Origin of the sequence: Arthrobacter sp. ZBG10 (genome assembly GCF_001238605.1) — a bacterium.
In the GTDB taxonomy this organism is placed as follows: domain Bacteria; phylum Actinomycetota; class Actinomycetes; order Actinomycetales; family Micrococcaceae; genus Arthrobacter.
On sequence record NZ_LFQH01000047.1, the window covers coordinates 115,344 to 158,267 of the forward strand.

The following is a 42,924-nucleotide window of genomic DNA, read 5'->3' on the forward strand; positions in this document are numbered from 1 at the left end:
GTGTCTCCGGCAACGAAAAGGAGCTCGCCGACGCCGTGGAGCAGGCGTTGCTGGCCATTCCGCAGCTCAGCGTTGTCCGCGACGGGGACGCCCTGATCGCCCGGACGGAGCTGGCCCGATCCGAACGGGTCATCCTGGCCGGCCACCTGGACACTGTGCCCCTGCCGCTGGTGGCTGGTTCCAAAGGCACCGTGCCCTCCACCTGGGAATCCGGCGTGCCCGGCGAAGGGGTGCTGTACGGCCGGGGTGCCACGGACATGAAGGGCGGGGTTGCGGTCCAGCTGGCACTCGCCGCAGGCATGTTCGACGGCGGTGCGGAGCCTGCGCGCGACGTCACCTTTGTGTTTTACGACCATGAGGAAGTGGAAGCGGTCAAAAGCGGCCTGGGCCGGCTGGTCCGGAACCACGGCGACCTTCTGGATGGCGATTTCGCCATCCTTCTCGAGCCCACCAACGGCACAGTCGAGGGTGGGTGCAACGGCACCAGCCGGTTCGAGGCCACCACAGTGGGAGAGTCCGCCCACTCGGCGCGGGCCTGGATGGGCAGCAATGCCATCCACGCCGCGGCTCCCATTTTGGCGCGGCTCGCGGACTATGCGCCCCGGACGGTCAACGTGGACGGCCTGGACTACCGCGAGAGCTTGAACGCCGTGAAGATCCACGGCGGAACCGCCGGCAACGTGATCCCGGACAAATGCGTGGTGGAAATCAACTACCGCTTCGCCCCGGACAAGGACCCGGACCAGGCGGAAGCCCACGTGCGTGAGCTGCTCGAGGGTTTTGACGTGGTGCGGACCGATGCCGCAGCAGGAGCCAGGCCCGGACTGAACCACCCGGCCGCCGCCTCCTTCGTGGCCGCTGTGGGAGCCGAGCCCAAGCCCAAATACGGGTGGACCGACGTCGCCCGTTTCAGCGAACTGGGGATCCCGGCAGTGAACTTCGGCCCCGGCGACCCGCTACTGGCCCACAAGGACAATGAGCACGTGGACGCGGAGGCCATCCGCACCTGCCTGAAGGCGCTCCAGGACTGGCTGGCCAGCTGACAAAGGACACAAGAAATGGCCCGGATCGTTCGATCCGGGCCATTTCTCTTCGCTGGTTAGGGAGCAGCTGCCTCGACAGCCACCGGGTCAGCCTTGGCTGTGCCGCCGGCGGCTTTCTTGGAACCGCGCCGTTCGATCCACACGGCGAGCCGCGAGATGGCGATGTTGATGGCGATGTACATTGCCGCGGCCACGAAGAACACGGGGAACAGGAAGGCCGGTCCCAGGACGTCCGCCATGAGCTGGACTGCCCGCAGCAATTCGCCGTAGGCCACGATGTAGCCAAGCGAGGTGTCCTTCAGGAGGACCACCAGCTGCGCCACCAGGGACGGCATCATCCGGCGGACAGCCTGCGGAAGTTCGATCAGCATGCGTGATTTGAAGCTGGTCAGGCCGATGGCCAGGCCCGCTTCGCGTTGGCCCTTGGGGAGGGACTGGATGCCTGCCCGGATGATTTCCGCGAAGACTGCGGCGTTGTAGACCACCAAGCCGGCAACGACCGCAATAAATTGCGATGTGCCGAAGCCCAGGAGGATAAACAGCATCATCAGGACCACGGGCATGCCGCGAAGGAACTCAAGGACAACGCGGGTGGGAATCCGGATGGCCTTGAGGTCGGAGATCCGGAGCAGGCACAGCAGTAGGCCTAACGGGAAGGCAATGACGGCGGCCAGCCCCGCGGCCGACAGTGTTGCACCCAACCCGTTGCCCAGCAGGCGCCACACGTCCGCCCGGGTGAAGATCTGCCAGCGCCGGCCCTCAAAGATGCCCTGCTGGCCCAAAGTGAAGATGATCCAGGCCAGCAGCCCGAGGATTGCCAGGCCGCCCACTACGGAGCCGATCAGGGATATCCGGCGGGCCTTGGGGCCGGGAACGTCGTAAAGTACCGAGCTCATCGGGCAATCGCCACCTTTCGCTCCACCGTGCTGGCAAGGATGCCCAGCGGGACGGTGAGAAGGAGATAGAAGAACGCTGTGCCCAGCAGGACCGTGATGACCTGGTCACCGTTGGCGTTGGCCAGCTGCCGGCCGTAACCGAACAGTTCCAGGACGAAGAATGCGCCGGCCACGGAGGAGTTCTTCACCAGGGCGATCAGGATGTTGATCAACGGCGGGATCACCGTCCGCAGTGCCTGCGGGAGGATGATGAGGTTCAGGACCTGGCCGAAGTTCATGCCGATACTGCGGGCCGCTTCGGCCTGGCCTACCGGCACGCTGTTGACACCGGAGCGGACAGCTTCAGCGATGAACGCCGCGGTGTAGGAGCTGAGGGCAATGATGGCCGCCACCTCAAACTGGGCGAACTGGACGCCCAGGCGGGGAAGCACGATTGCGGCAAAGAAGAAGGCAATGGTCAGCGGAGTGTTGCGGAGGATCTCCACGTAGACAGTGCTGAAGCCACGGAGGGCAGCCACGGGCGAGACCCTGGCAGCTGCCAAGAGGGTTCCCAGTACCAGCGCGATCACCCCGGAGACGGCTGACAGGAAAAGGGTGCGGAGAAAGCCCTCCCAGTACAGGGGCAGACTTTCAATGATGACGTCCATATGATCCTTCGGCTCAAGAAGCGGAGGGTGGGGGAGCAATGCAGTGCCGGGGCCGCCGAAGCGCGCCCCGGCACTGCCGTTGAGCCTTAGTAGCGGTTGATCTCAGGCAGTTCGGGCGCGGTCTTGATGACCGAACCGGCGGTGGCCTCCCAGGCCTTCTTGTAGGATCCGTCCTTGCCGAATTCCTCGAGCTGGTCGTTGATCCAGCCACGGAACTCAGTGTCGTCCTTCTTCAGGCCGATGCCGTAGGGCTCCTTGGTGAAGGTCTCGTCAGAGGCCAGCTTGAAAGCGTCCGGCTCCTTGTCCACAAAACCGGCCAGGATCACGTTGTCCGTGGTGATGGCTTCAACCTGCTTGTTGCGCAGCGGCTCGAGGCACGCGGAGTACGTGGCTGCCGGAACGAGTTCAGCGCCGTACTTGTCCACGATCGTGGCGGCGGGGGTGGAACCGGTGACGGAGCAGACTTTTTTGCCCTTGACGTCTTCGGGGGTCTTGATGGAGTCGTTGTCCTTGTTGACCATCAGGGCCTGGCCGGCTTCGTAGTACGGTCCGGCGAAGCTGACAACCTGCTTGCGCTTGTCGTTGATCGTGTACGTGGCGATCACCAGGTCAACCTTGCCCTGCTCGATGAAGGGCTCGCGGTTGGCGGAGACGGTCTCGGACCATTCGATTTTGTCAGCGGCGATGCCCAGCTTGGCGGCAATCAGCTTGCCCATTTCCACGTCGAAGCCAACCGGCTTGCCGTCGAGGCCCACCTGGCCGAAGAGCGGCTGGTCGAACTTGGTACCGATCTTGATGCTGCCGGCCGAGGCGAGCTTCTCCATGGTGGTGCCGGCGGCGAACGTGGGCTTTTCGGCCACGGTGGGGTCACTGCCGGCGGTGCTGCCGCCGTCGCCGCAAGCGGACAGGGAGAGTGCAAGGGCAGCGGTAGCTGCCACGAGGAGTGACTTCCGCCGGGTCATAAATGCCTTCATGACATTCCTTTCATTGATGGCCGTGGGTCACGGCCTGGATGCGAACTTGAGAGTTGAGGTTCGTAAATCAGTGCGTGAGGAGCTTGGACAGGAAGTCCTTGGCCCGGTCACTCTTGGGGTTGGTGAAGAACTCTTCCGGAGTGGCGTCCTCGACGATCTGGCCGTCCGCCATAAAGACCACACGGTCGGCGGCCTTGCGGGCGAAGCCCATCTCGTGCGTGACCACGATCATGGTCATGCCTTCCTTGGCGAGCTGGACCATCACGTCCAGGACCTCGTTGATCATTTCCGGGTCCAGGGCCGACGTGGGCTCGTCGAACAGCATGACCTTCGGCTTCATTGCCAAAGCCCGTGCAATTGCGACGCGCTGCTGCTGGCCGCCGGAGAGCTGGGCGGGAAGCTTGGGCGCCTGATGGCCCACGCCCACCCGCTCCAGCAGCGCCATGGCGTCCTTGTCCGCGGTGGTCTTGGCCACGCCCTTGACCTTGATGGGTCCCAGGGTGACGTTTTCCAGGATGGTTTTGTGTGCAAACAGGTTGAACGACTGGAAGACCATTCCGACGTCGGCCCGGAGCTGCGCGAGTTCCTTGCCTTCTGAGGGGAGGACTTTCCCGTCGATGGAAATGGTGCCGTCCTCGATGGTTTCCAGGCGGTTGATAGCGCGGCAAAGAGTGGACTTACCGGAACCGGAGGGCCCGATGACCACAACAACCTCGCCCTTGCGGACGTTGAGGTTGATGTCCTTGAGAACGTGCAGCTGGCCGTAATGCTTATTGACGGCCTTCAGGGAGACGAGCGAATCGCCGGGCACTTGAGTAGTCATAAAAAAGAATCTAGCGAACAACCGGGCCTTATGATGCGAATCACGCCAAGTTCGCGCCGATCGTGATTCAAGAGATACCTCCCGCCTGAGGTTAGCCTTGGGATATGAGCATCAACGCAGATCCGGCCAAGAATTCCCAGCCGCGCCGTAAAGGCCCCCTTGAACTTCGCCGTGAACAGGCACACGTGGATATGTCCGACCAGCATCTGCTGGATACCACCGGCGCCGGCCAGTTTGTGCATACCGATCCGTGGCGCGTGCTGCGGATCCAAAGTGAGTTTGTTGAAGGCTTCGGCGCCCTGGCGGGCATTGGCAAAGCCGTCAGCGTTTTCGGTTCGGCCCGGACCAAGCCCGGCACCCCGTATTACGAGATGGGAGTGGAAGTGGGCCGGAAACTGGCCGAAGCCGGCGTGGCCGTCATCACCGGCGGTGGGCCCGGCTCCATGGAAGCCGCCAACCGGGGTGCCGTGGAGGGCAAAGGCCTCTCCGTGGGCCTCGGCATCGAACTGCCGTTTGAGCAGGGCCTGAACCAGTGGGTCGACCTGGGGATCAACTTCCGCTACTTCTTTGCCCGCAAAACCATGTTTGTGAAATACGCGCAGGGTTTTATTGTGCTTCCCGGCGGGCTGGGCACCCTTGATGAACTCTTTGAGGCAATGGTGCTGGTCCAAACCCGAAAGGTGACCTCGTTCCCCATCGTGCTGCTCGGCGTTGACTTCTGGTCCCCTATGGTCGACTGGATCCGGGGCACCCTGGTGGCCGAAGGCATGGTGTCCGAAAAGGACCTGGACCTGATCCAGGTGGTGGATGATCCTGCTGAAGCCGTGGACCATGTGCTTCACATGGCCGTCTCTCCGGCGACAAACGGCGAGCAGCGCCCGGAGTAGCGCAGCCCTCTGGTCTGGCACGATGGAACGGTGAGCTTTTTCCTGGTTTTTGTTGCGATCGCGCTCGTTGGTGCTGTCCTGTGGGTCAGTGTGGGCCGGCGTGCCCTGAAGGTGGCGGCACGGCCGGTTCCTGACCTGCTTGAGGGCGGTTTCGAGCAGCCTGCCGCGAACCTTCCGCCGGTGTTGCTCCCGGCCCGGGCACGTCCGGAGGACGTGGACCGGGTGCGGTTTTCGCTGGGGCTCCGCGGCTACCGGATGGATCAGGTGGACGAGGTCCTGGACGAGCTACGGGACCAGTTGGCTGCCAGGGAACGTGATGTGACCGCGCTCCGGACCCGGGTGCTCGCCTTGGAGTCGGCGGCCGACGGCGGGTCCCCGGCTCCGGAATCCGCCGCACCTGCCGCGGAATCCGGCAGCCAGTGAGCACCGCAGTGCGCCGCCCCGGCTTCACCGCCTCGGCGCAGTCCTTCGCTGCCAGGACCGGATCGGCGGTGCGCAACTGGCCCTGGTGGGTCCAGGCCTCGGCCATCTACCTCGCCGCCCGCCTGGTCAGTGCAGGCATCTTTATGGCCGCAGCCCTGCATCAGGGCGTCAACCCGTGGTTCCCGCCCAAACCCGACTACTGGAACTTCATCAACATCTGGGACGCCCGCTGGTACGGCCAGGTGATCGCCAACGGCTACCCATCGGTGCTGCCCACCGATGCTGCAGGCAATGTCCAGGAAAACACCTGGGCGTTTTATCCCCTCTTTCCTGCGCTGTCCGGTGGCCTCAGCGCGCTCACGGGATTGAGGCCAGAGGCCGCCCTCACCATTGTGGCGATGCTCGCCGGGTGGGCCGCGGCCCTGGCCGTGTACCTGCTGTTCCGGCAGAAGGCGGCGCACGCGCCGGCGTTGTGGGGTGTGGCCTTCTTCGCCACGTTCCCGGTGTCGGCGGTCCTGCAGGTCCCCTACGCCGAACCACTGAACCTGTTGCTCCTCGCCGTCGCCCTGGTGCTGGTGATCCGGCGCCGCTACTTCCTGGCCATGCCGGTGGTGGTGCTGCTGTGCCTGTCCCGGCCCGTGGGTGTCCCGTTCGCTGCCATGGTGGGACTGCTCCTGGTGTACCGGTTGATGGAACACCTCCGGAGCCGGCGGGACGGGACCACCGCGGCGGATTCCCACTCCCGGGGTGACCTCACCGCCCTCACCGGCTTGACCGTCGTCGCCGGCCTTTCCGCGCTGGCCTGGCCTGCCGCCGCGTGGGTGGCCACCGGCGACATCCAGGCGTATACCCGTACCGAAACGGTGTGGCGCGGCCACGACCTGGTGCCTTTCAAGCCTTGGTTCGACACCGGCGTCGACCTTTTCGGTCCTGTCCTGGGCCTGCTGTCTCCATTTGTTTTTGTGGCCCTTTTCGGTGCGATGCTGTTCCTGCCGCCCGTGGTGCGGCTCGGCGTCGAAATCCGGCTCTGGTGTGCCTGCTACATGGGCTACCTGGTGATGTTCCTGCACCCGCAGACCAGCACGTTCCGGATGCTGCTGCCCCTGTTCCCGCTGGCGCTCGGCGCGGTGCTGCTGTCCCGCTCCCGGGCGTACCGCGGGACCGTGGTGGTGATGTTCCTGCTGCTGCAGATGGTGTGGATCGTGTGGCTGTGGGCCTGGGCGCAACTGCCCGGCGGCGGGGATTATCCGCCGTAGCCGCCAAGCGCCACCCGGTGTGCCTGCTGCGAATACCCGGTGGACGAAAATGTCCATCGATTAGCTACAGCCGGGTAATTCCGCGATAATAGTAAGTAAGCAAGGACAAAAGCATTCAGAATACGCGCAGCCTTGGCGGGGGACTGACTCCCCGGCATCGCAGCATGCTCGACATGCGGACACAGCCCGACCGGGTTGATCAGTCCTGGGACAAAATGGAGGGGAATTCCTCATGGCGGCTATGAAACCACGCACCGGCGACGGCCCAATGGAAGTCACCAAGGAGGGCCGCAGCCTTATCATGCGCGTCCCGCTCGAAGGCGGCGGGCGACTCGTGGTGGAACTGAACGCTGCAGAAGCGGCCAACCTGAAGGAATGCCTGGTGGGCGTTACCGAATAGCAGTTCCAGCGGACAGGGTCCGCAGCCCTGTGGGCTGCGGGCCCTGTCCTATTTCTTGACTGCCACCAGGAGGCCGTCGCCGGTGGGCAGCATTGCCGAGGCCAGCCTGTCGTCGTCGCGGATGGAGCGGCCCACCTGGCGGAGCACCACCGTGTTGGCGTCCCTGCCGGCCGGGTTGGACACCCGGTCCTTGTCCAGGGCGTCGTTGATGATCAGCAGGCCGGAGCGCTTCAGGAGACGGATGCCCTGCTCAACATAGCCGGGGAGTCCCGGCTTGTCGGCGTCGATGAAGACGAGGTCGTACGCGCCGTCCGTGAGGCGCGGCAGGACGTCGCCGGCGCGGCCGGAGATGGTCCTGGTCCTGTTGGCCGGGCTGCCGGCCTCGGCAAACGCCTCCCGTGCCGCCCTGAGGTGCTCAACGTCGACGTCGATGGTGGTCAGGACTGCCTGCTTGCCGAGGCCCCGGAGCAGGCAGACGCCGGAGACGCCCGCGCCGGTTCCGATCTCGACGGCGGTCTGGGCCTTGGAAGCGGCGGCCAGCACGGTCAGGACAGCACCGACGCCCGGTCCGATAGGCGCTACACCCAGTTCAAAAGAGCGTTCCCGGGCGCGCAGCATGACCTCATCCTCAGCGGGCAGATCTTCTGCATAGGACCAGCTGCTGGATTTGTCGGCGCTCATGGATTTCGCTTTCTGGGCGGGGCGGGAAATGTCTTTTACAGCCTACTGTGTCCGGCCGAAACGTCGGTGCCGGCGGGCATTGCGCCCAAGGCTGAAGTTACGACGCAATCAGGAAATTCCCAGCCAAGTTTGAAAGGATGAATATCCGCTCATCCAAAAGGTGATCGGCGCCGAATCAGAGATGTCAACAGTATCCGGGCGTTTGTAATTCCACGAGGGGAGTGGACGATGTCATCACCAGTTGTGGCACCTGTCCCTGCAGTACACCAGCCTGAGGTCGAATGGGTCCGGCCCACCTGGGAGGAAGTGGTTACCAACCACTCCGCCAAGGTATACCGGCTCGCTTACCGCCTGACCGGCAACAAGTTCGATGCCGAAGACCTCACCCAGGAGGTGTTTGTGCGCGTCTTCCGGTCCCTTGAAAACTTCAAGCCCGGGACCCTGGACGGCTGGCTGCACCGCATCACAACCAACCTGTTCCTCGACCAGGCCCGGCGCAAGACCAGGATCCGGTTCGACGCCCTGTCGGACGACGCCGAGTCCCGCCTTCCCGGCCGTGAGCCCGGACCCGAGCAAAGCTTCGAGTTCAACAACCTTGACCTCGACGTGCAGGCTGCCCTTGAGGACCTGCCGCCGGACTTCCGCGCAGCCGTGGTGCTGTGCGATCTCGAAGGGTTGTCCTACGACGAAGTGGCCGCAGCGCTGGACGTCAAGCTGGGCACCGTGCGTTCCAGGATCCACCGCGGCCGCACCATGCTCCGGGAAAAGCTGGCCCACCGGGACCCGCGCCCGCAGCAGGCCCGCCGGAAGCTGTCCCTGCCGCGCATCGCCGGCATCCTCTGATCGGCGCATGAGGCCCCCCAATCCCTTTGCCGGCCGGCACCAGCGGACAGCCAGCCACCTGCAGGAATGCAGCGACTGTGCCGGCGCTGTGCGCAGGGAACGCCAATACCTCGAACGGCTGCGCGATGCGCCTGTTCCGCAGGCCAGCGAGGACCTGACAGCCCGCCTGCTGGCCCGGACCCACGAGTTCGCTGCCCGACAACCGGCAGCACAGCCTGAGCCGCCCCGCAGGTTTGCACGTGCCGTGGCATTGACTGCAGGCGGAACCGTGGCGGCCGCCGGGGTCCTTGCCGTGGGTGCCCTGGCCGTCTCCGGCTCGCCGCTGCCTGATTCCACTTCCCCGGCTGCGCTGTCCCATGTTTCGGCCCGGACGCCCGCGGACGGCCGTGCCCTCACGGCCAGCCAGCTTGCCCTGCTCCGGGACGAGGGCTGGGCATGCCCGGAACTGGCCGGCCTGGGATTCCGCCTTGAATCGGCCCGGGCCCTGGTAATCGAGGGGCAGCCTGCCGTGGAGATCCGGCTTTCGGACGGCATCCATTACGCCACCGTGACGGAGCAGCATTCGTCCGCCGCCGCGCTGCGCACCGCGGCGGACGGCGTGGAGCTCCGCAGCGCCTCGCCCTGGTCCGTGACCTACCGGGCCGAGGGCCGGACGTTCACCTACGAATCGGACCTTCCCGCCGAGCAGGCCGATGACGCCGTGCCCATCCTGGAACGCGTCAGCGCGCAGGCCGGCGCGGGTGTCGCGGCGGAAGCGCCGGCGTCGGGTACTGTGGCGGGAGAGTCCCTGGCCCACCGGCTGCAGCGCGGACTGAACAGGATTGTGACCCTTTTGACCCAGTAAAGCGGGCGGTTGCTGCCCCCGCCGGGCGGGAATCGCCGCTGGCAGCCCGGAAAGGGTAATCTTCCTAACGTGTTTGGAATCAACGGCCCGGAGTTTTTCCTCCTGCTGATCATTGGCATCCTGGTGATCGGTCCACAGCGGCTGCCTGAATATACCCAGAAGCTTGCCAACCTGGTGAAGGAAGTCCGGCGCATGGCCTCCGGCGCCCGCGAGCAGATCAAGGAAGAAGTCGGCATCGACATCGACGAGGTCGATTGGAAGAAGTACGACCCGCGCCAGTACGACCCTCGCCGCATCATCAAGGAAGCCCTGATGGACGACGACTCCAAGCCCGTCAGCGCGGGTGCGCCGGCCGCCGTCGCCGCCGTGGCAGGGGCCGCAGCCGCTGCACCCCAGCGGCCCGAACGCGTGGTGCCGCGCCTCCCGGCGGGCGAAGCCGCACCGTTCGACACCGAAGCAACCTAGGCCCCGCAGGCGGGGCCGTCAGCGAGGCTGCAGCCCGAGCTTCAACCCGGCCAGCCCGCGCGGCTTGGCCGCCAGTGAGCCGGCGATGCCGGAGAGCGCCGCAGCAGCAGGCGTGCCGGGTTGGCCGATGACGATGGGAACACCCGTATCCCCGCCCTCGCGGAGCTGGATGTCCAGCGGGATCTGGCCCAGGAGCGGCACCGTGGTTCCCACGGCGGCACTCAGCCGCTGGGTGAGGACCGCCCCGCCGCCGCTTCCGAACAATTCCATCCTGCCGCCGTCGGGCATCTCCAGGTAGGACATGTTCTCGATGACCCCGGCGACTTTCTGGCCGGTCTGGGTGGCGATGGCGCCTGCGCGCTCGGCGACGTCCGCCGCTGCCGCCTGCGGGGTGGTGACCACCAGGATCTCCGCTGTGGGCAGCAGCTGGGCCACGGAGATGGCGATGTCCCCGGTACCCGGCGGCAGGTCCAGGAAAAGGACATCCAGGTCACCAAAGTAGACGTCCGTCAGGAACTGTTCCAGGGCACGGTGCAGCATGGGTCCGCGCCAGGCCACCGGCTGGTTGCCCGTCACGAACATGCCGATGGAGATGACCTTCACGCCGTACGCGACAGGCGGCAGGATCATGTCATCCACCCGCGTGGGCGTTTGGGTGATGCCCATCAGGCCGGGCACCGAGAAGCCGTACACGTCCGCGTCCACGATGCCTACCCGGAGCCCCTGCGCCGCCAGGGAGCAGGCAAGGTTGACCGTGACAGAGGATTTACCCACGCCACCCTTCCCGCTGGCCACGGCGAAGACCTTGGTCAGCGAGTCCGGCTCGTTGAACGGGATACCGCGTTGGCCGCCGGCGCCGCGGAGTTTTTCCTTGAGGGCGTCGCGCTGGGCCTGGTCCATCACGTTCAGGGTGACGGTGACACCGGTGACACCGGGGACGGCCAGCAGGGCGCGCTCGGAGTCCTTGGTGATGGTGTCGCGGAGCGGGCAGCCCGCAATGGTCAGCAGGACCGCCAGGTCAACGTGCCCTTCTGCGGAGACGATGACGGACTCCACCATGCCAAGCTCGGTGATGGGGCGGCGGAGCTCCGGATCCATGACGCCGGCCAGGGCCTGCTGGACGGCCTCCGACAGCGGGCCGCCCGGGGAATGTTCGGTGTCCATGCGTCAGCGGTCCTGGGAGGAGTGGTTGGGTTTGACGCGGGGGATCTGCTGGGTCTTCGGGTTGCGTTGCCGGTCCCGCTTCTCCTTGAGCTTTTCCTTGACCTTGTCCCGCGGTGTTTCGTGATGACCCGGCCCGGTGGTGTCGTGGGTGCGCAGTTCCTCCTGCGCCTCCAGCATGTCCTCAAGCAGGGAGCGCAGCTCCGCCCGGACGTAGTCACGGGTGGCCACCTCGCGCAGCGCGATCCGCAGGGAGGCCAGCTCCCGGGTCAGGTACTCGGTGTCCGAGAGGTTGCGCTCGGCACGCTGGCGGTCCTGCTGCAGCGAGACACGGTCGCGGTCGTCCTGGCGGTTCTGGGCCAGGAGCAGCAGCGGGGCAGCGTAGGAGGCCTGCAGCGAGAGCATCAGCGTAAGCAGCGTGAAGCCGAGTTCCTTGGAGTCGAACTGCCAGTCCACCGGAGCGAAGGAGTTCCACACCAGCCAGAAGATACAGAAGACGGTCATGTAGACCAGGAACTGGGGCGTCCCCATGAACCGGGCAAAGCCTTCGGTGGCGTGGCCGAATGCATCCGGGTCCGGCGAGAATTTAGGCAGGATCCGTTGCCTGCCACTCAACGGGGTGTCGAGGCTTCCCTTGCCTGCAGCCTTGCCGTTGCCGCGCTGGTTGGGGTTCTTCGGAGCACTGCTGTCAGCCAATGCGGCCACCGAGCTTCCTTATCGGGGCTTCGCCATCATGGGCGCGCCAGTCGTCCGGCAACAGATGATCCAAAACGTCATCAACAGTCACCGCCCCCACAAGCCGGCCGGCGTCATTGACCACGGGGAGGGAATTGAGGTTGTACGTGGCCAGGGTGCGGGCCACTTCGCTGATGTGGGCCTGGTCGGAAAGCGGCTCCAGGTTTTTGTCCACGAGGTTGCCCAGGGGCTCAAACGGCGGGAACCGCAGCAACTGCTGGATGTGGACCACGCCCAGGAAACGCCCGGTGGGTGTCTCCAGCGGCGGCCGGGCAATAAAGATCGACGACGCCAGTGCGGGGGAGAGCTCTTCGCGCCGGACATGGGCAAGCGCTTCCGCCACGGTGGCTTCAGGCGGGAGGATCACGGGAACCGGCGTCATCAGGCCGCCCGCGGTGTCCTCGTCGTATTCGAGGAGCCGACGGACATCTTCGGCGCCTTCGGGTTCCATGAGCTGCAGCAGTTCCTCGGCCTGGGCCGAGGGGAGCTCGCCAAGGAGGTCAGCGGCGTCGTCCGGGTCCATCTCCTCCAGCACATCGGCGGCACGCTGGACGTCCAGGGCGGAGAGGATCTCCACTTGGTCGTCCTCCGGCATTTCCTGCAGGACGTCGGCCAGGCGCTCGTCCTGCAGTTCGCTGGCCACCTCGAAGCGGCGTTTGTCGCTCATCTCCTGAAGGGCCTCGGCGAAGTCAGCCGGTTTCAGGTCTTCGTGGTTGGCCACGAACTGCGTGGCGGCCTGGGGCTCGGTGTGGGCGCCTTGCAGCGCGTCCGCCCAGTCGATGATCAGGGTCTCGTTCCGACGCAGCCGGCTCAAGGGGGACAGGGAATGGCCGCGGCGCACAAAGAGCTTGCTGACGAACCAGTCCCTGGACCTGTGCTGGTCCATCGCGATGTCCTCGATGGTGGCATCACCGCTGCCGTCCCGAAGGGTGACCCGGCGGTCGAACATCTCGGCGACCACCAGAGTCTCGGCCCCGCGCTGTTCAAACCGGCGGAGATTGACCAGTCCGGTGCAGATGACCTGGGTCTGGTCAATGGAGGTAATCCGCGTCATGGGCACAAAAACGCGTTTTTTGCCGGGGACCTCCACCACGATGCCCACCACGTGCGGTGCACCCTGGGTTCCCCGGGAAAGCACCACAACATCGCGCAGCCGCCCCAGCCGGTCTCCCAGCGGGTCGAAGACGTCGAGTCCCAGAAGGCGCGCTACAAAGACGCGGGTAGGTGTTGTGCTCACCCGTACAGGCTACCGAGTCTGCTCTCTTTTAGCTGAATTTACAGGCAGCACACATGCTGATGGGCAAGAATGGGGGTATGGCAAACATTTTTGGCGCTCCCAAGGCAGGTGGCCAGAACGGCCTGGACCAGTCCCGGGCCGTCCCCACCGGCGACACCGTTGGCTCCTACACCTCGTACCTGGATGCGCAGAAGGCAGTGGACTACCTCGCCGACCAGCAGTTCCCGGTCCAGATGGTGTCCATTGTGGGCAATGAACTGAAGATGGTGGAACGTGTCACCGGGCGCCTCAGCTACCCCAGGGTGGCGTTGTCCGGAGCCTTGAGCGGCATGTGGTTCGGCCTGTTTGTCGGGGTGATGCTGTCCTTCTTCGCCCCGTCCCCCGGGTACTTTTCCATCCTCACGTCAGTGCTGATGGGCGCCGCCTTCTTTATGCTGTTCGGCATCGTCACGTATGCAGCCCAGCGCGGCAAGCGGGACTTCACCTCCACCAGCCAGGTGGTTGCCACCAACTATGACGTTATTGTGGCACCCGAAGCGTCGCACGAGGCCCGCCGGCTCCTGCAGCAGCTGCCCATGACCCGCTCGGACGCCGCCGCTGGCCAGGGTGCGTACTCGCAGCGCGATTACCAGCAGCCATACCAGCAGAACCACCAGCCGGGGCAACCGCACCAGCCTTACCAGCCGGGCCAGCCGCAGCAGGGCCAGCAGGGCCAACCGAACCAGCCGCAGCAGGGCCAGCCCAGCCAGCCTTACCAGCCGGGCCAGGGCCCGGCGCGCCCTTCCGGTTGGACTGATCCGTACGGGCAGCAGCCCGCTGCGGCTCCCGTCCAGCCGAACGGCAACCAGGTGCCCGCCGGCCAGCCCCAGGATGGCAGCGGGCAAAATGCCGGCAATGCCCAGCAGCAGCCTGCCGTGCCCCGCGCCACCACCTACCCGGACCTGCCGGACGGCCGCCCGCAGTATGGCGTCCGCGTGCAACAGCCAACAGGACCGGAGAACGGCCAGCCGGCGCAGCAGCAGGATGCCCACCAGCCCGCCGCGCAGCAGCAGGACGGCCAGCAGCCGGATGCGCAGCAAACCCCCGGCGACCAGCGCCAGGGTGATTCCCGGCAGTAGCCGGACCAGAACAAACAAAGAAGCTCCCGGATCCGTGATCCGGGAGCTTCTTTGTGTTTGCCCGGAGGCAGCCGCAGGGGGCCGGGCGCCGGACTTAGTTGCCGGCGTCGGCCTCGCGGTAGATGCCTGCCATCCAGTCTTCGACGTCCTCGGCCTTGCGGGGCAGGGCAGCGCTGAGGTTCACCGGACCGTCCGCTGTCATCAGGATGTCGTCCTCGATCCGGACGCCGATGCCGCGGTATTCGGCGGGAATGGCCAGGTCCTCGTTCTTGAAGTAGAGGCCCGGTTCAATGGTGAAGACCATGCCCTCCGTGAGGATGCCGTCCAGGTAGAGTTCCCGCTTGGCCTGTGCGCAGTCGTGGACGTCCAGGCCCAGGTGGTGGCTGGTGCCGTGCGGCATCCACCGGCGGTGCTGCTGGCCTTCGGGGCTGATGGCTTCCTCGACGGAAACGGGCAGCAGGCCCCAGCTGGCCAGGCGTTCAGCCAGGACGGTGGTGGCGGCGGTGTGGATTTCCCGGAACCGGGTTCCGGGCCGGGCAGCAGCGAAGCCGGCGTCGGCGGCGTCGAGGACTGCTTCGTAGACCTTGCGCTGGATCTCCGTGAACGTGCCGTTGGCGGGGAGGGTGCGGGTGATGTCAGCGGTGTAGAGGGAGTCGGCCTCGACGCCGGCGTCCAGCAGCAGGAGTTCGCCGGCGGAGACCGTGCCGGTGTTGCGGGTCCAGTGCAGCACTGTGGCGTTGTTGCCGGCAGCGGCAATCGTGTCGTAGCCCAGCTCGTTGCCCACTTCGCGGGCGCGGGCGAAGAAGGCGCCTTCCACCACACGCTCGCCGCGGGCGTGGGTCAGTGCGCGGGGCAGCGACTTGACCACTTCCTCGAACCCTTCAACGGTGGCGGCCACGGCCACCTCCATCTGTTCGATCTCCCAGGCGTCCTTGATCAGGCGCACCTCGGACAGGGCCTCGCTGAGCTTTTCGTCCAGGGCGTCGAGGGCACCCATATCCAGGTTGTCCGGATCCTTGGCCGTGTTGTACCGGGCCGTGTCCACCAGGGCGTCAATGTTCTCGTCCACCTTGCGGACCAGGCGGATGGAGGTGCCGCCGATCTCCGGCGCTCCTACGTTTTTGGTGATGGCGCTTTCGAGCCCGTCAAGGTGGGCTGTTGCCAGGCCCAGGCGGGCCTCGAACTCCGCGAGGGTGGGGCGGGCGCCGATCCAGAACTCACCGGAGCGCGAGTCGGCGTAGAACTGTTCCGTGTCCCGCCCGGCCAGGGGACGGAAGTAGAGCGTCGCCCGGTGCGTGCCGCCGTCGTCGCCCGTTCCTTCGGCAACAGGGTCCAGGATCAGGACGGCGTCCGGCTCGTGGTCCAGGCCCAGGCCGGTGAGGTGGGCGAACCCGGAATGCGGGCGGAACCGGTAATCGCAGTCATTCGAGCGGACCTTCGGCGGCCCGGCAGGGATGACCAGGCGCTCGCCCGGGAACTGCGCGGAGACGGTTTTGCGCCGGGTTGCGGCGAAACCGGCCACGGCGTCGCGGCCGGGCAGATCCTTGCTGGCGGGCGCCCAGTTGCTGGCCATAAAGGCCTTGAAGGCGTCCGAAACGGGGCGCTGCGAGCGGTTGTTGACGCGCTCGTCCAGGGGCTGGGAAGCAGAATTTTGGGTGTTATCGGCATCGTTCACGGGACCATCGTCTCACCAGCGTCCCGGCGACGCGAACAGGCGCCGGCCCCGGCGCGGGCCGGCTGGGCGGCCGGTCTACTAGGCTGGAGCGGTGAGGATCGACATGCACGCCCACTCCAATGTCTCCGACGGCACCGAAACGCCCGCCGACGTGATGGCATCCGCTGCCCGCGCCGGCTTGGATGTGGTGGCCTTGACGGACCACGATTCCACGTCCGGCTGGGCCGAGGCAGCCGCCGCCGTTGCCGGGTGCGGCGTGGCCCTGGTCCCCGGCATGGAGGTTTCCTGCCGGACGGACCGTGGGGTGAGCGTCCACCTGCTGAGCTACCTGCACGACCCGTTGCACCCTGGCCTGCTTGAGGAGATCACCAAGGCCAAGGAGTCACGGTTGACCCGGGCCGAACGGATGGTCACGCTGTTGGCCGAGGATTATCCGTTGACGTGGGACGACGTCATCCATCATGTGGCTCCGGGGGCCACACTGGGGCGCCCGCACATCGCTGACGCACTGGTGGCCGCCGGCGTTGTGGCGGACCGGTCGGAGGCGTTCGCGTCCATCCTGACTTCCCGTTCCCGCTACTTCATGCCCCATTACGCACCGGACCCGGCCACTGCTGTGGCACTGGTCCGTGCTGCAGGCGGTGTCCCGGTCTTCGCCCACCCGGTGGCGTCCGGCCGCGGCCGGATTGTGGGGGAGCAGACGTACCGGGACATGATCGACGCCGGCCTGGCGGGCGTGGAGATCGACCACCGGGACAATCCTGAAGAGGGACGCGAATTCCTCCGTGGCCTCGCTGCCCGGCACGACCTTTTGGTCACCGGATCCTCGGACTACCACGGCACCGGCAAGCCCAACCTGCTGGGTGAGAACGTGACGAGCCCCGAGGTCCTGGCCCGGATCGAGTCGCAGGCCACGGGGACCGCCGTCGTGCGCCCCTGACCCGCCCGGCCTTTCCCAACTGACTCGCAGTTGTTGTCGTTTTGGGCGCTCAAAACGACAACAAGTGCGAGCTAGTTGGGTGGGTGGGACGTGAAGGTGGCGTGCGCACCCAACCGCTTGGCCATCACGTCGATGGCCGGCTGGTTCTGGTCCACGCAGACAAACTTCCGCCCCAGCTTTGCCGCCACAGCGCCGAGCGTCCCTGACCCGGCAAAGAAGTCCAGGCACCAGTCCCCGGGCCTGCTGGAGGCTGCCACCACACGGCGGATCAACCCCTCGGGCTTCTGCGTGGGGTAGCCGGTCTTTTCCTTGCCGGTGGGTGAGACGATCGTGTGCCACCACACGTCCGTGGGCAGCTTGCCCAGTTCACGTTTGGCGGGAGTGACCAGCCCGGGCGCCATGTACGGCTCCCGGTCCACCTCGGCGCTGTCGAAGTGGTACTTGGCAGGGTTTTTGACGTACACGAGGATGTTGTCGTGCTTGGTGGGCCAGCGTTTTTTGGCGCGGGCGCCGTAATCGTAGGCCCAGATGATTTCGTTCAGGAAGCACTCCCGACCGAAAATCGAATCGAGCATCACCTTGGCGTAGTGCACCTCGCGGTAGTCAAGGTGCAGGTACAGGGTGCCGTCGTCGGCCAGCAGGCGCCAGGCCTCGAGCAGCCGCGGTTCCAGGAACGACCAGTAGTCGCTGAACGCGTCGTCGTAGCTGTGCAGCGCGCCCTTGATCGTGTCGTAGGAGCGGCCCTTGAACCCAACGCGGTCGCCGGTGCCGTCCAGCGACGCCACCATTTTGGTTTCCTGGCGCCGCTGCGCCCGTCCCGTGTTGAACGGCGGATCCACATAGATCAGCGTGAAGGCGCCGGCCGGCAGCGACGGGAGGTACTCGGAATTTTCCGCGTGCACCACCAGGCTGCCGCCGTCCGGCGCCCAAAGCGTGTTCGTCATGGAGGGTTTTAGCCCTCGGCGCTGCCGGACTGGGCAGCGTCACCCACAACTTCACCGTTGCGGCGGCGGGTCCGGGTCCGGTTGCGGCGGGCACGCGAGGGCTGGTCGGCGCCGTCGGCAGCAGGTTCGCCTGCCGCTTCGGACGGACGACGGCGGCTTCCGCCTTCGTGGCCTGCCGCGCCGGCGCTGCGGGCGCCTTCGCCGTTGCTGTCCTGGCTGCCGGAACGGGCGGGGCGGCCCCTGCGGGTGCGGTCGCGGTCGCGGCCGTCGCCGGCCTGATCGGCCGAGGTGGCGCGGTCAGCCTGGCCGGCGGCCTGGACGCCCGCCTCGACGGGTGCTTCGGCGGTGCGGCCGGCGTTCGTGGACCGTCCGCCGGACCTGCTCGAGTCACCGGAGCGGCTGGAGTCGCTGGAGCGCCCTGAATCGTTGGAGCGTCCACCGGACCGGCCTGAATCGCTGGAGCGTCCGCCGGAGCGGCCGGAGTCGCTGGAACGTCCGCCTTCGCGGCGGCCGCCGGCGTTCTTCTTGCCGGTCTCGCCCAGGTCTTCGAGGACCTCGGCATCCACACCGGCCAGGGTGCGCTTGTCGCGGGGCAGCCGGCCCTTGGTGCCTTCGGGGATGTCCAGGTCCTCGTACAGGTGCGGGGAGGAGGAGTAGGTTTCGATCGGTTCGGGAACGCTCAGGCCCAGTGCCTTGTTGATCAGGCCCCAGCGGGGCATGTCGTCCCAGTCCACAAATGTCACGGCGGTGCCCTTGTTGCCGGCGCGGCCGGTGCGGCCCACACGGTGCAGGTAGATCTTTTCGTCCTCGACGCACTGGTAGTTGATCACGTGCGTGACATCGTCAACATCGATGCCGCGGGCAGCGACGTCGGTGGCCACCAGGACGTCCACCTTGTTGTTGCGGAACGCACGGAGCGCCTGTTCACGGGCGCCCTGGCCCAGGTCGCCGTGGATGGCTGCAGCGGCAAAGCCGCGGTCCACCAGTTCCTCGGAAACCTTGGCGGCGGTGCGCTTCGTTTTGGTGAAGATGATGGTCCGGCCGCGGCCGCGGGACTGCAGGATGCGGGCCACCACCTCGATCTTGTCCATGGCGTGGGCGCGGTAGATGAGCTGGCGGATGTCGCGCTTGGTCAGGCCCTCATCGTCCGGGTCAGCGGCCCGGATGTGGGTGGGCTGGGTCATGTAGCGGCGGGCCATGGCGATGACCGGGCCGGGCATGGTGGCGGAGAACAGCAGCGTCTGGCGGACGGCGGGGGTGCCGGCGATGAGGGTTTCAACGTCCGGCAGGAAGCCGAGGTCCAGCATCTCGTCAGCCTCGTCCAGGATCACGATGCGGACGTTCTTCAGGCTCAGGTGCTTCTGCTTGTAAAGGTCGATCAGGCGGCCTGGGGTGCCCACCACAATCTCGACACCCTTCTGCAGCGCATCCACCTGGGGCTCGTAGGCACGGCCGCCGTAGATGGTGGCGATGCGCGCGTTGCGTTTGCGGGAAGCGGTCTCGAGGTCGCTGGCCACCTGCACGGCGAGCTCGCGCGTGGGCACGATCACCAGGGCCTGCGGGGCGCCGGGGACGGGCAGCTTGTCGAAGCCTGCATCATCGCGGCCCACCACACGCTGGAGCGCGGGAATACCGAAGCCCAGGGTTTTGCCGGTGCCGGTCTTGGCCTGGCCGATGATGTCGTGGCCGGACAGTGCCACCGGCAGGGTCATGGCCTGGATGGGGAAGGGGTGGGTGATCCCGGCGTCGGCCAGGGACTCCACGATGTCGGCGCGGACGTTGTAGTCGGCGAACGACTTTTCTTCGATTTCGTGCGGCTTTTCGTCCGAAATAATGGTTTCTTCGGGCTCGATGGTCTCGGTGCCGGACTCATCGGTCAGAAGCTGGTGCGTGTGCAATTCACTCACAGGGAGTTTCCTTATTCATTTGGGCGAGGGCGCTGCCTGCTCAACGGGCCGGCCTGGGCCGTTCCGGAGCACGCTCGAAGCGCGCAAGCAATTCCAGTGGAAGCCGATCGCGGGCTATCTAAATGCTGGCACTGGTGACCAGCGGGTCAATCTCAAGATCGCGTAGGGGCGGGCTTGTTGGTTTCAAATCAAGGAAATCAACGACCGGGCATCCGTTTCTACTTTTCCAGTCTAACGGCACGGGCCCGGGAACCCGGCTTTGGTGCCCCGCGGCGAACCGTCGGGCTCAGGCCACCAGCTCAAAGTGGACTTTACGGGCGGCGATATCCGAGGAGACCAGCCGGACCCGGACCTTGGTGCCGGACTTCAGCTCTCCGGCGCAGCGGGCGGTCACTGCGGGCTCGGCGATCTGGATGGTGCCTGATCCGCCGTTCCCGTTCTTCCCATTGCCGGCGCCGTTTCCATTGCCGTTGTCCTTGGCCGGCTTCGAACCGGCAATCACTACCGCGTCGAATTCCTGCCCCACATGGTTGACCAGCAGTGCAGCCTCCACGGTGTCCAGGGCCATGCGTTCCATCCGGGATGCCAGCTGGTCGGAGCCGGCCATGACCTCGGGGAGGGAAGGCAGCGCCTCCCGCGCCCAGCCGGGGACGTCCCGGCCGTTGCTCAGGGCCTCGCAGATCACCAGCACAAAACGGTCCACCAGGCGGCGCAGGGGAGCAGTGGTGTGGGCGTACGCGGCGCCGATGGCGGACTGGACAACGTTCTCCGGCACGGTCCCGTCAAAGGCTGTATATGCAGCACCACGGAACAGCATGCCCGCCGAATGCAGGATGGCCAGTTGGCGGGGTTCGGCCGCGTCCAGGGTGCGCAGGTACTCGCCGTAACTGGCGGTCCCGTCCCATGGTTTCCCGAGGGCCTCGGTCTGCAGCCGGAAGTGGTGCAGCGACCGCTCGTCGGGGGCCGGCATGGTGCGCAGGATTCCCACCTTTCCGGCCAGCATCAGCTGCGCCGCGGCCATCCCGGTCATCAGCGAGATCTGCGCGTTCCAGTCCTCCACGGGCAGTTGCGGTGCGGCGGCAATCCGGTAGCCGCCGTCGGGCAGCTGGACAATCTCCTGCTCGGGCATGTTCAGGCTGGCGCCGCCGCGGAGCCGCTCCAGCTCCACCCGTTTTAGTCCCACTTCCTTGAGCAGCTCCAGCACCGGGCCCGCTGTGCCGGCATCCAGGTCCGCCTGCGCGCCCTTGTAGCTGAGTTTCTCCCGGCTGCGGACCCGTGCACGCCGTACGGTCACGGACGTGACCCCTGCGCGGGCGTCCAGCCGGAAGTCCCAGACAAACGCCGGGCACTCCTGGTCCGGCAGCAGGCTGCCGGCCGCTTCACTGATCACCTCGGGGTGCAGCGGGATCCGCCCGTTGGGGGCGTAAAAGGTCTGGCCGCGGCGCCAGGTCTCGGCGTCCAGGGGCCCGCCGGGGGCGACGAAAGCGGGCACATCGGCGATGGCATACAGCACGTGGTACCCGTCGCCGTCGCGCTCCATAAAGACCGCCTGGTCCAGGTCAGTGGAGGACGCCGGGTCAATGGTGACGAATTCAATGCCGGTCAGGTCCTCGCCCGGCAGCTGCAGGGCCGCCACGGCGGCCTCGGCATCGTGGACGGCATCAGCCGGATATTTGCCGGGCAGCTCCAGCTCGACCCGAAGCTCACTGAGGGCGGCTTCGAGCGCGTTGTTGTGGTCGTGGACCTGGGGTGCAAGCCGGTGATGTGGCACGTTGCCCAGCGTAGCCCGGTTTTTTCCGAACGGGCAGGGATGCTGCCGCTACGCGTCCGCGGATTCCAACGCGCTGCGCAGGGAAGCCGCGGCTGCTGCGGGATCCGGGGCATCGGTGATGGCGCGGACCACCACCACCCGGCGGGCCCCGGCGGCCACCAGCTCACCGATGTTGCCGTGGTCCACGCCGCCGATCGCGAACCAGGGAACGTCGTCGCCGGCTGCGGCCGCGGCGTAGCGCACCAAGTCGAGTCCGACGGCGGCCCGGCCGGGTTTGGTGGGCGTGGCCCAGACGGGCCCCACGCAGAAGTAGTCCAGCGCCGCAGGTCCCGCGGCTGCCGTGAGGGCCGCGTCCACCTGGTCCGGGGTGTGGCTGGACAAGCCGATGGCGGCGTTGCCGTTGAGCAGGGTGCGGGCGGCGGGCAGCGGCAGGTCCTTCTGGCCGATATGGAAAACCGGGGCGCCGGACAGTACTGCGACGTCGGCCCTGTCGTTGACAGCCCAGAGCCGGCCATGCCGGACTGCGGCTTCCTTCAGCACGGCCAGGAGCTCCAGCTCTTCGGCCGCCTCGATGCTTTTGTCGCGAAGCTGGATGATGTCCACCCCACCGGCAAACGCCGCGTCGACGAAGCGGGCAAAGTCGCCGCGGTCCTTCCGGGCATCGGTGCACAGGTACAGCCGTGCTGCGTGGAGCGCGGCCGCGCCGGGAGCGGTGGCCAGGGGATCAGCGGTGGCAGGGGAGTGGGTCACATTCATGGCTGCCAGCCTAGTTCCTCTAGACTGGGCGGGTACTGCGGGAGCCCGCGGCAGCTGTCACAAAGCGCCGGGCTGAGAGGGCGTCAGAGCCGACCGCTTGACCTGATCCGGGTAATGCCGGCGTAGGGAAGGAGACACATGGGCGCCCTGCCTGCTACCCCCGGTGACCGCCCGCACGGCGCGTTGGAAGCCGACGTTGCAGTGATTGGCGGCGGCGTGGTTGGCCACAGCATCGCCTGGGAGGCATACCGCTCCGGCCGGTCCGTGCTCCTGATCGATGACGCGCCGGGCGCCGGTGCCAGCTGGGCCGCCGCCGGAATGCTGGCGCCGGTAAGCGAGCTGCATTACCAGGAAGAGGACCTCCTGGAGTTGATGCTTGCGGCCGCCGCCCTCTGGCCCGGTTTCGCCGCGGATCTCGCCGTCACCGGCGGGGACCCCGGATACCTCACGACGCCGACCCTTGCCGTAGGCGCCGACGCCGCCGACCGCCGGGCGTTGATGGACCTGCGCGCTGTGCAGCAGGCGAACGGCTTGACCGTGGAACCGCTCACCATCCGGGAGGCCCGCCGCCGGGAGCCATTGCTGGGCCCCGCCATCGCCTGCGCCTTCGATACTCCGGCAGACCACCAGGTGGATCCGCGGCTTCTGCTGGCCAGCATGCGGCGTGCGCTCGCCGGCGATCCGTTTGCGGTAGCGGCCAAGGCCAGCGGCCTGCTGTGGGAAGACGGTGCCGTCGCAGGTGTGCAGCTCGCCGGTGGCGGGACGGTCCGGGCGGCCGAAACCGTGGTGGCCAACGGGCTGCAGGCGGCAGCACTGGGTGGCTTTCCCCCCGGCCTGAGCCTGCCGTTGCGGCCGGTACACGGCGACATCCTGCGGCTCGCCGTGCCACAGCACCTGCGCCCACTGCTGGGCTCCACCGTCCGCGGCCTGGTCCACGGCGTCCCCGTCTACATCGTGCCGCGGCAGGACGGCACGGTGGTGATCGGCGCCACCCAGCGCGAGGATGCCCTGGCCGGCCCCACCGCGGTCTCTGCGGGTGGGGTATATCAGCTTCTGCGGGACGCCCAGGCCCTGGTGCCTGCCGTTGCCGAGCTCGAGCTGCTGGAGAGCACCGCCCGGGCACGGCCCGGCACTCCGGACAACGCTCCCCTCCTGGGCCGGGTGCCTGCACCGGACGGCACCGGTGCGGACACGGGCTTCGGGATGGCCGCGCACGTGCCGGGCCTGATCATTGCCACCGGCTTCTTCCGCCACGGCATCCTCCTGGCCCCCGCAGCCGCAGCCATCTGCCGCGACCTGATGGACGGTCACGCTGATCCCCGTTGGGCACCCTTCAACCCCGCCCGGTTCTCCGGTTTTGCCCCTCACCTTCCCCGCACCATCAAGGAGACAGCATGAACATCACCCTGAACGGAACTCCACATGCGGTGGTGGACAGCGCGTCCATCAGCATGCTGGTCAGCCAGGTCACCGGCCGCGTCCTCGCAGCCAATGGGCAGGCCGCCGACGGCGCACGGCTGGGGGTGGCGGTGGCGCAGAACGCCCAGGTGGTGCCGCGCAGCCAATGGTCCGCCACGGCGCTCGCGGACGGCGACGACGTTGAACTCGTCACGGCAGTCCAGGGCGGTTAGGGCCATGACCAACACCAACACCGAACAGCTGAACCAGGCCGGTGGCACAGGCAGCGACGACCTGGTCATTGACGGCGTCGCCCTGGCCTCGCGGCTCATTATGGGCACCGGCGGCGCCCCCAGCCTCGACGGGCTCGGAGCCGCCCTGATCGCTTCCGGGACGGCCCTGACCACCGTGGCCATGCGCCGGTACTCCACGGCAGAAACCGGCTCGCTGTTCCAGCTGCTGGTGGACCACGGCATCCGGGTCCTGCCCAACACCGCCGGCTGTTTCACCGCCCGCGACGCCGTCCTGACCGCCGAACTGGCCCGCGAAGCACTGGAGACGGACTGGGTGAAACTCGAAGTCATCGCCGACGAACACACGCTGCTGCCGGACGCCGTGGAACTGGTGGATGCCACGGAACAGCTGGTTAACCGCGGCTTCAAGGTGTTTGCCTACACCAACGATGACCCCGTCCTGGCCCTGCGGCTGGAGAACCTCGGAGCCGCCGCGGTGATGCCGCTGGGCTCACCGATCGGCACCGGCCTGGGCATCCTCAACCCCCACAACATCGAACTGATTGTTTCCCGCGCCTCGGTGCCGGTGGTGCTGGACGCCGGAATCGGGACGGCATCCGATGCTGCCCTGGCCATGGAGCTGGGCTGCGATGCCGTGCTGCTGGCCACGGCCGTGACCCGCGCCCAGAACCCGGTCCTGATGGGGGAGGCCTTCAAACACGCTGTCAAAGCCGGCAGGATGGCCGCAGCGGCCGGCCGGATCCCGCGCCGGGAACATGCGTTGGCTTCCTCAGCCATGGCCGGCCGGGCCGAATTCCTCTAAGCCGGCTGCCGCCGTCGGACGCCCTTAAAGTCCTGTGGCCACCACCTCAACGGGTGGTGGCCACAGGACTTTGGCTTGGCGTCAGCGCCGCAGCACCGCGGTGAGCCTATCGGTGTCCTGCCGGGCCCGGGTAGCGCCCAGGTAAACGGCGGCGGCCACGGCGGCGGCAGCCCCCAGCACGATGGGCAGGACCCACGGCAGCCAGGTCAGGCCGGGACGGTACCCGAAGCCCGCAGCCATCAGGATGAGCCAGGCAAGGGCCGCGACGCTTACCGAAACGCCGGCGGGCAGGCCTGCCCCGTACTTGGCATGGCGTTTGTCATTGGCCCACACGATTAACCCCACCGCGACGGCGGCCAGGACAACGATGGTCAGCGAAAGCATGGGGCTCCTTTATTACCTTGCAGGCAGCGCGTCAGAACTGGCCGAAACCGACCCGGCGGGCTTCTTCGGCACCGATTTCCACGTACGCGAGGGCCTTGCCGGGAACAATGACCAGACGGCCCTTTTCATCCTTCAGGCGCAACTCGGTGCCTTTGGTGATGGCCTCTTCCACAACCTTGGCCACCGAATCCGCGTCCTGCGTGGATTCCAGCACAATTTCGCGGCCAACATTCTGAATGCCGATCTTAATTTCCACGGGGGCCTCCCAGCCAGTCAAAGTTCGTTGCTGATGTCTCCTTTGTAGTCTAGGACTCTTTGGGGAAGCGAGAGATTCCGCGCCAAGCTAAACGGTAGATCAGGTCGCTGGCCACATTGAGGTCCAGGTTTCCGTCCGTTTCAAGCCAGTACCGGGCGCTGACCTGCGCCATTCCGGCGAGGCCGCGGCCCAGGAGCTCAGCTTCCAGGTGCGGAAGCTTGGTGTCCTCGGCGATGACGTGCGCGATGGCGTCGGCAAAGGTCCTGTTAAAGGTTTCCAGCCGGGAACTGACGTCCGGATCGTTGATCAGGTCCGATTCGAAAACCAGCCGGTGGGCCTGGTCATCGCTGGCGATGAACTGGAAGTAGGCACGCATCACCGCCTGGACACGCTCGTCGTTGTCGGTGGTGGAGTTCAAGGCACCCATCATCAACGCGGTGAGGGAGGTCAGGTGGCTGTCCAGGAGAGCCAGGTACAGCTCCCGTTTGGAGGGGAAGTGCTGGTACAGCACCGGCTTGCTGACATGGGCCGTTTCGGCGATCTCGTCCATGGCGGCGCCGTGGTAGCCGTTGGCCACAAAAACTTCCTGCGCTGCTGAAAGGAGTTGGGCGCGCCGCTCGTCCCGGGGGAGCCGGGCGGAGCGTTGGCCTGCAGGGCGCGGGGAGGTGGGCGGAGCTTCGGCGTTCGGGTGATCAGCCCGTGCATCAGGGACCACGGTTGTCCCTCCTTCCATTGCAGTTACATAGACACTTTACTGCCGGGTAATATGACCGCGCGGTATCCCGGGGCATACATTGAAGTATGGCTTCGATGTTCACCGCAAATGTGTCAGCAGAAACCCTTGAACCGCTGGTGGAACCCGCGGCAGGGCTCAGCGCTGAAGAGGTGGAGCGCTACTCGCGGCACCTGATCATTCCGGAGATCGGCGCGCTGGGCCAGCGCAGGCTCAAAAATGCCAAAGTGCTGGTTATCGGCGCGGGCGGACTCGGTTCCCCCGCGCTGCTGTACCTGGCGGCTGCCGGGGTGGGGACCCTGGGCATCGTTGATGATGACGCCGTGGACCTCAGCAACCTGCAGCGCCAGGTCATCCATGGTGTGGCGGACGTGGGGCGGCCAAAGATCGAGTCCGCCCGGGACGCCATCGCGGAGCTGAACCCACTGGTGGACGTCCGGCTCCACAACGTCCGGCTGGATACATCCAACGCCCTGGAGCTTTTTGCCGGCTACGACCTCATCCTTGACGGCGCGGACAACTTCACCACGCGTTACCTGGTGAACGACGCCGCAGCCATCCTGGGCAAACCCTACGTGTGGGGGTCCATTTTCCGTTTCGACGGCCAGGTCAGCGTCTTCTGGGAGAAGCACGGACCCACTTACCGGGACCTCTACCCCGAAGCCCCGCCCGCCGGGTCAGTGCCCTCCTGCGGCGAGGGCGGCGTCTTCGGGATGTTGTGCGCAGCCGTGGGCTCCCTGATGGTGACCGAAGCGGTCAAGCTGATTACCGGCGTCGGGCGTTCACTGCTGGGCCGGGTGGCGCTGTTCGACGCGCTGGGCGGCAGCTGGCGCGAAATCCGGGTGTCCAAGGACCCGGCCGCGGAGCCCATCACCGAACTGGTGGATTATGACGCGTTCTGCGGCATCACCCCTGACGTTCCCACGGACACCGAGCACACTGTCACCGCCACCCAGCTGGCCTCCATGCTGGCCTCACGGAAGGCCGGGCTCCGGGACTTCGAGCTGGTGGACGTGCGGGAATCCGGTGAGTACGACATTGTCCGGATCGAGGGCGCGGTACTGGTGCCGCAGGGCCGGATCCTGGCCGGGGAAGCCTGGGGCGAGCTTCCGCAGGACAAGGACATTGTGTTCCACTGCAAGGCCGGGACCAGGTCCGCCAATGTGCTGGCCGCGGCCCGGAAAGCCGGTTACCAGCGCGTCAGCCACCTTGACGGCGGCATCCTGTCCTGGGTCCGCGACGTTGAGCCCAACAAGCCGGTCTACTGACCGCGTTGCGCTATCACCTCTGGTCGCCATAAGGGCCCGCAGGGGACCATAGGTGATAGGGCAACGCGGGGGTGCGGGGCGGGTCAGGCGGTTTCGAGGCCCTGGTGACTCCGGTGGTCCTGCCGGCCCTGATGGTCCACGGGGCATTCGGCCTGCGCGGCCTGCGCTGCGGGCTGGTCCACCGTGATGCCGTAGAGCGCCTCCAGGGCGGCCACGTACTCGTCCTGCTGGCCGTTGGCGGCGAGTTCCCGTGCCCGGACGGTGGGGACGTGCAGGAGCTGCTTCACCATGCGGCGGAGCGCGAACTCGACCTCTTCAGCAGCTGCCGTGCAGCCGTGCCGGGCCCGGACCTTTTCCATTTCGGCGTCCAGGACGTTCATGGTGTGCCGGCGGAGGGCAACGATCGCCGAATCGACGGAGCGTGCCTCGCGTTCCTGCTCGAAGGCGCTGGCGGCAGTCCTGACAATCCCGCTGGCCTGGGCCAGGGATTCGGCCTGTTCCTGCGGCGCCGCGAGGCGCACGGATTCGAGGGTGAGCAGTTCCACGCCGTCGAGTTCTCCGACGGCGGGGTCGAAGTCATGTGTCAGGGCAAGGTCGATGGCGATCAGCGGCTGCGGGGAGCCGGCGCGGACCTGCGCCAGTTCGTCGGCTTCAACGCGGGTATCCGAGCCGCTGCAGCCGATCATGACGTCAGCCGCGGCGACCGCGGAACGCAGGGAATCGGCGTCGAGGGCCGTGCCTCCGCGGGTGGCTACAAACCCTTCGGCGCGCCCGGACGAGGAGAAAACCGAGATATCGGTGCAGCCGCGTTCGCGAAGCAGCGCCATGGTGGCGCCGGCATAGGCGCCGGTACCGAAGACGACGACTTTTTTGGCGGCCCAGCCGGGGTTTTCGGAGAGGTCGGTGGCCAGGTCCAGCGCCACGGAGACGATGGAGAGGCCCCGGGAGCCCAAGGCGGTCTGCGCGCCGACGTCCTTGGCGGTCTTGGAAGCGGCCTGGAAGAGCCGGACCAGGCCGGGGCTGGCGGTGCCCTCGTGCTGGGCCATGATGAGGGCACGGCGCACCTGGCCGGCAATTTCGCGTTCGCCCACGACGGCGGAATCCAGTCCCGCGCTGACGGCGAACAGGTGCTTGGTCACTTCAGTGCCGGTCCGGGTGCTCAGGGACCGGGAAACGAGCGGTTCGCTAAGCCCACTGGCATCGCTGATCCGGGCCACGAGCGCTGCGCGGGCCGCTTCGACATCATCAGGATGCGGCGCCTCGCCGTAGATTTCGTACCGGTTGCAGGTGGCAAGGACAACCGCACCCGACACTGCCGGCGATCCGGTCAGCATGGATGTAGCGATACCGGAGGAACCGTTGCTCAACTGGGCAACGGTCTCAAGGTCGATGTCGGCGTGTGTAGCCACCAATGAAAAAAGAACCACAACGGACCAATCATAGCTTTTTCGCGGCTCGGTAGAACAACTGCGGCCGCCGGGAAGGGCAGATGGCTGCTGTGATTCCTGCCACGGGGGCTCCTGTCATGGTTTGCGGCGCCTGCCCGCCGTTATCTTTTGCCGCCGATTTTGGGCACAATCGAGAGCATGACTTCCAGCCCTGCCGTGTCCGCTGCCGGCGTCCTAGCGCCAGACCACCCGCTGTTGGATGGCCGCACCACCGATTCCCCGCTGATCACCGCCTACCGTGGCGGCAAGCCGTCCCGCCGTCCCGTCTGGTTCATGCGGCAGGCCGGCCGTTCCCTGCCGGAGTACATGAAGGTCCGCGAAGGCGTGGCAATGCTGGACTCCTGCCTCCGGCCGGAGTTGGCCTCGGAGATCACCCTCCAGCCCGTGCGGCGCCACGACGTGGACGCTGCCATCTTCTTCTCGGACATCGTTATTCCCCTGAAGCTGGCCGGTGTGGGCGTAGACATCGTCCCCGGCGTTGGCCCGGTGCTGGACAAACCGGTCCGGACAGCTGCTGACGTGGCGGCGCTGCCGCAGCTGACGTGGGAGGCCCTGGAGCCCATCCGCGAAGCCGTCCGCCTCACGGTGGCCCAGCTGGGCAAAACCCCGCTGATCGGCTTTGCCGGCGCGCCGTTCACCCTGGCCGCATACATGGTGGAGGGAAAGCCGTCCCGCGACCACCTGGGCCCGCGGACCATGATGCACGCTGACCCAGAAACCTGGAACGCGCTGGCCAACTGGGCAGCTGACGCTTCCGGCATGTTCCTGCAGGCGCAGCTTGAGGCCGGCGCCTCCGCAGCCCAGCTTTTTGATTCCTGGGCCGGTTCGCTGGGCCTGGCCGACTACGAGAAGTACGTTGCCCCCGCCTCGGCCCGCGCCCTGGACCACGTCCGCCACCACGGTGCCCCCCTCATCCACTTCGGCACCGGCACTTCCGAGCTCCTGGTGGCCATGCATAACGTCGGCGTCGACGTCATGGGCGTGGACTACCGGCTGCCCCTGGACGAAGCCAACCGGCGCCTGGGCGGAAGCGTCCCACTGCAGGGGAACATCGATCCTGCCCTGCTGCCCGCCCCGTGGGAGGTACTGGAAGCCCATGTCCGAGAGGTCATCGCCGCCGGCTCCACAGCCCCGGGCCACGTCCTGAACCTGGGCCATGGCGTGCCGCCCGAGACGGATCCGGCAGTCCTGACCCGCGTGGTTGAACTCATCCACTCCATCGCACCGGAGTAGTCCGGTGGGCACGTTGGCGGCGCAGCCCGGAGCCGCCCTGGTGATCGGTGGCGGCATCTCCGGCCTGCTGGCGGCCAGGGAACTGTCGGCCGCCGGGCACGCCGTCACGGTCCTCGAAGCCGGTGGCAGCTGGGGCGGCTGCATCGGCAGCCACACGCTGGCCGGGCTCACCCTGGACAGCGGCGCCGAATCCTTTGCCACCCGCAGCGACGCGGTGGCCACCCTTGCCGCTGAGCTGGGACTGGCCGGCGAAATTGTGGCACCGCGTCCCGGCGGCGCCTGGGTCCAATTGCCGGATGGTCCCCGCGAGCTGCCTAAAACCGGCGTCCTGGGCATACCCGCCAACCCGTGGGACCCGGAAGTCCGCCGGTCCCTTGGCCTGCTGGGCTCTTTGCGCGCCTCGCTGGACCGTTTCCTGCCGGCCTCGGTGGGCACTTCCACCCCCGTCACCAGCGTGTCCGCCCTGGTCCGGGCGCGGATGGGCGCCCGCGTCCTGGAGCGGATGGTGGCCCCGGTGGTGGGTGGTGTGCATTCGGCAGACCCGGGACTGCTCGACGTCGACATGGTGGCCCCGGGGCTGCGGGCAGGAATCAGGGACCACGGTTCGCTCGCTGCCGCGGTCTCCGCCCAGCGCCGGGCCCGTGCAGGGACTTCCACCGGGTCAGGGGCTGCCAGCGGCAGCGCTCCCGGCCGGCCTGCAAAAGCCGGCTCCGCTGTGGCCGGACTGGCCGGCGGCATGCATACCCTCGTAACCGCGCTGGTAGCTGACCTTCGTGGCCGTGGCGTTGTCCTCCTCCCGAATACCGCAGCCGGCAGCGTCACCAGGAACCCGTCGGGTTGGCAGGTCACCACGCCCGGACAGACTCTTGCCGCAGCCCTCCTGGTGGTGGCTGTGGACGGCCCGGCCGCCGTCGGCCTCCTGGAAAACGCCGTGCCGGCCATTGCGGGCAAGCAGCCCGCGTCCGGCCCGGACGTGAAACTGGTGACCCTGGTGGTGGACGAGGCCGGCCTGGACGCCCGGCCCCGCGGCACGGGCGTGCTGGTGGCGCCAGGCACACCCGGCATCGAGGCCAAGGCACTCACCCACGCCACCGGGAAGTGGGACTGGCTCGATGCAGCGGCTGGCCCCGGCCGGCATGTGCTCCGGCTGTCCTACGGAAAGGTCGATGGCGCCGGCGGGCAGCAGGCGGGCCCGGAAACGGACGGGGACCTCCTGGCAGCTGCCTTGCGCGACGCCCCCGCCCTGTTGGCGCAGGCTGTCGGCCCGGACCACGTGGTGGCCTGGGACGTGGTCCGGTGGCGCGGCGCCCTGCCGTTCGCCGCGGTGGGCCACAAGGCCCGGGTGGCCGACATCCGGGCGGCGTGCACGGCCGCCGGCAACCTGGCCGTGGTGGGTGGCTGGGTGGCGGGCAACGGCCTCGCCGCAGTGGTTTCCGACACACGGGAACAGGCGCGCATCCTCATCAGCTGACCATCGTTGCTGGTCAGCGCCGGGTGTAGCGGAAGGGCGCCGAAAACGCGCGTTGTGGGCCCGGGTCACGGACTTCACCCTGCCCCGAACGGGCGGCTAGGGTCGGTGCCCATGGTTTACAACAGGCCCAGGCCAGCACTGTCCTCGGCCGGTATCCATGGGGGAATCCGGCGGGGCGCGGCAGCTGCGGCCATCGGAACGGTACTGGTCCTTAGCTCCGGAGCCGCGTCGTCATGGGGTGCGGATGCGCCGCCCTCCGCGCCGCAACAGAAATCCCGGCCGGAGGCAACTTTTGCGGCAGCCGAGGAGAAGACCCCGGAGCCCGCGCCGGGGAAATCCACCGCCCCCGCCACCACGCCGGCCTCCACGGCTACTGGGTCCCCCACAACGCCGGCCAGCCCGGCACCGTCGCCCGGATCGCCGTCGGCCGTTCCCGCTGCCACTGCACCGGCCACTGCGGCGCCGGCATCCACCACATCACCCACCGCGGCGACGCCGTCGACCACAACACTGACGCCCACCACTCCGGCCATGCCACCCACCACAGCAACGCCCGACGCCGCAACACCCCATGGCATCCCCGCGGCACCGCAGGCGCCGGCCAGCGAAGCCGCTGCCGCGCCGGGCGGAACGGCACCACAGAATCCGGCGGACAACGGGGGAGCGGCGGCCGCCCCGTCCACTCCGGTACCCGCCCAAACCCCAGCCCCGGGCCCGGCCGCGACGCCGCAGGGCACGGGCATCCCCCGCGTCGGCTCCCAGGGCAGCACGTCGCTGGCGGTCAGCCTGCTGCACGCCGCCAATCCGGAGGCCGCGCCCGGGGCAGATCCAGCGGCCGGCCCGCAGCTGGCGATCGTGGGGCTCGGCGCCGGACTCATCGGCCTGGCCTGCGCTGCGGGCGCCGCGCTGTTCCGGCTCCGACGCCATTAGCCAAGGGCCCCGGGCCAACCCCACCCCGCGCATTGTGTGACATTCAACACTTCTACGCGTTGTAGAAGTTGTGGGTTTCGCCTTGGCGCCCAACAGGGGGCAAACTTGTAACCATGAGCCACACTTCTGCCGAATCTGTCACTAAAACCGAAGAATCAGCCGAGCAGTTCTTTACCCTGTGGACCGTGTTCAAGCGGTCCGGGGAGGTGGTCCGCAGCGCTGACGCCGCGGCCGACTTCGAAGCCCTGCTGGAACGCCTGGGCCAGGCCGGCGTGACCCACCGCGGCAGCTACGACGTTTCCGCCATGCGTGCCGATGCGGACATCATGGTGTGGCTCCACGGCGCCAAGCCCGAAGCCCTGCAGCAGGCCATCCGCGACATCCGCAGGAGCGGCCTCTTCGCCGGCACGGAGATGGTCTGGTCCGCAATGGGTGTGCACCGCGAGGCTGAGTTCGCCAAAAACCACACGCCTGCCTACTCCCGCGGCGTGGCGCCGGCCGAATGGCTGTGCGTCTACCCGTTTGTCCGCTCCTATGAGTGGTACATCCTGCCCGAGGAGGAACGCGGCGGAATGCTGCGCGAACACGGCCTCCTGGGCCGCGAATTCCCGCAGGTCATCTCCAACACCGTGTCCTCCTTCGCCCTCGGTGACTGGGAATGGATCCTGGGCCTGGAAGCCCCGGAACTCGTGGACCTCGTGGACCTGATGCGCCACCTGCGCAACACCGAAGCCCGCAACCACGTCCGCGAAGAGGTCCCGTTCTATACGGGCCGCCGCGTCTCCGCAGCAGAAGTTGCGGAGGTCCTGGCATGAGCGCCAACGGATCCGGCATCAGCACCGCCATCAACCCCGTCACCGAAGCCGGCCGGATGGCGCCCAAGGAATATGACGGCGTCCTGCTTGCCTCCTTCGGCGGCCCCGAGGGCCAGGAGGACGTCATTCCGTTCCTCCGCAACGTGACCCGCGGCCGCGGCATCCCGGATGAGCGCCTCGAAGAGGTCTCCCACCACTACCGCGCCAACGGCGGCATCAGCCCCATCAACCAGCAGAACCGCGAACTCAAGGCGGCCCTCGAGGCCGAGCTTGCTGCCCGCGGCATCAACCTGCCCATCCTCTGGGGCAACCGCAACTGGGATCCCTACATCCCGCAGACCCTGCAGGACGCGTACGACGCCGGCCACCGCCGCCTGCTGATGCTCACCACCAGTGCCTACTCCTGTTACTCCAGCTGCCGCCAGTACCGCGAGGACATCGGCATGGCCCTGACGGAAACCGGCCTGGACGGCCGGCTCGAAGTGGACAAGGTTCGCCAGTACTTCGACCACCCCGGCTTTGTGGAACCGTTCGTCGAAGGCACCGCAGCCGGCCTGGCCGATGTCCGCGCGCAGCTCGCCGCGGCCGGGACACCGGATGCTCCCATCCAGATCCTCTTCGCCACGCACTCCATCCCCACCCGCGACGCCGAAGCGGCCGGCCGGTCGGAAGGCGAGCCCCGCGAATTCGAGGAGGGCTCGGCGTACGTTGCCCAGCACCTTGCCTCCGCCGCCGCCGTCATCCGGCGCGTCGAGGAGGAATCAGGCCTCACCGCTCCTTGGTCGCTGGTGTACCAGTCCCGCTCCGGCGCCCCGCACGTGCCGTGGCTGGAACCTGACATCAACGATGCCATCGAGGAACTCGCCGGCAAGGGCGTCAAGGGCATCGTCATTGTCCCGCTCGGATTCGTCAGTGACCACATGGAAGTTGTGTGGGACCTCGACACCGAGGCCCTGGAGACCTGCGCCAACCTGAGCCTGGCCGCAACCCGGGTACCCACCCCGGGCACCCACCGCACGTTTGTTGCCGGCATGGTGGACCTCATCCTGGAACGGACCGCCGCCAACAACATCAGCGACCGGCCCGCCCTCACCGGACTGGGGCCCTGGTACGACGTCTGCCGTCCCGGCTGCTGCGCCAACTTCCGCGGCGAAAAGCCCACGATCTCCGCAGCCGACACCACTGTAGGCACCGGCCACGACCCTTACCCCGGGACAGCCGCAGCAGGTCCGGCCGGGGGAGCCTCGCAGCAGTGACGGTAAGGATAGGAACGCGCGCCAGCAAACTCGCGCTCACCCAGACGCAGCAGACCGCGGACCAGCTTGCCGCCGTCGGGGGTTTCCCGGTGGAACTGGTGCACATCAGGACCGACGGCGACGTCCTGACCGGGTCGCTGTCGCAGATGGGCGGCACCGGCGTTTTTGTGGCTGCCCTTCGCGACGCCCTGATCCGCAACGAATGCGACGTTGCGGTCCATTCATTGAAGGACCTCCCAACCGGCGCTGCCGTGGGACTGAGCCTCGCGGCAACGCCGCGGCGCGTTGATGTCCGCGACGTGCTGTGCGCACGGGACGGGCTCAAGCTGGCCGACCTGCCTGCCGGCGCAACCGTGGGCACTGGATCGCCCCGGCGCGCCGCGCAGCTCCGCGCCGCCCGGCCCGACCTGGACATCCTGGACATCCGCGGCAACGTGGACACCCGGCTGGGCCGCGTTGCCGGCCTGCCGGGCAACACCACCGCCGAGGTGGTCCCCGGAAAGACCTGTGACCTGGACGCAGTGGTCCTCGCAGCCGCCGGACTGGAGCGGATCGGCCGGCTGGACGCGGTCAGCGAATTCCTCGAAACCGATGTGATGCTGCCCGCCGCCGGCCAGGGCTCCCTGGCCATCGAATGCCGGACAGCGGACGCGCCGCGGAAGGCCGGCAGTACCGAAGGCTCCCAGGCTGTCCTGGCCCAGGCCCTCGCCGCCCTTGACGACCCCGACACCCGGCTGGCCGTCACCGCCGAACGTGCCCTGCTGGCCCGGCTTGAAGCGGGGTGCGCGGCCCCCGTCGGTGCTTACGCCTACCGCAAGGGCAGCATGCTCCACCTCGAAGCTGCTGTCTGTGCAGTGGACGGCACGGCCACCGTCCGGGACAAGCGCGCTACGGACGGACTGACCGAAGTAGGTGCCACCCTCCTGGGAATCGAACTGGCTGAGGCGCTGCTGGCTGCAGGGGCCGCGGACATCGCCGATCTCCAGGCGTCCTGATCCCGCAATGGGACCCACGTCCAGCGAATCCGGAACCGGGCAGCCGCTGCGCGGCACCCAGGTGCTGGTAACCCGCAGTCCCGAACGGTCCACCGGGCTGGTCGCAGCACTGGAGGCGGCAGGAGCCACAGCCCTGGTGCTGCCCCTGATCGACTTTGAACGGGCAGCGGACCAGCACGCCCTTGAGGTGGCCTGCGACGGCCTGGGTGCCGGTGCCTTCGAATGGCTGGTGGTCAGCAGCGCCACCACCGTCCACGTCCTGGTGGCCCAGGCCGTCGACCGTGGGCTATCCCTGGGGGCCTGGCTGCCCGCTGCCACCCTGGTCGCGGCCATCGGGCCGGCCACCCGCAGGATGCTCAAAGCCAACGGGGTCACTGTCACCCTGGTCCCAGCCCGCGAACAGTCCGCCGCCGGGCTCCTTGAAGTCTGGCCCGGCGGAACCGGCCCCGTCCTGCTGCCCCAGGCAGACATCGCCGCTTCCCGGCTGGCGGACGGACTGGCAGCTTCCGGCAGCAACGTCACGGCTGTCACCGCCTACCGGACCGTGGACTTCCCGGCCGCACCGGAGCGCCGCCTGGCCATCGCCGCGGAACCCGGCACCCCACAGCCGCGGCTGGTGTCTGCGGCCACTGCAGCTGCCGGCATGTCTGCGGGCACCATCCACGCCGTTGTGGCGGCCTCACCCAGCGCCGTCCGGCGGCTTGCCGTCCTGTTCCCGCTCCAGGCCTGCCGCCTGATCGCCATCGGGACGTCGACGGCGGACCAGGCTGCGGAGCTCGGCTGGCCCGCCGCGGCAGTGGCTACAGACCCCACACCTGCCGGGCTGGTCGAAGCCCTGACAGGTTCCATTGGACCAGGGCACGAGCCCGGTCTGGCCGCAGCACCGCCCTGACCGGCCCTGGCCACTGCCCCCCAACTTCCAGCACCTGAGACACCGTGAAGGACACAGGACCATGACGTTCCCCAACCACCGCCCCCGCCGCCTGCGCACCACCCCCGCCATGCGGCGGCTGACCGCCGAAACCCGGCTGGCGCCGGCAGAGCTGATCCTGCCAGCCTTCATCCGCGAGGGCCTCACCGAACCCAACCCCATCACGTCCATGCCCGGCGTAGCCCAGCACACCACCGAATCACTCCGACGCGCGGCGGCCCAGGCCGTGGAGCTGGGACTGGGTGGCATTATGCTGTTCGGCATTCCCGAGGTCCGCGACGCCGAGGGAACCGCCTCGCTGGACCCTGACGGCGTCCTCAACAAGGCCATCCGCGACGTCCGCGCCGAAGTCGGCGATGACCTGGTCATCATGAGCGACGTGTGCCTCGACGAATTCACCGACCACGGCCACTGCGGCGTTCTCGACGCCGACGGTTACGTTGACAACGACCGCACCGTGGAGATCTACGCCAGGATGGCCGTAGCCCAGGCCGACGCCGGGGCCCACATGCTCGGTCCCTCCGGCATGATGGACGGCCAGATCGCCGCCATCCGCACTGCCCTTGATGCGGCCGGCCACACCACCACGTCCGTGGTGGCCTACGCCGCCAAATATGCGTCCGCCTTCTACGGCCCGTTCCGCGAAGCCGTCGATTCCCAGCTCAAGGGCGACAGGCGGACCTACCAGATGGACGCCGGCAACCGCACCGAAGCGCTCCGCGAAGTGGAGCTTGACCTCGCCGAAGGCGCCGACATCGTGATGGTTAAACCCGCCATGAGCTACCTGGACATCGTGGCGGACGTCGCGGCCATGAGCCCCGTCCCCGTGGCTGCCTACCAGATCTCCGGCGAGTACGCCATGATCGAAGCGGCCGCCGCCAACGGCTGGATCGACCGGAGGGCAGCCATCACCGAATCCGTCCTTGGCATCCGCCGCGCCGGCGCCAACATGGTGCTCACCTACTGGGCCGCCGAGCTTGCCGGCTGGCTGAAGGAATCCTGATGACTGAGACGCAACACGCCACCGCCGCCGGCCCGGCACCGGCCAGCCCCACTGCACCCGTGGGCGCGAACCGTATCCTCCTGGGCCTGAACACGTTCGGGGACGTTGGCGAGAATCCGGACGGCAGCCCACAACCGCACGCCCAGGCCCTGCGCCAACTGCTGGAACAGGCCGAACTTGCCGACGCCGTCGGTCTTCACTCCTTCGGCGTGGGGGAGCACCACCGGCAGGACTACGCCGTCTCCGCCCCCGAGGTCTTCCTGGCTGCTGCCGCCGCCCGGACGCAGCAGATCCGGCTGGGCTCCGCCGTGACGGTGCTCAGCTCAGATGATCCCATCCGTGTTTTCCAGCGTTTCTCGACGGTGGACGCCATTTCCAACGGCCGCGCTGAAGTGATGCTGGGGCGCGGCTCCTTTGTGGAATCGTTCCCGCTGTTCGGGCTTGACCTTGCCGATTACGAGGTCCTCTTTGAGGAAAAACTGGAGCTGTTCGACAAGGTCAGGGCGCAGAAACCGGTCCACTGGGAAGGCCGCACCCGGCCCGCGCTGCACGGGCTGAGCGTCTACCCGCCGTTGGAGCACCACCTGCTGCCCACCTGGATCGGCGTCGGCGGGACCCCCGAATCCGTGCTCCGCTGCGCCCAGTACGGCTACCCCATCATCTTTGCGATCATCGGCGGCCAGCCCCGGTCCTTCGGCCCGTTGGCGGACCTGTACCGCGAAGCGATGGGCAAGTACGGGCACCCGGCACAGCAGGTTGCCACCCACTCGCCCGGACACGTGGCGGACACCGACGAAGCGGCGAAGGCGGAGTTCTTCCCGCACTGGCTCAAACTCCGGAACAAGCTCGGCGCCGAACGCGGCTGGGGCCCCGCCGGCCGGGGCGAGTTCGAAGCCCTGTGCGCCCCGGAGGGTGCCCTGTACGTCGGGTCACCGGAAACGGTGGCCGGCAAGATCGTCCGGCTCAAGAAGGACCTGGGTGCTGACCGCTTCGACCTGAAGTACAGCAGCGGACCTTTGCCCCACGCCGCGATGCTGCGGTCCATTGAACTGATGGGTACGGCGGTGGCGCCCAGGGTGGCGGAACTGCTGGCCGGCTAACTGAGAGAATAAACCAATGACTTCCAGCAACCTCCGCAACGAGGAACTCTTTGACCGTGCCCGCAAGCTGATGCCCGGCGGGGTCAACTCCCCGGTCCGGGCCTTCGGGTCAGTCGGAGGCACACCGCGCTTTATGGTGTCCGCCAAAGGGCCGTACCTGACGGACGCCGACGGCAAGGAATACGTGGACCTCGTCTGCTCCTGGGGGCCGGCCCTGCTGGGCCACGCCCACCCCGCCGTGCTGGATGCCGTCCACACGGCAGTGGACCGTGGCCTGTCCTTCGGTGCATCCACCCCGGATGAGGCCAACCTCGCCGCCATCGTGCAGGAGCGGGTGCCCGCCGCAGAGCGTGTCCGGATGGTTTCCACCGGCACCGAGGCCACCATGACCGCTGTCCGGCTGGCCCGCGGCTTCACCGGCCGCAACCTGATCATCAAGTTCGCCGGCTGCTACCACGGCCACCTGGACGGGCTCCTTGCCGCCGCCGGCTCCGGCCTGGCCACGCTGGCGCTGCCCGGCTCCGCCGGCGTCACCGCGGCCACCGCCGCTGAAACGCTGGTACTGCCGTACAACGACCTTGCCGCCGTCGAAGCCGCGTTTGCCCTGCATGGGGCCGACATTGCCGCCGTCATCACCGAGGCTGCCCCCGCCAACATGGGTGTGGTCACCCCCGCGGAGGGCTTCAACCTGGGCCTGTCCCGGATCACCCGGGCACACGGCGCGCTGCTGATTGTGGACGAGGTCCTGACCGGCTTCCGCACCGGATACTCGGGCTACTGGGGACTCACCGGCGGCGCCCCGGACGCGGCGGAGCCCTGGACCCCGGACCTGCTCACCTTCGGCAAGGTCATCGGCGGTGGAATGCCGACGGCGGCCCTTGGCGGGCGTGCCGACGTGATGGATTACCTGGCACCCGTGGGCCCGGTGTACCAGGCCGGTACGCTGTCCGGCAATCCCGTGGCCATGGCTGCCGGGGTTGCCACCCTCACCCACGCCACCCGCGACGTGTACTCCTTCATCGACGTCCGGTCCCTGGAACTGTCCTCGGCCGTGTCCAAGGCCCTCGACGCAGCCGGGGTTGACCACTCCATCCAGTTCGCCGGGAACCTGTTCTCGGTGGCGTTCGGCACCTCGGCCAACGGCGTCCACAACTACGCCGACGCCCAGGCCCAGGAAGTCTTCCGGTACGCACCGTTCTTCCACTCCATGCTGGAGTCCGGCGTGTACCTGCCGCCGTCGGTGTTTGAGGCATGGTTCCTGTCAGCCGCGCACGACGACGCTGCCATGAACCGCATCTTCGACGCCCTGCCGGCTGCCGCTGGGGCCGCCGCCGCAGCCCAAGGCTAGTCCCGGCGTCGACCCTTACCCGCGCAAAAAAATCCCCGGTTGCCACCAAGGCAACCGGGGATTTTCCGTTCCAGCGACGGGGCCTAGAGGACGTCCGAAAGGAAGCCTTTGAGCCGGTCCGTCGCGGGGGAGGTGAAGATCTGCTCGGGCGGGCCCGACTCCACCACAACCCCGGCGTCCATGAAGGTCACGGAGTCGGAAACGTTGCGGGAGAAGCCCATCTCGTGGGTCACCACCACCATTGTCATGCCGCCCTTGGCGAGGTCGGTCATCAGCGCCAGGACGCCCTTGACCAGCTCCGGGTCCAGGGCTGAGGTGGCCTCGTCGAAGAACATCACCTCTGGCTTCATGGCCAAAGCGCGGGCGATTGCCACCCGCTGCTGCTGGCCGCCGGACAGGTTGGCTGGCCGTGCATCGGCCTTGTGCTTGAGGCCCACCAGGTCAAGCTGTTCCAGGGCTTCGGCGCGGGCCTGGTCCTTGGACAGCTTGCGGAGCTTCTGCAGCGCCAGCGAAACGTTCTCCACCACTGTTTTGTGCGGGAACAGGTTGAACTGCTGGAACACCATGCCGATGCGCTGCCGGAGCTCGTCCGGATTGTCCTTCAGGACCGAGCGGCCATCCAGAAGGATGTCACCCTGGTCCGGTTCGATGAGGCGGTTCATCACCCGCAGGAGCGTGGACTTGCCGGACCCAGAGGGGCCGATCACCGATGCTGTGGTGCCCTTTTCCACGTGCAGGTCGATGCCACGGAGGACATGGTTGTGCCCGAAGGAGAGGTGCAGGTTCTTGCCGGTCAGGGTGCCGGAAGTAAAGTCCGTCATGCCTGTGCCCCCTTGCCGATAGGTGCTGCCAGCTCGTCCGGTTCACGCTTTTCCGGTTTACCGGTCCGCAGCCTGTTATCGATGTAGTTCACCAGGTGCGTGAGCGGGACGGTCAGGATCAGGTACATCACGCCGGCCGCCACAAGCGGCGACAGGTTGCCCGTGTTGGCCATGGCGTCGTTGCCGATCCGGAAGATTTCCCGGTCGGACGCCGCGAGGCCCAGCATAAACACCAGCGACGAATCCTTCAGCAGTGAGATGAATTGGTTCACCAGCGCCGGCAGGACCCGGCGGATGCCCTGCGGCACCACCACCAGGCGCATGGACCGGCCGTAGCTGAACCCGAGTGCACGGGAAGCCTCCAGCTGCCCCTTTTCCACGCTCTGGATGCCGGAGCGGAAAATTTCGCCGATGTAGGCCGCCGCAATCAGCGTCAGCGCCAGGATACCCAGCGGATACGGGTTGCGGGTGCCGGTGATTTCCCGGGCGATGGGACTCAGGCCGATACCGATCACCAGGATCACCAGGATGGCCGGCAGGCCGCGGAACAGGTCGGTGTAGATGCGCGCCGCCCAGCGGGCGCCGGCGTTGCGCGAAATTCCCATCAGCGCCAGCAGCAGGCCCAGAAGGCATCCGAGGATGCCGGACGCTACGGCCAGAATCAGGGTGTTGGGCAGGCCCACCATCAACAGGGAGGGAATGACCTTGGCCATTTCCTCCCAGTTGAAGAAGGTGTCAGCGAGCTGGTCCAGGAGATCCATGAACGTTGCCGCTCAATCAGCTCTGCGGAACCGTGGCGGCCTTGCTGCCCGGCTTCCAGTCGGTGGGGGTTTCGCGGTCCGGGTACCACTCCTTGGTCAGCTTGGACCAGGTACCGTCGGCGATGACCGCGTCAAGGCCTGAGTTCAGGGCGTCGATGAGCGGCTGGTTATCCTTGGCCACTGCGTAAGCCGTGAAGTTCTGCGTGTTGACCACGGACTCGGCGATGACGGTGCCGTCGCCTTCCTTGACCTGGCCGGTGGCCTGCTGGGAAGGAGCCACCCAGGCATCAACCTGGCCGTTGCGCACGTTGGCGTAGACGGTGGCGTAATCCGGGAAGCGGACCGGTTCCAGCTTCAGGGTGTTGGTGACGTAGTCATCCTGCACTGTGCCCTGGACAACGCCGATGCGCACGTCGTCCTTGAGGTCGGCGAAGCCCTTGATGTCGCCGTCGGTCTTGGCGACCACTGCCATGAAGCCGAAGTCGTAGCCGTTGGTGAAGCCGACGTTCTGGCGACGGGCATCAGTGGTGGAGATCGAGGAGGACCCGACGTCGAACTGCTTGGTGGACACCTGGGAAAGCAGCGCCGAGAAATCGGTGGCAACAAACTCAACCTCAAGGCCCAGCTTGCCGGCAACGGCACGCAGGAGTTCGTTGTCGTAACCCGTGAACTTGCCCGACGGATCGATGAAGATGTTGGGCGGTGCGTCCGAAAGGGTACCCACCTCAAGCTTGCCCTCGGTGTTGAGCCCCAGCTTGGTTTTGTCGATCTTGTCGATCGGGGTGACCTCGGCGGTGGTGTATTTATCCAGCGTCTGCTGGTCGCTGCCGGCGAGGGCGTCCGTGGGGGTTCCGCTCGGCGTGGAGGCTCCCGAGCCGCACGCGGCCAGGGAAACAGCCAGGGCCAGGGCAACAGGAGCAGCGGTGAACCACTTCATTGCTTTGATTCTCATTGGGGATGTCACTTTCATTGAGTCATAAATCAACCGGCCGCGAGGCTGCGCTGGTGGCGCCTGGCATCCGCCCATGCTGATGTGGGCATGAAAGGCAGGGGTGGCCGCAAAACTTTATTGTCTCACCCCCGCCGAACCGACCCGTGAGGTGAATAATAGACGAACGACGGCGGCGAGTCCCGAACGATATTCAGCTTGCAACGGATAACAGTGGCAGGCAGTCCGACGGGATGTGGCCGGACCGAATGACCTGCGGATGATTGTGGCGGTTTTATGAAGCAGGGTTACTGTGACTTGCCTCGCAGCCCCGCGGGTGTCCAGCGGCGGTCAGAACCCGCC

45 protein-coding genes and 1 riboswitch (1 of these 46 cut by a window edge) are annotated in these 42,924 nt (G+C 67.3%); of the genes, 24 read left to right on the top strand and 21 right to left on the bottom strand.

The window, feature by feature from the left end:
• Positions 1–1,043 carry the 3' portion of a succinyl-diaminopimelate desuccinylase gene (gene dapE, locus ACU18_RS12215; RefSeq protein ID WP_050685978.1) on the top strand. Its footprint begins 88 nt before the window's first position, so only the last 1,043 of its 1,131 coding nucleotides appear in the window; the start codon falls outside the window, past its left edge; the stop codon is at positions 1,041–1,043.
• 56 nt (positions 1,044–1,099) lie between these two features.
• On the opposite strand, the gene ACU18_RS12220 is transcribed toward dapE, so the two are convergent.
• The 4 genes from ACU18_RS12220 to ACU18_RS12235 form a co-directional block, all read right to left on the bottom strand.
• Complete coding sequence (locus tag ACU18_RS12220) at positions 1,100–1,939, bottom strand: amino acid ABC transporter permease (RefSeq protein ID WP_050685885.1); 840 nt, start codon at positions 1,937–1,939, stop codon at positions 1,100–1,102.
• Positions 1,936–2,586 carry an amino acid ABC transporter permease gene (locus ACU18_RS12225; protein WP_050685887.1) on the bottom strand — a complete coding sequence of 217 codons (651 nt, stop codon included), beginning with the start codon at positions 2,584–2,586 and terminating at the stop codon, positions 1,936–1,938. The genes ACU18_RS12220 and ACU18_RS12225 overlap by 4 nt, the downstream gene beginning before the upstream one ends.
• A gap of 86 nt (positions 2,587–2,672) precedes the next feature.
• Positions 2,673–3,560, bottom strand: coding sequence for a glutamate ABC transporter substrate-binding protein (locus ACU18_RS12230; RefSeq protein WP_050685889.1), 888 nt, complete (start codon positions 3,558–3,560; stop codon positions 2,673–2,675).
• A gap of 67 nt (positions 3,561–3,627) precedes the next feature.
• Complete coding sequence (locus ACU18_RS12235; protein WP_050685890.1) at positions 3,628–4,383, bottom strand: amino acid ABC transporter ATP-binding protein; 756 nt, start codon at positions 4,381–4,383, stop codon at positions 3,628–3,630.
• 104 nt (positions 4,384–4,487) lie between these two features.
• Between ACU18_RS12235 and ACU18_RS12240 the strand changes: the two genes are divergently transcribed.
• From ACU18_RS12240 to ACU18_RS19325, 4 genes are all read left to right on the top strand, one after another.
• Positions 4,488–5,270 carry a TIGR00730 family Rossman fold protein gene (locus tag ACU18_RS12240; protein WP_050685891.1) on the top strand — a complete coding sequence of 261 codons (783 nt, stop codon included), beginning with the start codon at positions 4,488–4,490 and terminating at the stop codon, positions 5,268–5,270.
• Positions 5,271–5,300: 30 nt separating this feature from the next.
• Positions 5,301–5,693, top strand: coding sequence for a DivIVA domain-containing protein (locus tag ACU18_RS12245; RefSeq protein ID WP_050685892.1), 393 nt, complete (start codon positions 5,301–5,303; stop codon positions 5,691–5,693).
• Positions 5,690–6,949 carry a hypothetical protein gene (locus ACU18_RS12250; RefSeq protein WP_050685893.1) on the top strand — a complete coding sequence of 420 codons (1,260 nt, stop codon included), beginning with the start codon at positions 5,690–5,692 and terminating at the stop codon, positions 6,947–6,949. The genes ACU18_RS12245 and ACU18_RS12250 overlap by 4 nt, the downstream gene beginning before the upstream one ends.
• A 232-nt stretch (positions 6,950–7,181) precedes the next feature.
• The gene (locus ACU18_RS19325; RefSeq protein ID WP_009357720.1) at positions 7,182–7,349 is read left to right on the top strand and encodes a DUF3117 domain-containing protein; all 168 of its coding nucleotides are present in this window, start codon (positions 7,182–7,184) and stop codon (positions 7,347–7,349) included.
• A 48-nt stretch (positions 7,350–7,397) separates the two neighbouring features.
• Here ACU18_RS19325 and ACU18_RS12255 read toward each other — a convergent pair whose 3' ends face one another.
• On the bottom strand, positions 7,398–8,030 hold the full coding sequence (locus ACU18_RS12255) for an O-methyltransferase (protein ID WP_050685894.1): 633 nt from the start codon (positions 8,028–8,030) through the stop codon (positions 7,398–7,400).
• Between the two features lie 228 nt (positions 8,031–8,258).
• Between ACU18_RS12255 and sigE the strand changes: the two genes are divergently transcribed.
• From sigE to ACU18_RS12270, 3 genes are all read left to right on the top strand, one after another.
• Entirely contained in the window at positions 8,259–8,873 is a 615-nt protein-coding gene (gene sigE, locus ACU18_RS12260) for an RNA polymerase sigma factor SigE (RefSeq protein WP_050685895.1), read from the top strand.
• Between the two features lie 7 nt (positions 8,874–8,880).
• Positions 8,881–9,717, top strand: coding sequence for a hypothetical protein (locus ACU18_RS12265; RefSeq protein WP_050685896.1), 837 nt, complete (start codon positions 8,881–8,883; stop codon positions 9,715–9,717).
• Between the two features lie 69 nt (positions 9,718–9,786).
• The gene (locus ACU18_RS12270; protein ID WP_050685897.1) at positions 9,787–10,182 is read left to right on the top strand and encodes a preprotein translocase subunit TatA; all 396 of its coding nucleotides are present in this window, start codon (positions 9,787–9,789) and stop codon (positions 10,180–10,182) included.
• A gap of 18 nt (positions 10,183–10,200) precedes the next feature.
• Here ACU18_RS12270 and ACU18_RS12275 read toward each other — a convergent pair whose 3' ends face one another.
• The 3 genes from ACU18_RS12275 to ACU18_RS12285 are packed head-to-tail and all read right to left on the bottom strand — an operon-like array spanning position 10,201 to position 13,315.
• The gene (locus ACU18_RS12275) at positions 10,201–11,346 is read right to left on the bottom strand and encodes an Mrp/NBP35 family ATP-binding protein (protein ID WP_050685899.1); all 1,146 of its coding nucleotides are present in this window, start codon (positions 11,344–11,346) and stop codon (positions 10,201–10,203) included.
• 3 nt (positions 11,347–11,349) lie between these two features.
• Positions 11,350–12,048, bottom strand: a complete 699-nt coding sequence (locus tag ACU18_RS12280) for a DUF1003 domain-containing protein (protein WP_050685901.1) — start codon at positions 12,046–12,048, stop codon at positions 11,350–11,352.
• Complete coding sequence (locus tag ACU18_RS12285; RefSeq protein ID WP_050685903.1) at positions 12,032–13,315, bottom strand: magnesium transporter MgtE N-terminal domain-containing protein; 1,284 nt, start codon at positions 13,313–13,315, stop codon at positions 12,032–12,034. The genes ACU18_RS12280 and ACU18_RS12285 overlap by 17 nt, the downstream gene beginning before the upstream one ends.
• Positions 13,316–13,392: 77 nt before the next feature.
• On the opposite strand from ACU18_RS12285, the gene ACU18_RS12290 reads away from it, so the two are divergent.
• Positions 13,393–14,433 (top strand): general stress protein, encoded by a 1,041-nt coding sequence (locus tag ACU18_RS12290; protein WP_050685905.1) that lies wholly within the window; start codon positions 13,393–13,395, stop codon positions 14,431–14,433.
• Positions 14,434–14,527: 94 nt separating this feature from the next.
• On the opposite strand, the gene ACU18_RS12295 is transcribed toward ACU18_RS12290, so the two are convergent.
• The gene (locus ACU18_RS12295; protein WP_050685907.1) at positions 14,528–16,108 is read right to left on the bottom strand and encodes an aminopeptidase P family protein; all 1,581 of its coding nucleotides are present in this window, start codon (positions 16,106–16,108) and stop codon (positions 14,528–14,530) included.
• Positions 16,109–16,199: 91 nt separating this feature from the next.
• Here ACU18_RS12295 and ACU18_RS12300 point away from each other — a divergent pair, with 91 nt between their 5' ends.
• Positions 16,200–17,048, top strand: a complete 849-nt coding sequence (locus ACU18_RS12300) for a PHP domain-containing protein (RefSeq protein ID WP_050685909.1) — start codon at positions 16,200–16,202, stop codon at positions 17,046–17,048.
• Positions 17,049–17,119: 71 nt separating this feature from the next.
• Here ACU18_RS12300 and ACU18_RS12305 read toward each other — a convergent pair whose 3' ends face one another.
• The 4 genes from ACU18_RS12305 to thiE form a co-directional block, all read right to left on the bottom strand.
• Positions 17,120–17,992 (bottom strand): DNA-methyltransferase, encoded by an 873-nt coding sequence (locus tag ACU18_RS12305; RefSeq protein WP_050685912.1) that lies wholly within the window; start codon positions 17,990–17,992, stop codon positions 17,120–17,122.
• Between the two features lie 8 nt (positions 17,993–18,000).
• A complete protein-coding gene (locus ACU18_RS12310) occupies positions 18,001–19,899 on the bottom strand; it encodes a DEAD/DEAH box helicase (RefSeq protein ID WP_050685914.1) in 1,899 nt (632 codons plus the stop codon).
• 286 nt (positions 19,900–20,185) lie between these two features.
• Positions 20,186–21,670 (bottom strand): RNB domain-containing ribonuclease, encoded by a 1,485-nt coding sequence (locus tag ACU18_RS12315; RefSeq protein WP_050685916.1) that lies wholly within the window; start codon positions 21,668–21,670, stop codon positions 20,186–20,188.
• A gap of 48 nt (positions 21,671–21,718) precedes the next feature.
• On the bottom strand, positions 21,719–22,426 hold the full coding sequence (gene thiE / locus ACU18_RS12320; protein WP_050685918.1) for a thiamine phosphate synthase: 708 nt from the start codon (positions 22,424–22,426) through the stop codon (positions 21,719–21,721).
• Between the two features lie 27 nt (positions 22,427–22,453).
• Positions 22,454–22,572, top strand: a riboswitch (TPP riboswitch).
• On the opposite strand from thiE, the gene thiO reads away from it, so the two are divergent.
• The 3 genes from thiO to ACU18_RS12335 all read left to right on the top strand — a co-directional run bounded on the left by thiO (position 22,565) and on the right by ACU18_RS12335 (position 24,880).
• The gene (gene thiO, locus ACU18_RS12325) at positions 22,565–23,824 is read left to right on the top strand and encodes a glycine oxidase ThiO (protein WP_050685920.1); all 1,260 of its coding nucleotides are present in this window, start codon (positions 22,565–22,567) and stop codon (positions 23,822–23,824) included. It overlaps the preceding riboswitch by 8 nt.
• On the top strand, positions 23,821–24,057 hold the full coding sequence (gene thiS / locus ACU18_RS12330; RefSeq protein ID WP_050685922.1) for a sulfur carrier protein ThiS: 237 nt from the start codon (positions 23,821–23,823) through the stop codon (positions 24,055–24,057). The genes thiO and thiS overlap by 4 nt, the downstream gene beginning before the upstream one ends.
• Positions 24,058–24,061: 4 nt before the next feature.
• Positions 24,062–24,880: a thiazole synthase gene (locus tag ACU18_RS12335; protein WP_050685924.1), complete on the top strand. Its 819-nt coding sequence runs from the start codon at positions 24,062–24,064 to the stop codon at positions 24,878–24,880.
• An 81-nt stretch (positions 24,881–24,961) separates the two neighbouring features.
• Here ACU18_RS12335 and ACU18_RS12340 read toward each other — a convergent pair whose 3' ends face one another.
• The 3 genes from ACU18_RS12340 to ACU18_RS12350 are packed head-to-tail and all read right to left on the bottom strand — an operon-like array spanning position 24,962 to position 26,235.
• Entirely contained in the window at positions 24,962–25,264 is a 303-nt protein-coding gene (locus ACU18_RS12340) for a hypothetical protein (RefSeq protein ID WP_050685925.1), read from the bottom strand.
• A 31-nt stretch (positions 25,265–25,295) separates the two neighbouring features.
• On the bottom strand, positions 25,296–25,520 hold the full coding sequence (locus ACU18_RS12345) for a DUF3107 domain-containing protein (RefSeq protein WP_050685980.1): 225 nt from the start codon (positions 25,518–25,520) through the stop codon (positions 25,296–25,298).
• 49 nt (positions 25,521–25,569) lie between these two features.
• Positions 25,570–26,235: a TetR/AcrR family transcriptional regulator gene (locus tag ACU18_RS12350; protein WP_050685927.1), complete on the bottom strand. Its 666-nt coding sequence runs from the start codon at positions 26,233–26,235 to the stop codon at positions 25,570–25,572.
• A gap of 86 nt (positions 26,236–26,321) precedes the next feature.
• On the opposite strand from ACU18_RS12350, the gene moeB reads away from it, so the two are divergent.
• Positions 26,322–27,521, top strand: a complete 1,200-nt coding sequence (moeB, locus tag ACU18_RS12355) for a molybdopterin-synthase adenylyltransferase MoeB (protein ID WP_050685929.1) — start codon at positions 26,322–26,324, stop codon at positions 27,519–27,521.
• Between the two features lie 83 nt (positions 27,522–27,604).
• Here the strand turns inward: moeB and ACU18_RS12360 are convergent, their stop codons facing one another.
• The gene (locus ACU18_RS12360) at positions 27,605–28,948 is read right to left on the bottom strand and encodes a glutamyl-tRNA reductase (protein WP_050685931.1); all 1,344 of its coding nucleotides are present in this window, start codon (positions 28,946–28,948) and stop codon (positions 27,605–27,607) included.
• A 159-nt stretch (positions 28,949–29,107) separates the two neighbouring features.
• On the opposite strand from ACU18_RS12360, the gene hemE reads away from it, so the two are divergent.
• Positions 29,108–30,202, top strand: coding sequence for a uroporphyrinogen decarboxylase (gene hemE, locus ACU18_RS12365; RefSeq protein ID WP_050685933.1), 1,095 nt, complete (start codon positions 29,108–29,110; stop codon positions 30,200–30,202).
• Positions 30,203–30,206: 4 nt separating this feature from the next.
• The gene (gene hemG, locus ACU18_RS12370) at positions 30,207–31,673 is read left to right on the top strand and encodes a protoporphyrinogen oxidase (RefSeq protein WP_050685935.1); all 1,467 of its coding nucleotides are present in this window, start codon (positions 30,207–30,209) and stop codon (positions 31,671–31,673) included.
• A 116-nt stretch (positions 31,674–31,789) separates the two neighbouring features.
• Here the strand turns inward: hemG and ACU18_RS12375 are convergent, their stop codons facing one another.
• Positions 31,790–32,206 (bottom strand): hypothetical protein, encoded by a 417-nt coding sequence (locus ACU18_RS12375; protein WP_050685937.1) that lies wholly within the window; start codon positions 32,204–32,206, stop codon positions 31,790–31,792.
• Here ACU18_RS12375 and ACU18_RS12380 point away from each other — a divergent pair.
• From ACU18_RS12380 to hemL, 8 genes are all read left to right on the top strand, one after another.
• Positions 32,205–32,603 carry a hypothetical protein gene (locus ACU18_RS12380; RefSeq protein WP_050685939.1) on the top strand — a complete coding sequence of 133 codons (399 nt, stop codon included), beginning with the start codon at positions 32,205–32,207 and terminating at the stop codon, positions 32,601–32,603. The two genes, ACU18_RS12375 and ACU18_RS12380, sit on opposite strands and share 2 nt — an antisense overlap.
• A 113-nt stretch (positions 32,604–32,716) precedes the next feature.
• Entirely contained in the window at positions 32,717–33,418 is a 702-nt protein-coding gene (gene hemQ, locus ACU18_RS12385; RefSeq protein WP_050685941.1) for a hydrogen peroxide-dependent heme synthase, read from the top strand.
• Positions 33,415–34,674, top strand: a complete 1,260-nt coding sequence (locus ACU18_RS12390) for a ferrochelatase (protein ID WP_050685942.1) — start codon at positions 33,415–33,417, stop codon at positions 34,672–34,674. The genes hemQ and ACU18_RS12390 overlap by 4 nt, the downstream gene beginning before the upstream one ends.
• Positions 34,671–35,669, top strand: a complete 999-nt coding sequence (gene hemC / locus ACU18_RS12395) for a hydroxymethylbilane synthase (protein WP_050685944.1) — start codon at positions 34,671–34,673, stop codon at positions 35,667–35,669. The genes ACU18_RS12390 and hemC overlap by 4 nt, the downstream gene beginning before the upstream one ends.
• 7 nt (positions 35,670–35,676) lie before the next feature.
• Positions 35,677–36,561 (top strand): uroporphyrinogen-III synthase, encoded by an 885-nt coding sequence (locus ACU18_RS12400; RefSeq protein ID WP_050685946.1) that lies wholly within the window; start codon positions 35,677–35,679, stop codon positions 36,559–36,561.
• A 61-nt stretch (positions 36,562–36,622) separates the two neighbouring features.
• Positions 36,623–37,603: a porphobilinogen synthase gene (gene hemB, locus ACU18_RS12405; RefSeq protein WP_050685948.1), complete on the top strand. Its 981-nt coding sequence runs from the start codon at positions 36,623–36,625 to the stop codon at positions 37,601–37,603.
• Positions 37,603–38,703 (top strand): LLM class flavin-dependent oxidoreductase, encoded by a 1,101-nt coding sequence (locus ACU18_RS12410; RefSeq protein ID WP_050685950.1) that lies wholly within the window; start codon positions 37,603–37,605, stop codon positions 38,701–38,703. The genes hemB and ACU18_RS12410 overlap by 1 nt, the downstream gene beginning before the upstream one ends.
• A 16-nt stretch (positions 38,704–38,719) precedes the next feature.
• Positions 38,720–40,051, top strand: coding sequence for a glutamate-1-semialdehyde 2,1-aminomutase (hemL, locus tag ACU18_RS12415; RefSeq protein ID WP_050685952.1), 1,332 nt, complete (start codon positions 38,720–38,722; stop codon positions 40,049–40,051).
• A gap of 83 nt (positions 40,052–40,134) precedes the next feature.
• Here the strand turns inward: hemL and ACU18_RS12420 are convergent, their stop codons facing one another.
• Genes ACU18_RS12420 through ACU18_RS12430 form a run of 3 tightly spaced genes read right to left on the bottom strand, consistent with a single transcriptional unit; the run spans position 40,135 to position 42,585 of the window.
• Complete coding sequence (locus ACU18_RS12420) at positions 40,135–40,872, bottom strand: amino acid ABC transporter ATP-binding protein (protein ID WP_050685953.1); 738 nt, start codon at positions 40,870–40,872, stop codon at positions 40,135–40,137.
• On the bottom strand, positions 40,869–41,633 hold the full coding sequence (locus ACU18_RS12425) for an amino acid ABC transporter permease (RefSeq protein ID WP_050685954.1): 765 nt from the start codon (positions 41,631–41,633) through the stop codon (positions 40,869–40,871). The genes ACU18_RS12420 and ACU18_RS12425 overlap by 4 nt, the downstream gene beginning before the upstream one ends.
• A gap of 16 nt (positions 41,634–41,649) precedes the next feature.
• Positions 41,650–42,585 carry an ABC transporter substrate-binding protein gene (locus ACU18_RS12430; RefSeq protein WP_050685955.1) on the bottom strand — a complete coding sequence of 312 codons (936 nt, stop codon included), beginning with the start codon at positions 42,583–42,585 and terminating at the stop codon, positions 41,650–41,652.
• Between the last annotated feature and the right edge of the window lie 339 nt (positions 42,586–42,924).

Coding starts and splice junctions, on each gene's coding strand:
- ACU18_RS12220 (WP_050685885.1), bottom strand. CDS start 1,939: ATGAGCTCGGTACTTTACGACGTTCCCGGCCCCAAGGCCCGCCGGATA.
- ACU18_RS12225 (WP_050685887.1), bottom strand. CDS start 2,586: ATGGACGTCATCATTGAAAGTCTGCCCCTGTACTGGGAGGGCTTTCTC.
- ACU18_RS12230 (WP_050685889.1), bottom strand. CDS start 3,560: ATGAAGGCATTTATGACCCGGCGGAAGTCACTCCTCGTGGCAGCTACC.
- ACU18_RS12235 (WP_050685890.1), bottom strand. CDS start 4,383: ATGACTACTCAAGTGCCCGGCGATTCGCTCGTCTCCCTGAAGGCCGTC.
- ACU18_RS12240 (WP_050685891.1), top strand. CDS start 4,488: ATGAGCATCAACGCAGATCCGGCCAAGAATTCCCAGCCGCGCCGTAAA.
- ACU18_RS19325 (WP_009357720.1), top strand. CDS start 7,182: ATGGCGGCTATGAAACCACGCACCGGCGACGGCCCAATGGAAGTCACC.
- ACU18_RS12255 (WP_050685894.1), bottom strand. CDS start 8,030: ATGAGCGCCGACAAATCCAGCAGCTGGTCCTATGCAGAAGATCTGCCC.
- sigE (WP_050685895.1), top strand. CDS start 8,259: ATGTCATCACCAGTTGTGGCACCTGTCCCTGCAGTACACCAGCCTGAG.
- ACU18_RS12265 (WP_050685896.1), top strand. CDS start 8,881: ATGAGGCCCCCCAATCCCTTTGCCGGCCGGCACCAGCGGACAGCCAGC.
- ACU18_RS12275 (WP_050685899.1), bottom strand. CDS start 11,346: ATGGACACCGAACATTCCCCGGGCGGCCCGCTGTCGGAGGCCGTCCAG.
- ACU18_RS12290 (WP_050685905.1), top strand. CDS start 13,393: ATGGCAAACATTTTTGGCGCTCCCAAGGCAGGTGGCCAGAACGGCCTG.
- ACU18_RS12305 (WP_050685912.1), bottom strand. CDS start 17,992: ATGACGAACACGCTTTGGGCGCCGGACGGCGGCAGCCTGGTGGTGCAC.
- thiE (WP_050685918.1), bottom strand. CDS start 22,426: ATGAATGTGACCCACTCCCCTGCCACCGCTGATCCCCTGGCCACCGCT.
- thiO (WP_050685920.1), top strand. CDS start 22,565: ATGGGCGCCCTGCCTGCTACCCCCGGTGACCGCCCGCACGGCGCGTTG.
- thiS (WP_050685922.1), top strand. CDS start 23,821: ATGAACATCACCCTGAACGGAACTCCACATGCGGTGGTGGACAGCGCG.
- ACU18_RS12335 (WP_050685924.1), top strand. CDS start 24,062: ATGACCAACACCAACACCGAACAGCTGAACCAGGCCGGTGGCACAGGC.
- ACU18_RS12340 (WP_050685925.1), bottom strand. CDS start 25,264: ATGCTTTCGCTGACCATCGTTGTCCTGGCCGCCGTCGCGGTGGGGTTA.
- moeB (WP_050685929.1), top strand. CDS start 26,322: ATGGCTTCGATGTTCACCGCAAATGTGTCAGCAGAAACCCTTGAACCG.
- hemE (WP_050685933.1), top strand. CDS start 29,108: ATGACTTCCAGCCCTGCCGTGTCCGCTGCCGGCGTCCTAGCGCCAGAC.
- ACU18_RS12380 (WP_050685939.1), top strand. CDS start 32,205: ATGCCACCCACCACAGCAACGCCCGACGCCGCAACACCCCATGGCATC.
- ACU18_RS12375 (WP_050685937.1), bottom strand. CDS start 32,206: ATGGCCGGAGTGGTGGGCGTCAGTGTTGTGGTCGACGGCGTCGCCGCG.
- hemQ (WP_050685941.1), top strand. CDS start 32,717: ATGAGCCACACTTCTGCCGAATCTGTCACTAAAACCGAAGAATCAGCC.
- ACU18_RS12390 (WP_050685942.1), top strand. CDS start 33,415: ATGAGCGCCAACGGATCCGGCATCAGCACCGCCATCAACCCCGTCACC.
- ACU18_RS12400 (WP_050685946.1), top strand. CDS start 35,677: ATGGGACCCACGTCCAGCGAATCCGGAACCGGGCAGCCGCTGCGCGGC.
- hemB (WP_050685948.1), top strand. CDS start 36,623: ATGACGTTCCCCAACCACCGCCCCCGCCGCCTGCGCACCACCCCCGCC.
- ACU18_RS12410 (WP_050685950.1), top strand. CDS start 37,603: ATGACTGAGACGCAACACGCCACCGCCGCCGGCCCGGCACCGGCCAGC.
- hemL (WP_050685952.1), top strand. CDS start 38,720: ATGACTTCCAGCAACCTCCGCAACGAGGAACTCTTTGACCGTGCCCGC.
- ACU18_RS12420 (WP_050685953.1), bottom strand. CDS start 40,872: ATGACGGACTTTACTTCCGGCACCCTGACCGGCAAGAACCTGCACCTC.
- ACU18_RS12425 (WP_050685954.1), bottom strand. CDS start 41,633: ATGGATCTCCTGGACCAGCTCGCTGACACCTTCTTCAACTGGGAGGAA.
- ACU18_RS12430 (WP_050685955.1), bottom strand. CDS start 42,585: ATGAGAATCAAAGCAATGAAGTGGTTCACCGCTGCTCCTGTTGCCCTG.